The following is a 57,671-nucleotide window of genomic DNA, read 5'->3' on the forward strand; positions in this document are numbered from 1 at the left end:
ATAAAGATAGAGCTTGAGGAGGATTAATGATGGCAAAGAAATTCAGGGGCCTGGGTGGTAGAAACTACGGTGGTTCGAAAAAGGGTTCCAATATGGGTGAACTTCTGAAACAAGCCCAGAAGGCACAGGAAGAAATGGAGAATCTTGAAGATACTTTCAAGACAATTGAGGTTGCTGCTTCAGCCGGCGGCGGTGCAATAAATGTTGTTGCGACTTGCGATTATCGTATCAAATCGATCGAAGTCGAGCCGGAGATAAGGGAAGAGGATTTTGAGATTATTCAAGATTTGATAATCGCGGGAATAAATGAGGCATTGGCCGAGGTAACAAAGAGGAGAGACGAGGAAACAGCTCGAATCACAGGAGGACTCAATCTACCGGACAATATACTTTAGGAGGTGTAACAGATGCACAGATTAGCAATCAACGGTTTTGGGAGAATTGGCAGACTTGTTTTTAGAGAGATGGTGAAGCGCGGGGAATTTGAAATCGTTGCAATCAATGATCTGACAGATTCCGCAACTCTTGCTCATCTTCTCAAATATGATTCAGTTCACGGAAGGTTCAAAGGTTCAGTAGAGGCTAAAGAAGGAGCTATTATAGTAAATGGCAAAGAAGTCAAAGTCTTCTCCGAAAAGAATCCTGCGAATCTTCCCTGGAAAGATCTCGGTGTCGAACTGGTAATTGAGGCTACCGGAGTTTTCAGAAATAGAGAGAAAACCATGCCTCATATCGATGCGGGAGCGAAGAAGGTCTTGATCACTGCACCTGCAAAGGGTGAAGTGGATGCCACAATCGTTCTCGGAGTTAACGACGATGTACTTAAACCAGAAATGAAGATCGTATCTAATGCATCCTGTACGACCAACTCGATAGCTCCAATCATCAAGATTCTAAACGACAATTTCAAGATTCAGAAAGGTTACCTTACCACCGTTCACGCATATACAAACGACCAGAGAATTCTGGATCTTCCGCACAGCGATTTGAGGAGGGCCAGAGCTGCTGCCGCCAATACGATCCCCACCTCGACTGGAGCTGCAAAGGCTGTAGGCTTGGTTATCCCAGAGCTCAAGGGCAAGCTGGATGGAATTGCCATGAGAGTTCCTGTGACGGACGGTTCAATAACAGATCTTACGGTGGTCCTGGAGAAAGAAACCACTGCCCAGGAAGTCAATGCCCTTGTAAAGAATGCCGCAGAAACCGGACTCAAGGGAATTGTTGAATATACTGAAGAAGAACTGGTTTCTTCAGACATCGTGGGGACGACCGTTTCCTCGGTATTCGACAGTAATTTGACGGCAGCGATGGGCAACTTGCTGAAAGTCTGCGCCTGGTACGACAACGAATATGGCTATTCTTGCAGGGTAGTCGATCTGGCCAAGATAATGATGGAGATGTGATTCTGAGGATAATTCGACGGGGCCTTCAGGCCCCGTTTTACTGAGAAAAGGAGGATTAAGAATGTCTAAGACCCTAACTCTTAGAGACGTTGATTTGAGTGGAAAAAGGGTACTTGTCAGAGTGGATTTCAATGTGCCTCTGAATAAAGAAACTGGCGAAGTAAGTGACGATACTAGAATTAAGGCCGCTTTACCCACTATCGAATACATAGTAGAAAGAGGCGGGAAAGTAATTCTCGTTTCTCATTTGGGCAGACCCAAAGGAAAGAAAGATCCGAAGTACTCGTTGGAAAGAGTAGCTGAGAGGCTTAGATCACTAATTGGCAAACCAGTCCGATTCGTTCCCGATTGTGTCGGAGAAGCCGTGGAGAGAGCCGTTTCGGAGATGAACGATGGTGACATACTACTTCTGGAAAACGTTAGATTCTACCCCGAAGAAGAGAAGAACGACCCTGACTTCTCAAAAAAGCTCTCTTCGATCGCTGACATTCACGTAAACGACGCTTTTGGTACCGCACACAGGAGTCACGCATCAAACGTTGGCGTGGCACGAAACTTGATCAGCGTACCCGGATTTCTTATGCAGAAAGAAATCGAGATGCTTGGAATGGCAATCGAAAGCCCGGAGCACCCATATGTCGTAATTCTCGGAGGCGCAAAGGTATCCGACAAGATTGGAGTCATAAGCAATCTTCTCGAAAAGGCCGACAGGATTCTTATTGGCGGTGCGATGATGTTTACATTCCTAAAAGCTTTGGGAAAGAGAGTTGGCGACTCTCTAGTTGAAGAAGACAAGATAGATCTTGCTAAAGAGATTTTGAAAAAAGCCGAAAAGAAGAGTGTGGAGTTTGTTCTTCCAGTCGATACGATAATTTCCAGAGAAATTAAGGCCGGTAGTGAATCTAGGGTTGCCAGCCTGGAAGAAGGTGTGCCATCAGGTTGGAAAGGTCTTGATATTGGCCCATCAACAATCGAGCTTTTTGAAGGAAAGCTAAGCGATGCGAAGACCGTTGTTTGGAACGGACCCATGGGAGTCTTCGAAATTGACGATTTTGCGAAGGGTACGGAGTCAATTGCAAAGGCGCTGGCGTCTCTAAAGGACGCAGTCACCATAATTGGGGGAGGCGACAGTGCTGCTGCAATCAACAAGTTCGGACTTGCCGACAAGGTCTCCCATGTGTCTACTGGCGGAGGGGCGTCCCTTGAGATGCTGGAAGGAAAGGATATGCCAGGAATAAAGAGCCTCTCAACTGAGGGCCGTAAAAAAAAACGTAGAATAATGGTCGCGGGGAACTGGAAGATGAACAAATCCCCCGATGAGTCACGAATGTTTGCGGGGTTCCTTGCTTCCTCAATCGGAAATGAGAAAGCCGTAGATGTTGTTGTTTTTCCAGCTACTATATCGGTTCCGGGAGTGGCCGATATCCTGAAAGATACTACAATAAAGTTTGGAGTACAGAATATCTATCCGGCTGACAGCGGGGCCTTCACGGGAGAAATCTCAGTGCCGATGCTCGCGGATCTAGGAGTAGAGTACGTGCTTGTCGGACACTCCGAGCGCAGGCATATCTTCGGCGAAACCAGTGAGATGACCAACGAAAAGATCAAAGCGGTTCTTAAAGGCGGCCTCATCCCCGTCTTCTGTGTGGGAGAAACGCTGGAAGAGCGAGAATCGGGAAGAACAAACGAAGTTCTTGAGGAGCAGATCAGCAAGGGCTTTGCTGGGCTTGATAAGAAGGAAGCAGAAAGAGTAATTATTGCCTACGAACCGGTGTGGGCTATCGGGACTGGAGTTGTGGCCACACCTGAACAGGCCGAAGATACTATGAAATTTGTCAGGGATCTCGTCTCTTCTCTATACGATAATGACCTGTCAGAGAGAATTCGGATCCTGTATGGCGGAAGCATCAAACCCGATAACTTCGAGGCTCTGATTGCTATGGAGAACATTGACGGTGGGTTAGTTGGGGGAGCCAGTCTGCTGGAAAGCTTCGTACAGCTGGTTGCCATCGCCGAGTATCACGCTTGATTACACAGATTTGACGGCCGCCCGTCAGGCGGCTGTTTCGTTTTCTTTCTTAGCCGAGGTGTTATAATCTCAAAATAGGAGGTGTCGTTCTTGGATAGCTATCAGGAGCTTGAACTTGTCATAGACAAGATGGTGGAGGAATTCAACCGCCTTAGAAAAGAAAACGAACAGCTCTGGAAGCAGGTTGAAGCCGCACAGAGAAAGGTGGAAGAGTCTGAGCTCAGAATCCGGGAACTTGAACTCCGTCTCGAAAGTGAATCAAGGACAATCTCCTCACTTATAAAGAGAGTCAGAGGCAGCCTCGTTGAAGACAGCAAGAAAGCATAAGGAGTCGAGCCATGAAGCGATCAGTCTCACTTGAGCTTGGAGAAAAGAAGTATACTTTTATTACGAGTGATCCACAAGAGCTCGTGGATCAAGTCTTTTCTAAGATCACGGAAATGTACGATTCATTAAAAAAGAACGAAGAAGAGATTGGCTATGAAAAAGTGCTCGTGGGGATTTCGGTGAATCTTGCGCACGACCTTGTGAGAAGTCAGAATGAACTGCTAAGGCTTAAAGCAAAATACGAAGAGGTTCTTTCAGAATACTTCCAGGGACGTGACGAGGTTGAGAAATAGGTTAAGGATAGGGATCTTCGATTCGGGAATAGGTGGCCTTACGGTTTTGAAAAGGTTATTGGAGGCTTTCCCTGAAGGAGTGAGTTTTCACTATTTCGCTGATACAGCAAGGGTTCCGTATGGTTCAAAGCCAGTTGAAACACTTCAAAGATACTTAAGAGAGATCTTCAATTTCTTTTCGCAGCTGAATGTCGATGCAATCCTTACTGCTTGCAACACTTCCGATTCCATACTCTCTCAAAGAGAGAAATCAGAACTCAGTGTTCCTTACTTCAGTATAATTGATCCCACAGTGAGGATTCTTGGAGAATCAGCCCCGGGAGAATCGACTGTCGCAGTTATTGCAACCGAAAACACTGTGAAAAGATCGCTTTATTTGAGACGGCTCTTCCGCTATGAGAATCTTACCACTATTGTTCAGAGGGCATGTCCGCTTTTCGTCCCCTTAATAGAAGAGGGTATCTGGGAAGGCGAAATTGTCGATTCCATCGTAAAGTATTATTTGACTGATCTTGCAAGAACTGAACCAGACTTTCTGATACTTGGATGCACTCACTATCCGCTAATCAGAAAATCAATCGAAGCCTTTCTGCCTTCAAAAACTAGAATAGTTGATCCCGCGGAGTATATTGTTAGTGATTTCGCTGATTGGGCAGAAATCTCATCAACCGAACCATCTACGGTCGACTATTACGTAAGTGGAAATATTTGGTTTTTCCAGGAAATTCTGAAGAGGTATCTTCGAAAAGCGGAGAATGTGCGAAGCGTTGATCTAACCTTTACGGGGATAACTCTGAAGGAAAGTATTTAATATGAGCAGAACAGTTCTGATAGGAGGAGGCACAGGTCTCTCAACTTTCGCGAGAGTAATGAAGGATTTTGACTCTTCCCTCACCCTGGTTGTTGCAGTAACCGATGATGGAGGAAGTTCGGGGATTATTAGAGAAGCCATGTTAATGCCTCCGCCGGGAGATGTCAGGAATAACATAATTGCCCTGGCCGATGACGAAGAGCTTCTGACTAAGGTCTTTTCATACAGATTCAAGGCCCCTTCAATGGACGGTCATTCTATTGGAAACATAATAATCGCCGGCCTTACTGAGATGTATGAAAGTTTTCCAGAGGCCGTCGTGGCAGCGTCAAAGATGCTAAACATAAAAGGCAGGGTTTTGCCGGTCGCCGATGATCTCGTTCATCTCGTGGCGGTGCTCGACAACGGATCAATTATAAAAGGAGAGTCAAAGATTTCGTCAGTTGGAAAAAGAGTGAGAAGAATATTTCTTGACAAGCCTGCCAGGGCTCTTCCAGAAGTAATAGATGCAATAGTATCTGCCGAAACGATAATGGTTGGCCCCGGGAGCATTCTCACCAGTGTTGTTCCTAATTTTCTTGTTTCCGGTGTTCGAGAGGCATTCAGAAAATCAAGAGGAAGAAAGATATATATCTGCAATATAATGACTCAGCCCGGTGAGTCCGAAGGTTTCTCTCTAGGCGATCACGTAGAGGTTGTGGAAGATTATTGCGGGGAAGCCTTTGACATGATTTTTTGGACGGAAGTGAGAGGCGTCGAGACTTCGGTTCTAAACAGGTATAAGGAGAGAGGCTCCTCACCGGTCGAGAACGACATGCTTTTCGACAAACGAGTGAAGGTAATCGACGGAGTTACGACAGCGCTAATAGACGACGGAAGAACACGTCTCGTCGTGCGGCACTCCAGGAACAGCATCTTGTCTATTCTTGATGAATTGTGTTTATTGGGAGAGAGCAAGATTTGAGTTATGCCGATAAACTCAAAGAAGAGCTCTGCCATCTTCCCTTAGATGATCCGGCAGAATGTAGGTCTGAGTATCTCGGGTTTGTCAAGTCAAGAGGAACTCTGAGACTGAGAGATAGCACGGCTTTCCTTGTCATCCCTCTTACGTCGATTACAAGTCTGAAAAGGCTGTTTCAGATAGCAAAGAGAATTTCTATCCCGATTTTCGAGACTCAAGTAATCGAAGAAATGCGGCTGGGCCGGAAGAGGGGCGGAGAGCTTAGCTTTCGTTTTGAAGAAGTCGAGGAGTTCCTTCGCAGAAGTGGGATTTCTGTCAGAGACGATTCCATTCCAAAACCGGTAAGAGAAGATCCCGTTTATTTCGGTGCGTTTCTCAGAGGTTTGTATCTGGCTGGCGGGTCAGTCGTTGACCCCTCAAAAGAGTATCATTTAGAGATAACTCTGGATACGACAGAAGCATTCGTAAATTCACTGAGAATCTATATTGCTGAAAATTTCAACATAAAGGTCGGTGTTGTGAAGGTTAGGGAGAAATACAAGGCGTATGTGAAATCGTCACTTGACCTAATAGAGCTACTTTCCCTGATGGGTGGCAAGAGGACTGTAACGAGGCTTTCGAGCGCTGTAGAAGTTAGAAAGATCAGAAGTGATGTGAGCAGAACGCTGAATTTTCTTACGGCTAACGCAAACAAATCAGGGCAGGCTATGGCGAAACACGTGAAGGCAATAAGAATTATCGATAAGAAACTCGGAATTGACAGACTCGACGAGGATCTTCGACAGATCGCCATTCTCCGGATGGAGAACGAAGACCTCAATCTGAGAGAACTTGGCGAAATAATGAATCCGCCAATGAGTAAGTCAGCAGTATATAATAGGTTGAAAAAGCTTATGGCATTAGCCGAAGAGTTGGGAGATATTTAGATGAAATGTCCTTTTTGTGGTGGAGATTCTACAAGGGTTCTGGATTCTAGACCGACCGATGAATCCACTTCCATTCGAAGAAGAAGGGAGTGCGAGAAGTGTGGCGCAAGATTCACTACCTATGAGAGGTATGAGAGACTTCCCTTCTTAGTGGTAAAAAAAGACGGCAGGAGGGAGAAATTCAGCAGGGAGAAACTTCTGAATGGACTGCTCAAAGCCTGTGAGAAGAGGCCAATATCTGTTGATACGGTCAATGCTATCGTTGATTCTGTAGAAAACGGGATTGTGAAGGCGGGGAAGCACGAAGTAATCTCAAGTGAAATCGGCGAGATGATAATGACTGAACTCAAGTCTCTGGACAGAGTTGCGTACGTTAGATTTGCATCTGTTTACAAAGAATTCAGGGACATAGACCATTTCATGGATATAATTGAGGAACTCAGGAACGACAGAGATCGTTAGAATGGAGGGATCCAGGTCGTGAAGAAAAAAGTCATTTACCTTACACAAGAAGGCTTCGACCGAATGAAAGAGGAGCTCGAGAGTCTTAGAAAGAAACTCATGTACGAAATTGCTGAAAGGATCAAGGAAGCCAGAGAGCTTGGCGATCTAAGTGAAAATAGTGAATACGATGAAGCAAAGAATGAACAGGGCAGAATCGATAGCAGAATAAAGCAGCTGGAAGAGATACTCAACAACGCTGAAATAATTGAGGACGACGGTGATCTGAGCACGGTCAAATTGGGATATGTCGTTGAACTTCAGAACGTTGAGACAGGTGAGAAATCGCAGTTCAGAATCGTCAACGCTCAGGAAGCCAACATTTTTGAGGGAAAAATCAGTTCCGATTCTCCTATTGGACGGGGAATTCTGACGCGCAAAGTGGATGAATTGGTAAGGGTAAAAACCCCTGCGGGTTGGGCGAAGTACAAAATTCTTACCATCGGCAAGTGATGGGGGTATTTTATGAGTGAAGAAGCAAGAAAACAGAGAATTGAAGAGATAAATCAGATGCGCAGCGAGGGAATCGAGCCGTACCCGTACCGTTTTGAGAAAACTCACTGGGCCGGCCAGATTAAGGAGGATTTCTCCGGCTTAAAGGATTCCGAGACGAGAGAAGACGTAACTGTAAGAACTGCTGGAAGAGTGGTTGCGATGAGAAACCACGGAAAATCCACTTTCTTTGTTCTCAGGGACAATACCGACCGGATTCAGGCATATATTAGGCTTGATGGGGTAGGGGCGGAGAGCTTCGAGGTCTTCAAGAAATATGTAAACATAGGCGACTTCCTGGGGGTCACTGGATTCCCTTTCAAGACACACACCGGAGAGATATCGATCTTTGTAAAGCATTTCGAGATACTCTCGAAGGCAATAAGGATGATGCCCGAAAAGTGGCATGGAGTGAAGGATAAGGAGATAATCTACAGACAGAGATACGTAGAGATGCTTTCGAGTGACGAGGCCCTTGAGAGGTTTCGGATTCGCTCTGAGTTGTTTCGACTGGTCAGAGAGTTTCTTCAGTCCAGGGATTTTGTCGAAGTGGATACGCCTATGCTCCACTACTTGACTGGAGGGGCATCGGCAAAGCCTTTTAAGACTCACATAAACGTTTTTGAGTCTGACATGTATCTTAGAATTGCCGAAGAGCTGTTCCTCAAGAGGTATCTCGTTGGTGGATTTGAGAGGATATTTGAAATCGGAAAGAACTTCCGTAATGAAGGAGTCTCCTACAAACATCATCCTGAGTTCACTATGATGGAGCTATACTGGGCATACGCAGATTATAACGATATAATGGATATCACTGAAGAGATGATCAACTACGTGGTGCGCGGAATAGCAGGCTCCGAGATTATCACTTACCAGGGAAAAGAGATCGATTTTTCGAGGCCTTGGCGTAGAGTTAAGATGGCTAGCTTCATAGAAGAGAATCTTGGAGTCGACATCTTGGAAGACTCGAATGATGAACTGATTGGCGTTCTGAAGAAGCACAATGCTGAACCTGATATCAAGGAAAGAGGACACTTGATCGAGAAATTGTGGGATCTTGTGGAGCACAACCTTGTGAACCCCACTTTTGTTACCGAGCATCCAGTAATAATCTCTCCATTGTCGAAAATTCACCGAGAAGATCCGAGAGTTACAGAGAGGTTCGAGCTGATAATAAGCTCTATGGAGATGGCAAACGCTTTCAGTGAGTTGAACGATCCGATTGAACAGTATGATCGTTTCCTTCATCAAGCGGGTTTGAGGGACATCGGAGATGAAGAGGCTCAGATGATGGATCAGGATTTCATCAGGGCTCTTGAATATGGGATGCCCCCCACGGGTGGAATAGGAGTTGGTTGGGACAGAATAATCATGCTTGTGACAGATGCACCTTCTATAAGGGATATTATTCCCTTTCCGCTCGTAAGACCCATCTCTTTTGATGAAGAAGAGGCTTTGAGCAATAGCGAGGAATAGTAGAGGTGATTTGATGACGCTTTATGAGCAGATTCAACAGGAAATGAAGGAAGCGATGAAGTCCCGAGATTCTCTTAAAACGAATACTTTGAGGAGTGTAATCGCTTCCGTAAAAAACTACCTTGTATCTTCAGAAGAGGCCAGAGCTCGAGAGGTCAACGATGAGCTTTTGATTGATCTTATTGCAAAGGAAGCGAAGAAACGAGAAGAATCAATTGAAGCCTACAAGAAGGCGGGGAGAGACGATCTGGTTTCCAGTGAATCCAAGGAGCTTGAGATACTGAGTAGCTACCTTCCAGAAGAACTCTCGGCTGACGAAATAAGGACGATTGCCCTGCAGACGATTGACGATTTGAAGGCCAACAATCCTTCCGATCTTGGAAAAGTCATGAGAGAGTTGATGGTCAGAGTAAAGGGAAGAGCTGACGGAAAGCTCGTCAACAAAATTGTCAGGGAGCTTCTTGAGAGTAGATGAGGGTTGAGTTCCTGACTGCAGAAATCGGGAGCACCACTACGGTGCTCTCTGCTTTTTCTTGTGATGCATCGGGAACAATGAAGTTCATTGGGCAGGGTGAATCTTACACAACCATAGATGAGAATGATGTCACTGTCGGTATCGAGAAAGCCATGAAAGCATTGAAAAAAACCCTTGGAACAGAGGCGCTTGAATGGGATGTTTTGGTTGCGTCATCAAGCGCGGCCGGGGGACTGAGAATGACGGTTCACGGTCTCGTTTACGATATGACTGTGAGAGCCGCAAGGGAAGCGGCCCTTGGAGCGGGTGGCGTTATAAAGTTAGTGACGGCCGGCAAGTTAGCCCAAAGAGATTTGAAAAGAATCGAGGAAGCCACTCCAAAGTTGATACTTCTTGCAGGTGGAGTTGATTATGGTGAAAGGGAGACAGTCATTCATAACGCGGAGATCCTCAAGAATGTAGATCCCGACATTCCTATAGTCTACGCGGGAAATATTGAGGCAGCGGACGAAGTTTATGAAATGATCTCGGGGAACGGAAGAGATGTTCACGTAGTGAAAAATGTGTATCCAAGAATCGATGAGCTCAATGTCGAACCGACGAGGGAGATTATCAGAGAGGTCTTTTCAAAAAACATAGTGAAGGGTCCCGGAATGGAGAAGATTTACTCGGTAGCTGATAAGCCGGTTATCCCTACACCAGCCGCAGTTATGCTCGCAGCTGAACTCTTTTCCGAGGTTCAAGGTGATGTGCTCGCAGTTGATATCGGGGGCGCGACTACGGACGTCGATTCAGTTACGGATGGAGATCCCGAGATAGCGTCTATGCTGGTATCTCCGGAACCCAAATCAAAGAGGACCGTCGAAGGAGATCTCGGAATCTATGTTAATGCCCGTCACGTTATCGAGCATATTGGGAGATGCGAGCTGGAAAGAGAGTTTCCCAATCTGGAGAACATTGTTGAAAATCTGACGCCTTATCCAAAGGATTCATTCGACGAGGCCTTCTCTGTAAGACTTGCCAGATACTGTTTCGAGGCTTCCTTAAGAAGGCATGCTGGAAGCATCAAGCAGTTTTATGGGCCCACCGGGAGAATTGAAGTTGCATATGGAAAGGATCTCACGGCTGTCAGATCGGTAGTTGGTACTGGAGGAATTCTGAGCAGATCGAGATTCTCCTGGAAAATCATGGAAGGTATTAGAACTCTTTCCGAAAGACACGAAAAGGAATTGCTGCCGAAAGCCAGTGTAAAGCTTTACAGAGACAAGAACTACATTTTCGGTGCGATCGGCCTAATATCGACCGTTGATTTTTCTTCTGCAAAGGATCTTCTTAAGAGCTCTTTTGAAGAACTCGGAGATTCCTAAACCACACAAATCTGGTTTTTCGCGCAACGTAATGCATCATAATTAAATCTACTCAAGAGAGAGCGCAATTGACAAGCGTTTCCTTCGGGTGATAGAATCTCCATGAATGCGGGTGTAGCTCAGTTGGTAGAGCATCAGCTTCCCAAGCTGAGGGTCGCGGGTTCGAGTCCCGTCGCCCGCTCCATTCATATAACATCGTAGATCAGAAGACCCGCTTGGCCCAGTTCACGAAACTCCTTGAACTTCAGTTGCACTTCGCACTCCAGTTTTTCTCCCAGGCCCCTGATCCCCTTTCTGATAATGGGTTCGAAAGTTATATGGAGTTCATTTACCAAACCCTTATTGGCAAACTGGTCAAATGTGTCTGCTCCACCAATGAGGCAGACTTCTTCATAACCTCTGTTCTCAAGTTCTTCGAGGATTTCCTCCGGAGTCGATGACGTGAAAACCACGTTTTTGGAGCCTTCAAAATTGTCTGGAGTTCTGGTCAGCACGATGTTCAGTCTTCCGGGAAGCGCCTTTCCAATAGCATCATAAGTCTTTCTGCCCATAATAACTACCCCGATCTTTGAAGTCAGGTATTTGAAGTAACTCTTGTCTTCCTTTGATGTCCACTCAGTTCTGTCTTCTTTTGAGAGCGATATTTTGCCGTTGACCGTACTCGCAAATACAGCGATAACCTTCAGTTCTCGCACCTCCCCCTACATTGTCCTTAAACTTCTCACCAGTTGATTCTATCTTTTTTTGCCTTTCAGGGCAACATTTAAGAGTCAGTTTTGTCAGGATATGTTATTCTTCTTAAGATAGGAGTGTGAAGGACATCAAGAGGATTTTCGAAATCATTTTTGTTTCTCTTTTGTTCATTCTAGTAGCTGCCTGTAGTGACGGCGGGAATTACTCTGTTTCTATCAGACAGATAGACTGCAAAGGCACGATCTGCAACATAGATCTGAATATCTCGGCACCCGGCAGGGAGCTCCCCATGTTTCTTGTGACAATCAATCGGCCTCCGGTTGATGGCAATGACGGCTTGAAATTCAGAGGGACTGAAGCTTCGTTTGAATTGAAGGAGCAGGGTACTCATTCGATATATGTGACTTTGATTGAGGGTAAGAGATTCTTGACGACTCCGGTCTCGGTTAAGACAACGATTAATCTTGAACCTCCAGATAGGCCAGTGGTTCGATGGAGTCTTGCGCAAGGATTACTGACTCTCGATGTCAAGGCAAACGATTCCGAAAAAGTTACTGACTATCGAATCCTAGTTAATGGTGTTTCGTACAGATCCTCTAACGGCGTTTTTTCGGTCCCTGCAGAAAGAGATACAAAATATATCGTCCAGGCGTTCTCAATGTTTGATACGATAAGCTCTGAACCTGCAATTGTTGATCTTGAGCTTTCGGAAGACTTTGCTCCAGAAGTGAAGCTCTTCTTAACCCTTCCGTATAGAGGAGACGCGATACAAGCTGAGATTAGTGACGACTGGGACAGTCCTGAGGAGATTGAGATAGAAGCCTTCGCTCAAGAGAGAGGGATTTCTCTTCTCTTTGATGGAGCAAGGCTAATACCGGAGATACCTATTCCGGAGGGCAAGAATACTCTGGTTGTTAGAGTAAGAGATTCTTCTGGCAACACTACCGAAGTCAAGAAGCAGTTGTCGGTTGTCAAGAATACTTCTTCTGACCTCCCCGAACTCTATATTGAGGAAGGCACTATAAGAAACGCAAGGTGGACTACTTCAGAAGGTCTTGTTGAACTGCAGAGATATAGGGACGGTGAGTGGATTACTCTCTCCAGCCACGATTCTGAAGAGAAATCGTCGATAATTTCGAAGGACAGCATATCTGAGAACGGTGATCTTTACAGAATTGCCTTCACTTCCGAAAACGAGATCTACATGCCTTCCGTTCCGGTTTTCGCTAAAGAGAGTTTCTTCAGACGGTTCAGTACTGAGTACATTTCATCTTTCCTGGGAATGGATTCGCTGCTGGTAGCAGGAAACGATTACAGATTTTATGGGAACATAGTTGTGAGAGATAATTCGGTTATGAGAGTCGAGTCGGGTTCTTCTCTCACAATTCCAAAGGGAAACACTTTGCTCGTGAGTGGAGTCCTTGATCTAGAAGGTAGGAAGGACAGGATTGCAGTAAATCCGGGAGGTTCCTCTGGAACTATCGAAGTTACGAACAACGGCGTTTTGATTGCGAGAAGCGTGGATTTCAACAATTCGAGGATCCTTATTGAAGGAGCGGCAGTAGTAGTATTTGAAGATTGCACATTTTCCGGCGGTTTGAAGATCAGTGGTGCGAGAACCGTCCAGATATACAAAAGCCAGATCGATGGAGAAATAATCGTTGAAAACGTCAGAGAACTGCTCGTCCATCTCAGCGAGCTCTCCGGAACAAAGCTGACATACAGCAATCTGGGTTCAGCCTTGCTCTCAAGAAGTACATTTAGTTCGCAGTCAATGGAAGTCAAAGATTCACGCGTTGAAGTGGTGGGCTCGGTTTTCGAATCCGGGGATATTGAAATCAACAAGACGTCTCGTCTGTCACTGACGGGAGGTTCACTGACAGATACTAAAATCAAAATATCTGGAGCATCCTGGATGCACATTGAAGAATCGGAAATAGCGGGACAGGTTAGGATAGACCTTCAGAGGCTTTCAAGACTAAGTCTTCAAGAGGACACGAAAGGTATGACTGAGATCATCTCGGACGAAAAATCTGCCATTAAGGTGTACTGAGTATGGGTATGAACTTTCGCGATTTTGATCCCGGAATTCTTGGGTGTCTGGATCTTGACTTTTCCTCTCTTCATGCTCGAGTCAATCACGGAACTCTATTGCTATCGTGGTTCATTACTCCTCCGAAAGGCGCAAGAAAAGCGCTCGAATTGGGTTCGGGCAGCGGCGTGATTTCGATCTATCTGGCAAAGGTCTTTGGACTGTCAGTAACTGGTTTGGAGATTGATAGCGATCTTTACAACGTGTCCGTTAAGAACGCTCGCGCCAATAGCACCGAAAAACTTACAAGTTTCATAAACTGCGACATCAAGGCATATTGTAGCGAAAATAGAGGAGAGATCTTTGATCTAGTTGTAGCTAATCCACCCCACTATGTTCATTCCGGTCTCGAAAGTCCAGACGATAGAAGAAACATTGCAAGACGAATTGACCGGGATTCGGCAAGGGTATTTGCCTCTGCCGCGGGTGGGTTTCTTAAAAACAGAGGTGCTTTCTTCTTTTTACTGCATCCGAGGGACCTGACCAAATGGGTCCGCCTTTTAGAGGATGAAGGGTTGGGAATTCATAGATTGAGATTTGCGTATGGATCTTTCGAAAAACAGGCTCAGCTGGTACTCATAAGCGGGAGAAAGGGCTCCTCATCTGAAATCGTTGTGGAACCTCCCATAAGAATGAGGTGAAAACTATGTTTGTTAGTATAGAAGGAATTGACGGATGTGGAAAAACCACGCAGATCAAACTTTTGGCTGAGTATCTCAGTCAATTAGGTGTGGAGTTCACTATAGTCAGGGAACCCGGTGGGACCAGGGCAGGCGAAGAGATCCGGCAGATATTGCTTCACAAGGACTTTCAGTTGTGCGCGGAGTCGGAGCTACTTCTATTCATGGCGGCACGTGCACAGATAGTTAGGGAGGTTGTAAGACCTGCACTGGAGAGTGGTAGATTGGTGATCGCAGATCGATTCATGGATTCATCAGTTGCCTACCAGGGAGTTGGTAGGAATCTCGGACAGAAAGTCGTCCAGTTCATGAATTCATTTGTTGTAGGGAATACGGTCCCCGATATTACGTTATACATTGATGTGCCGGCAGATGTAGCAATGTCGCGGATGAGAAAAGAAAAGAAAAATGATAAAATAGAAGTGGAAAGTTTAGAGTTTTTCGAAAGAGTAAGGAAAGGATATGAGAGGTTGATGGTAGAAAATAGCAAGAGATTCGTTCTCATAGATGGAAGACAGGCTGAAGAGCAAGTGCATGAAGATATCAGGAAGTCTTTATCGGTTTTAATCGAAAAGCGAAAGCCAAATTGGAGGTGAGAAAAATGTATTTCGACAAGTTTTCTGAAGGCGCTGCCCAGGTCTTTGTGACAGCCCAGGACGAGGCTAGAAGTCTCGGCCACCCTTATGTTGGAACTGAACACCTCCTTCTAGCGATCATAAAAGTCGAAAATGAGCAAACAACTAGGATTCTGAGAAACTACTCGATCACATACGAGAGAATCTCCAGAGAAGTAACTTCGATGGTTGGGACTAACGTACATCAGTCTGTAGTCGGAGCCCCGCAGATGACACCCAGAGCAAGACGAGTTATCGAGCTGGCAAATGATGAATCGAAAATGCTTGGTCAAGACAAGATTGATGTGGAACACATAATGCTCGGGATCGTTCGCGAAGGAGAAGGTATCGCAGCCCACATATTGAAACAAATGGGAGTAAACCTATCGCAGCTGAGAAGAGAGATTATTGAAAACATAACGGGTGACTGGGAAGAGGGAGGCGAACAGCCCGAGAATGTCTTCGTACAGCAGAGCCAAACTATGAGCTCCGCAATCAAGCAACTGGAAGGTTTTGGCACAGACCTTACTGCAATGGCCAAGGCTGGGAAGCTTGATCCGATAGTCGGTAGAGAGATTGAAAGGCAGAGGTTAATGGAGGTTCTTTCCAGACGCAAGAAGAACAATCCTGTCTTGATTGGAGAACCTGGCGTTGGAAAGACGGCAATTGTTGAAGGACTTGCACAAATGATTGTTGATGAAGAGGTTCCCGAGACACTCAAGAACAAAGTCATTTTTGCACTGGATGTCGCTTCACTCATAGCCGGGACAAAGTACAGAGGAGAATTTGAGAAGAGGCTGAAGAAGCTCATCCATGTTGTGAAATCCAACGGAAACATCATTTTGTTCATAGATGAAGTCCATACGATAGTTGGTGCAGGTTCAGCTGAAGGTGCCGTTGATGCCGCCAATATTTTGAAGCCGGCTCTTGCAAGCGGAGAGATAAGATGCATAGGATCAACAACTCCTGATGAATACAGAAAGTACATAGAAAAAGATGCCGCTCTTGAAAGAAGATTCCAGAAGATCTACGTAACCGAGCCTACTCCGGAACAGTCGGTGGAGATTCTGAAAGGTATAAGACACAAGTATGAACTTCACCACAAGGTGCGCTACACAGAAAAAGGTCTGGAAGCTGCTGTCACATTGTCGCACAGATATGTTTCCGACAGATTCCTTCCGGACAAAGCGATAGATATTATTGATGAGGCGGGTTCAAGGGCAAGACTGCAGAAACTTACTATTCCCGACGAGTTGAAAAAGATGCAGGGTGATATTGAAGTCCTGAAGATAAAGAGAGAGACTGCTGCGGCCGATCAGGAGTATGAAGAAGCTGCCCAACTGAAGGAAAAAGAGCGTTTGATACAGCAGAAGTATAGAGATGGCTATAGCGAATGGAGAAACAGGGTTGATTCTGAGATAGTTACTCTCGATGACGATGAAGTCGCAGAAATCGTTTCAAACTGGACAGGAATACCCCTCAGAAAGCTTGAAGAGACGGACAGCGAAAAGCTTCTTACTCTGGAAACTGCTCTGCATGAGAGGATAGTCTCTCAAGAAGAAGCCATTTCGGCGGTCGCCAAATCGATAAGGCGCGCAAGAAGCGGATTGAAGGACCCCCACAGACCGATTGGAGCTTTCCTTTTCCTTGGCCCAACGGGTGTAGGGAAGACCGAGTTAGCAAAGGCTCTTGCCGAGTACCTTTTTGGCGAGGATAAGGCGCTTGTCAGATTTGATATGTCGGAGTACATGGAAAGATTTTCGGTCTCAAGATTGATTGGGGCGCCGCCAGGTTATGTCGGCTACGATGAAGGAGGTACCTTGACCGAGAGAATCAGGAAGAGGCCATTTTCTGTAATACTCTTCGACGAGATAGAGAAGGCCCATCCGGATACCTTCAACATCTTGCTCCAGATAATGGATGATGGCAGACTCACCGATTCGCAGGGAAGACAGGTAGATTTCAGGAACACAATAGTGATAATGACCAGCAATCTTGGCGGAGAATTCATAAACAAAACCAAGTCTTCTATAGGTTTCGTAGAATCGATTCATGAAGAGAAGGAATATGAGGCTATGAAAACTTCGGTGCTTGAGGAAGTCAAGCGGACTTTTAGGCCTGAGTTTCTCAACAGGCTCGACGAAGTAGTAGTCTTCCATCAGTTGACCAAGCCTCAAATCAAGTCGATAATCGATATACTTATGAACGACATGAGAAAGAGGCTGAAGGAGAAGCATTTGAAGTTGGTTCTATCTGAACCTGCTCAGGATTTCCTTGTAGATGAAGGGTTCAACCCCGTCTATGGTGCGCGCCCACTGAAAAGAGCCATTCAGAAGTATGTTGAGGACCCTCTCTCTGAAGAGCTTCTAAGAGGAAGGTTCCAGGAAGGAGATCTCATTACCGCAGAGGTCGACAACAAGATTCTGGTTTTCAAGAAGAAAAAAGATGAAAAAACAGAAGTTAAGGCCGTGACCTAAGAATCAGTTCCTAACGATATTGAAGGGGGGGCGGTTTCAAGCCCCCCTTTGTAAAATACTAAGTCTTATGCACAACATTCAGAGGAAGACGGTGGGGTTCGTTTGTGAAGAAGAAGAGAAGTTATGTTTGTGATGTTTGCGGCTATGAGTCGCCCGCTTGGTTTGGACGATGTCCTTCCTGCAACGAATGGAATACTGCAATCGCTTTTCTAACTGAAAGAGATCAGGAGGACAGCTCCTCCGCTGCTGGATTTGAGGCAAAGCCTCTTTCAGAAATAGACGGCGATGAATCTCCGCGAATGGATACTCGAATTGAAGAACTGAATAGATCCCTCGGTGGAGGAATTGTTCCAGGGAGTGCAATTCTAGTAAGTGGAGAGCCCGGAATAGGAAAATCAACTCTCATGCTCCAGCTCTCCGACCTAATCGCAGGAGAAAAGCCAGTCCTGTATATATCTGGAGAAGAATCTGTTCGTCAACTGAGATTGAGAGCTGAAAGACTTCGTCTCTCGAACAAGGAGCGAATAGAAGTTGTTTCGGCTAATGAGATAGACTCCTTGAAGGTTTCGGGAATTGACAAATACGGCATGGTCGTGGTCGATTCTTTGCAAACGATAAGAATGTCCAGCGTACCTTCCTTACCAGGCTCTGTCGTACAGGTGAGAGAATGTTCAAATATGCTCGTCTCTTTGGCTAAATCATCCGACATTCCGTTTCTAATGGTATCTCATATAACCAAGGGGGGGCAAATTGCAGGACCGAAGCTCGTTGAACATCTTGTCGATACAGTACTGTACTTTGAATCGAGTAAAACGGGATACAGGTTCTTGAGAACTGTGAAAAACCGATTTGGCCCCTCGGATGAGATTGCAGTCTTTGAAATGACCTCGGAAGGGTTGCGTGAGGTTTCCGACATTAGTAGTCTTTTTGTAGAAGACTATACAAGCGCGCCCGGTAATGTGGTCTCAGTAATCTATGAAGGTTCCAGGGCTTTTCTAATAGAAGTTCAGGCGTTGGTTTCTAAACCGGTTTATGGAACTCCCAGGCGACTTGCGTCTGGAGTGCCTCTTGAAAGACTTCTCCTCGTTACCGCGGTACTGACGAAGAGAGCAGGTATCCCTCTCGACAGTCTGGATCTTTATCTGAACGTTGCAGGAGGACTCCAAATAGAGGACACTGGCGTTGACCTGGCTATTGCCGCCGCTTTGGTGTCTTCTTATACGGACACTTCACTACCTGAAGGCGTAGCCTTTTTTGGTGAGATTGGACTGGATGGAACTGTGCGTTCCGTTTCTTCGACAGAGAAAAGAGTCGAAAGGGCAAAAAAATCCTCTTTCTCAAGAATAGCTGCGCCAGAGGGAAGAAATGGTATAAAAGATGTGAAACAACTACTGAAAATCATCGGAGGTATGAAGAGTGGAAAGGAGTGAACTCATAGAAAAGATCAAGAAGATTGCCCCGGGAACTCCGCTTCGCCACGCTCTCGATGATATACAGGATGCAAGCGTGGGAGGTTTAATCTTTTTTGTTGACGATTACAAGAAGTATGGGCAGCTGATGCAGATAGGATTCCTTCTAAATTGTCAGTTCAATCCCAACAAACTGTATGAGCTTGCCAAGATGGATGGTGCAATTGTTGTGGATGATGATCTTACGACGATAGTTGGAGCGAATGTTCAGTTGATTCCGGATCACACTATTCCTACTAATCAGACAGGTATGAGGCACCGAGCCGCTGAGAGAATGGCTAGAGAAACTGGTAGGATGCTGGTCGCTGTATCAAAGAGACGGAACACAATGACGATCTTCCTTGGAGATTACGTCTATACTTTGAACAGCGTAGAAACTCTTACATCCAAGATCACGCAAACTATCAGAACTGCGGAGAAGTACAAAGAAGCCTTTATTGAGGCCTTGCAGGGGATAGAATTCATGGAGCGTGCCGGTTCACTCACTCTCTTTGACGTTGTCAAGACTATCCAGAAGGGATTGATGGTTGTTCTGATATGTGAGGAGGCAGATTTCACGATTGCCGAACTGGGTAACCATGGCAGATTTCCCGCAATGCAACTTGCAGAGATTCTAGTGAATGTTAATGAAGAAATAGAGAATCTCATTCTGGATTTCAGTGAGGAGTTAGTTGATCAAGATAGTCTCGAAGGGGTCTTTGAAGAGATGAAGAGCCTCAGCGAGAAGGAAATAAGCAGCTTTGGAGTAATACTGAGACACATGGGATATGAGATAAATACTGCTTCTCAAGCAGTTGAGTACTTTATTCGATCTAGAGGAATTCGTTTTGCCAGGCACATCCCTAGAATCCCTCTACAGGTTGCCATAAACTTGGGGAAGGAGTTTGGCACCTTCTCGAATCTTCTTGAGAGTACTGAGGATGAGCTTAAGGACGTCGACGGAATCGGCGAAAAGCGGGCCTCGGCAATAAGACACGCAATCGATGTCTATAAGAAATCCGGTGAAATCACAATTCCAGGTTTCTAAGCTCCTTTATCAGATCCCTAAGTTCTTTCCTGGATATTCTCTGCGGGACTCCTTTATCCATGATCAATTCCCCCGAGTTCCAGACTTTCTCGAAATTCGTGTCAAACGAGGACTTGAGAATCAATTGAAGCGTTGTCGGCAGGCGAGTGTCAAATTTCTCGAGATCCAGGGACGACTTGGACAGAATGAGATCGGCCGAGCAACCTTCTTTTAGTACTCCGGTTCGCTTTCCGAATAGTCTTTGAAACAACTTGTAGTTGCTGTCAAAAAGCGTTTTCCTTATCTCATAGTCGATAACGGAATTCTCAAAGTTCCTGCCGTAACGTTCAGTGAGAAGAACTTCTTTAGCCTCGCCCAACATATCCGATCCTACAAATCCAGTTCCGATACAGACCTGCATCCCTCTTCCGAGGAGGTCTGCTATGTTTGGCTTGAAAGTTCCCGCGTACATTTCGGATCTTAAGGATTTCGTGACAAAGATTCTCCTTGAAGAGATTATGTCCATATCGGTTTCGCTCAGGTTCCCACCGTAAATGACTCCACATTCAGGGACGAGTATCCCGTTTTTCAGCAGTCTTTCGACAAGGCTTTCTCCCCATCTTAAAAGGCAAATCTCATTATCCTGCTTCATATCGAAAATGAAGAGGTTCAAGTTCATCCCTTTTTCATAGAGACTTCTGAGTTTGAAAAGAGCTTCTTCGTCGTAGGTGGCAAGTCCACTTACATAAACAATGGGACAGAAAGAAGAGTCACGAGAGACATTTTCCCAGCGTTCAGCTACTTCATCTATTGTCTCATCAGTCAAGACCGGCCCGACAGCGAGATAAACACCATACTTTTGTGAAAGCTGTCTATAGAACTCCGGGTCGATATCGGGGTGATCAATGACCGGACCACTGATTGCGACTGAACCACTTCTTATTGCCTTCAATATGGCTACCTCTGCAGAAAGTCTGACAAGAGAAGAATTAACCTCACTCGTGCCTGATTCAAGCAGACTGCTGAAAAAATTCCTTCCTGCTTGAGCATCTTTCAGAAGTCTTAAGGGGTAAGAAGAAATACTTGAATACACACTGTAATGAGCATTGAAAATTGAAGGCAGAAGGATGCCTTTTTCGCCGTCAATTATCTCTTCATCCTCTTGAATGCTGTACTCTCTCCTCGGTCCGACGAAAGTAATCTCCCCATTCTCAAATCTGACCAGTGCATCATCCACAAGAGGGTTCTTTAGATCATTTGTGAATGCCAAAACGTTGGTTACGATCATCTGGAACCACCTCTTCTTGATTTGAAATAAGATCCGACAACGTAAGTCTCGAAACTCACAAGCTTAGGGATAATTTTGAGACGCTTCTCAGGTTCTTGAACTATCCTGTATAACCATTCAAGCCCCGCCTTTTGCATCCATAAAGGGGCTCTCTTCAGATCGCCGGAGATAACATCAAAAGATCCCCCGACACCCATCAGAACACTCGCATGAAGTTTATCAATGTTTTCCGCAATCCAAATATCTTGTTTAGGAACGCCCATACCGACAAATACAATATCTGCAGATGAAGAATTTATTTCTGAGACGATTGTATCACTTTCCTCTCGCGTGAAAAAGCCGCTGTGATACCCCGCAATATCGATTAGTGGAAATCTTTGTTTCAGTTTTTCAACGGTCTTTGTTACGATGCCCTCTTTCGCGCCCAAGAAGAATACCTTTAAACCGGTTTCTGAAGACAGCTCACAGATTTTGAGCATCAGATCAATTCCGGGGACCCTTTCCACTCTCTTTTTCGAAATGAGTTTTATTGCTTTTAGGACACCGCTCCCATCTGGCACAACATAATTAACGGTTGCGAGGGCATTCTTGTATTCCAAATTGTGAATGTATTCATATGCAATCAAAGCATTCAGGGTGAGGACGTGTGATCTTAAGCCCGATTGTGTTCGCTGAATAAGCTCATTGGCTGCAGAAATTAGGTTTCCTTCCTGAAGATCAAAATCGAGAAATCTCAACCGAACACCCCCACACTTCATTAAAACACAACGAGTGTCGTTTTCAACGAAAAGAGGAAGGCTTAGCCTTCCTCTGGTGCCGAGGGCGGGAATCGAACCCGCACGGGGCTCTCAACCCCAGCGGATTTTGAGTCCGCCGCGTCTGCCAGTTCCACCACCTCGGCCAGCAATAAAACTTTACCATCAATGATTATTGGTGTCAACGAGTCATGCGAAGGGACACTTCCAAAAGACTCTTCGCCAAGAAACTAGGCCGTCTTCATTTCTGATTGAGCAGTTCTTTCAGAGGGAAGCAGAACTCCGGCATTCCCGAAGCCCAGGGACCGATGTCGTAGGGCTGAAAGCATATGCACAATCTTCCCGCCTTGAGGTAGAAGCACTGATCCGTTGTAACTCCGTCGAAGTAATCCAGCCAAAGGTCCTCTCGCTTGTCAATCTCCGATTTTATTAACTCATTTAATGCATCTTCAGCGGCCTTGTTGCCGAGAACATTGTGTAGAGCCACAAGACGTGACGTGGATAAATCAATATTGTAAGTTCTTCTCGAAGCATTGGGATGTGCTCCGCCCGTGTACTCGCTGAAGATCATATCAATGGTTAGGATTCCGTCGCTCACATACGCTGAATAGATCACATAAACATTGAAAGCCCTGAAGGGCCATTCAGATGTCTTCGATTCCTCAAAAGCCTTCCTAGCCATCTCTTCTATTTCACTTCTATACTGAGCGATTTCTGATTCCAGAGTTGTATTCAGATAGTCCTGAAATGGCATATCCTTCAATCCGTTGATAGAAGGCACCTGAATATTGACGGCGCAGATGCCAGAATCCTCAATTATCTGCTTTCCGAGAACGGAAATCAGGTCTCCTTGGGAAACAAAAACCTGCTCAGGAAGATCCTGTGTGAAAGAAAACGCAGTAACAAGAACCAGTAATAGATAGCTTGCAATCAACAATTTACGCATACAATCCCCTCCTCGTAATTGCCCATAACCAGAAAATCAGTTATTGTTCAGACGCCCTACAAATGGGGTCGCTCTTAACAAGATGATATCACCGATGTTTGACGTTTGGTTGCGAATAAAAGCAGTTTCATTCTTAGCATTTGGAAATTCCTTCGCCTCAGACTTTTCTGTTCAGTGAGATTCTGTTAAAGCTTTCATGCCCATCTTCCACTCACCTGATGAATAAGCTCTGTCGATTTCTAATCCTCGTACAGAACTATTTCTCAGCAAGATGTCTTCATAATACTTTGATGAAGAATATTGGTACTCGAAAGCTGTCGGCAAACAGATCTCCTGCTTTGATTCACAAATTAGTCGAAAGTCGGCGAAAAAACTGCATCTCAATGCTATGATTTAGCAGGGGGTGATTGTATTGATTCCGGAAATAACCCTTGATATGGTAAGGGTGACTGAAGCAGCAGCTTTGTTCTCAAGTGTCTATCTGGGGCGAGGTAATAAGGAAGCCGTAGATCAAAGAGCTGTCGACGCAATGAGGGGGATTCTCGATCTTCTTGAGATGAAAGGAACAATAGTTATTGGCGAAGGAGAAAAGGACCAGGCGCCAATGCTAGCGGCGGGAGAACATGTAGGCAAATGGAGTGACGACGATCCTGAAGTACTTATAGCAGTCGATCCCGTAGATGGTACGAGACTGGTAGCAAATGGAAGATCAAACGCATTAAGTGTCATTGCAGCGACTGAAGGAGGAAAAATCGCTCCTCTTCCTACTTATTATGTGGATAAGCTGGCCGTTGGAAAGGAACTTGCTGGCAACCTTGATATAGAAGCAACGCCACGAGAAAATCTTCGTATTGCGGCTGCGATTCTTGGCGTAAATGTATCGGAACTGACTGTCACTATGCTTGACAGAGAGAGAAATTACCCCTTGGTTGAGGCAGTCAGAACTGTTGGAGCCAGAATTAGGCTGATAAATGACGGAGATATTGCTGCCGCAATAGCGACTGCTCTGCCAGATGGAGGAACGGAGATATACATGGGAATAGGAGGATCGCCTGAGGCGGTTCTTGCAGCCTCGGCGCTTCAGTGCATGGGAGGCGAAATTCAGGTGAAATGCTGGCCGAGGGATGCCGGTGAGATTGAAAAGGTCAGTAATTCGTCTTTTGAACTCAATCGAGTCTACGAGACAAAGGATCTTATCGATGGTGAGGAAGTTGTCTTCAGCGCAACCGGGATCACTGATGGTTCTTTCTTGAGGGGCGTACGATTTACACATAATCAGGCGATAACCGATTCAATTGCAATGCGCTCTAGTACGAGAACGGTTAGAAGAATAAGGGCTTATCATGAGATCGCCTACAAAACAATCACAACTAAATCCGGAGGCGAGGTCTTCATATTCAACAGCTTGCTGGGAAAGAGGATGTAAAACAATCCTCTGATTCTGAGACATCAAGCAAGAAAGAGATCTTTTCCTGTTTATCTGTTCAGTCCAGTTCTTGAGGTTCACTTTTGGAAAACAGGTCGGGCTTCGCGTTGGATTTCGAGCTATCATGAAAGAGAATGGATTTTTGAAGTCAATCTAATGATGCAAGAGGCATTCTTCCATGAGGGTGAAGGACACCAAAAACACCACCTGTCTCGAGGAGGAGTTTTTCCGACGCTCGCCCAAAGAGACGGCGGCATTTCTTGCCCGTTGCTGTCCTATAGTAAGGGCAAATGATATTACGCTATTCTTTCTCGAAACACTTGTGGATTGAGAGATATTTCTCGCTTGAGAAAATGCCCGAGAAGTCAAGATGAGAGATGACGAGCCTCCGAAATAATCTCCTTTGCTTTCTTTTGACACTAAGTTCTCCAGTCGATCAGCCTCCAATTTGATGTATTTGTTCTAGCCTAGCTTTGACAGGAAGCGTTTGATCTAATCTAATAAACCTTGTAGCGTCCGACCTTACTTTTCGAGTAGTTTTATTTTGATGCAACGTTACCCTTTTCGAGTAGATTATTTGTTATGCATATCGCCGACGAGAATCTGCGGGTCTTGAAGTGCTATAATAACCGCAAATGGCGGAGGTAGGTCGTGTGATCTGCATTTTGGTTAACGACATTGATTTTGAGACAGCTTTATCTCCTGTTGAAAGAGCTTTGGAGATGCTAGATGTGAAGTTCAGAACCTGGAAAACCTTTCTGAAGGGATTTCCTGAAGATAAATTCCGTTGCGACGGGCTCATCCTAACGGGCGGTTTTTCGATGAGTGAGTATTTTGAAGGAGTTGCACCTTTGTGGGGAGCCGCTTATGTGAAGAGATTTCCTGGTCCCGTTCTAGGGATTTGTCTGGGAATGCAGATATTGGCCCGGCTTTCTGAGGAATCACTTGTACTATCCAGAGAGCTTGGAGTCTCAAAGATTCGGCTTGATAACTCATGCGAGCTCTTCTCTGGAATGAAATGCGAAGTGGAAGCATATCAACGACATAACTATGGTCTTCCCTATGTTCCTTACGAGTACGACCAGATTGCGTGGGGAGACGCAACTTTTATCCAGGGAATCGCCTCTCAGGACGGAACAAGATTTGGTGTTCAGTTTCACCCTGAAGAAACCGCACTTGGCTCAGAGGAGGAGTTGATAGGGATTTTTTCCAACTTTTCCAGAATTGTTTGTTCTTAATGAGGAATGAATGGGGAGGAGAAAATGAAAATAGGAATTATCGGAGTGGGAAACATAGGCAGTATTTTTGCAAGCAGACTCCTTGGAGAGCTACGAGATCTCGATAAACTCTACTTGTTAGATAGAAATCAAGAGCGTCTTTCAAACTATTCTTCAGAAGACGACAGAGTAGAGATTGCTTCGAGTCCGGATGAAGTTCTTTCAAACTGTACTCATGTGATCATTGCTGTTAAACCTCAGGATTGTCTGGAGCTCTTCTCGGAGATAATTAACGGCAAGAACGCTTGCCCGATTATCATAAGCACAATAACAGGGATAGAGATAAATCTGATTTCTGAAAAGACAGGGTTGAAAAGGATCGCCCGAATCATGCCGAATGTTCCAAGTGCTATTGGTCGTGGAGTTACGGGTTTTGTCTGCTCAAGTTCGCTAACTGGAAGGGATAAGAGAGATGTTGAAAGAATTCTTCTCACGATGGGCGAGATTGTCGAGGTCCGTGAAAATGATCTAGCCGCAGTAACTGCTTTGAGCGGCAGTGGACCGGCCTTTGTTTTTGTCATAGTCGAGTCTCTGATAGACGTAGGTTTGAAGATGGGTCTATCCTACGATGTTGCCAGAGAGCTGATTCTTGGCACTCTGGGAGGTTCTGTTGAGCTTCTGAAGGTGAAGGGGAATCACCCTGGCGAGTTCCGTCATCTTGTAACCTCTCCAGGAGGGACAACCATCGAGGGAATTTACTCACTGGAAAGAGAGGGGTTGAGGGGTACCATAATGAAGGCGTTGTTCGACACTTATCTGAGAGCGAAAGAGATAAACTCCGAGCTGGAGGTGACCAATGATAGAACTTCTAGATAAGGGGGAGAAAGTAAAAGCTGCCTCGAGAAAGCTGAGGTTGCTGAGTACAGATGAGAAGAACGAAGCGATCCTGTCTATCTCCCGAGAACTCGAAGCTCATAAAGAGGGGATCCTGCTGGCCAATTCCATTGATGTTGAGAATTCGAAAAAGAAGGGAATGAAGGAGTCTCTCGTCGATAGACTTGCCCTTTCAGAAGATAGAATAGCGGGAATGATCGAATCATGCAAAAATGTTGTCTCTCTGTCTGACCCGGTCGGCGAAATCGAGAATACATGGGTACAGAAGGATGGGCTGCAAATCTCTAGAGTAAGAGTGCCCATAGGTGCCATAGGTATGATTTATGAATCGAGGCCGAATGTGACGGTCGATGCGTCGATTCTTTCTCTAAAATCCGGCAATTCAGTCCTCCTAAAGGGGGGAAGTGATGCGATTAACTCAAACAAAGCGATTGTCTCGATAATAAAGAAAGCGCTGACTTCGGCAGGACTTCCCGAGGGTTCAGTTGAACTTGTCGAAGACACTTCTCATCAAGCAGTTGAAGAGATGTTGAAGATGAACCAGTACCTTTCTTTGATCATTCCAAGGGGAGGGGCCGGCTTGATTAAGTTCGTCGTCAATAACTCCAGAATACCGGTAATAGAGACTGGAACTGGCAACTGTCACATCTTCATTGATTATAATGCCGATGTCGACAAAGCGGTGATGATAGTTGAAAATGCCAAGACTCAAAGACCCGGAACCTGCAATGCAGTCGAAACACTTCTTGTTCACAGGGCGATTGCTGCTGAGTTCATCCCTCGTGCCGCACAGATCCTGACTGAAAAAGGAGTTGAGCTCAGAGGCTGTACTGAGTCGATAAGATACTGGAAGATGCTACCTGCAACTGAGGAAGACTATGCTACAGAGTTTCTCGATCTCGTTCTGGCGGTGAAGATAGTTGAAGACGTCGATGAGGCGATATCGCATATCGAGAAATACTCAACGGGTCACTCGGAGGCCATCTTAACAAATGATTACGCCAACTCGAGACGTTTTCTGAAAGCTGTGGATTCCGCCGCCGTCTACGTCAATGCATCAACTCGTTTCACAGATGGAGGAGAATTCGGCTTTGGCAGCGAGATTGGCATAAGTACTCAGAAGCTTCATGCTCGAGGCCCGTTTGGCCTGAAAGAGCTCACTAGCTATAAGTACACGATACTGGGTGATAACCAGGTGAGAAAGTAATGTCCAGGATTGTTCTTAAGGTTGGCTCAAATCTGCTGGTAAGAAAGAATGGAGAAATAGACAAGAAGTATATAGCTGAGCTTGCAAGGGAAATCTCTATGCTCAAGGCTAACGACAACCAGGTTGTTCTCGTATCTTCGGGAGCAAAGGCGGCCGGTTTTGGTTATCTTGAAGGAAGGAAACCAATCAGTGACCTCTACATGAAACAGGCTCTTTGTGCAGCGGGTCAGGTTCAGCTTATGAAGCTCTATGAAACAGTCTTTGGTCTTTTTGGTGAGAAGATAGCGCAGATTCTCGTAAACAGGGACGACTTCGGCGACAGAAAAAGGTTCCTTAACTTGAGAAACACTCTGATTGGACTCCTGGAGCTTGGACTGGTTCCTGTAGTCAATGAAAACGACACGACATCCACCGAGGAGATAATGTTTGGAGACAACGACATACTTGCATCTATGTTTGCAATTGGATGGCAGGCAGATTTGCTTGTTCTGATGTCTACCGTTAAAGGAGTGGTGGACGAGAATGGTGAAGTCATCTCAATATTTGATGCGTCCAGGAGACTGAAGAACATAGAAAGCTCGTCGTGGGGTACCGGAGGCATAGATACAAAGATAAGAGCCGCACGGGCCGCATCTGCGAGCGGAATCAGAAGTTGCATATGCAACGGTAGAGAACTAGGGCAGATTGAAGGCTTTGTTAAGGGGAGAGATATTGGAACGGTCTTCACTCCGATAGAGTCGCCCGGCGCTCGCAAGACATGGATTGGATTTCTATCAACTCCGAAGGGGGTAATCAAGATAAATCGAGGAGCCGAGGGCGCAATTAGAAGAGGGAAAAGCCTTCTTGCCGTAGGTGTGGAAGATGTTTCAGGAGACTTTTCTGAGGGAGAGGTAGTAAGCATATCTTCGCTGAAAGGTGAAGAGATTGCCAGAGGAATCTCAAACTTCAGTGCGCTTGAAGTCAAGAAAATCAGGGGAGTGAGGAGCGACAGAATATCCTCAGTACTGGGGCATGACTGCGCAAAAGTAGTAGTTCACATTGATAATTCTTATCGTGTTTAGCTGCGTTCTTCATGAGAACATTTTTTGCCATGCACTCTTCTAGATAATCGTCACGTGATGTTTGGAATGAAATAGTCGTGCTGATCAAAAGTGACAATCCGACTGAAAACAGATTCTTGAGTAAAGCGTACATGTCAATAGAGAGTTTAGATCTATACTGACTTCGGAGTGCTAGTTATGGCAATCTTTAAACCGAGGTTTGTCTATCCCGTTATATACTTTTATTGAAACGATTGCTGGAGGTGAAGTATGTATAGTTTTCCGGACAATCTTTACTCCGATGTGAGAGTTGAGGACGTTTCAAAGAGTGACATCATTGTTACTCTCGGGCGTACTGATAACATGAAAGCGCAGAAGTATGTCGCGGCTTTCATAAGGGTCTTTGATGGAGAAAGGTGGTACTATAGCTCGACTACGAATCTGGATTCCGTTCAAGAGGAATTGGATAGACTTGCCTGTCTTGCAAAAAGGAATCCCGCTATCGAAGAAAACAGAATCGTTCGCAAATTCGAAGTCAACAAGGGATCCTATTTGAGCTACGAAAAAGATGAAGATTTCTCTCTAGTCTCTCTCAGTGAAAAATACGATTTGCTCTCAAGTTATTTTCCTCTCATTGGAGAGAGCGAGCTTGTGAAATTCTTGAGAGGTCAATATATTGATCAGAGAGTTGTTAAGAGCTTCTTTTCAAGCAAAGGTGCAGATCTCACATTTGATTATCAACGGGTCGGCTTCAGACTGCTCTATCAGATGGTTTGTGGTGAGGATCAGTTCATGGAAAGATTTGATCTGGCGGGAAATACACTGGATGTGATTAAAGATCTCCACGAGGAAGTTGGGCAGACAGTTAAGACCTCTGAAGATTTCATAAGAAATGCCAAACCCGTCACCCCAGGAAAATATCCGGTTATTCTATCTCCTGAAGCTGCAGGGGTATTTGCCCATGAGAGTTTTGGACATAAGAGCGAAGCAGACTTCATGCTTGGAGACAAGACCATGATGGAAGAGTGGAAGATTGGACGAAAAGTCGGAAGTGAAGTACTCTCAATCATCGACGACGGAAACAAACCGGGAGTTGGGCATGTTGCATTCGATGACGAAGGAACGAAGGCGGTTGAAACTTACCTGATAAGAGACGGTTATCTGTCGGGAAGATTGCACAGCGCAGAGACCGCAGCTGCCCTGGAAGAGGAATTGACGGGAAACGCCAGAGCCGTCAACTTCGAGTATGAACCAGTAGTGAGGATGACAACAACTTTCATATCTCCTGGAGAATTGTCTTTTGAAGAACTTCTTTCCGGGATTAAAGATGGCGTCTATGTCGATTCCCTCAATCACGGGTCTGGAATGTCGACCTTTACGCTTGCACCAAACAGGGCTTATTTGATAAGAGAAGGGAAGATTACGGAGCCGGTCAAGATTTCCGTTGTAACTGGGAGCGTTTTCCAGACGTTGAACGAGATAGAAGGGCTTACTGAGGACTTCAAACTTCTCTCATTCTCTCTTGGAGGGTGTGGAAAGATGGAGCAGTTTCCTCTTCCAGTTGGATTTGGCGGACCTTTTGTTCGAGTCCGTTCGCTGAACGTTCATTAAGGAGGTGCTATCTATGACAGAAGAGAAGTTGGTAGTCCATTATATAGAGAATGCAGTGAAGATTGTTCAGACTCGTGTTAGCTCACTGAGAAAAAAGGATGTTCTGCGTACTTCTGTTCGGCTTTACGACGGTAAATCGATGGGAGTTGCAGGTTCGCTTGGCGAATGCGATGAAACAGAGCTCAACGCCAGAGCTAAACGGTCTCTGGAGCTGGGAATACCTTATCCCTCCGAGGCAACGAAAGATCTGGAACGAGAAGAATACGTCCAGTCCGATCTCCAAAACAGTGCGGAGCTGCTTGAAGCAACCGAAGAGATTCTTGAAAGGCTTAGGACCGACCAACCTGAGTTTAGCTTCAGTCACATCTTTAGGAGTAGCAAGACTGAATCTCAACTGAGAAACAATCTGGGCCTTAATCTAAAATCCTCAAGAGAATCGGTAAGTCTGTCACTCGTAATAAAAGACAAGAAATCATCGAATATTATCGATGCGATGACAGGTTACGAGGGCAGGAAGTTCCAGAAGAAGAGATTTATTGAACTTACTAACATGATTTGTGAAGCCTACAAGAATCAGCTCGATGGAATCGAAGAGGGAGAATATCCGGTGGTGTTCATGTCAGACGATATCACCTACTACAAGAAGCTATATGAGTCCCTTAACGGAATGCTGTTTGCAACAGGTGGATCACTGCTTTCCGGGAAGACTGATATGAAAGTCTTCTCTGAGAAGCTCAACCTTTTGCAGACCAGAAATGTCATGGACGGTTTCAATGAACCCTTCTTCGATTCGGAAGGGACGGTAAATGATGCCGATCGATTCGCTTTGATCGAAAACGGTGTAGTAAAATCCCCGTATACAGATAAGAAGACGTCGTCCACTTTTGGTTTGCCGCTCACTGGCTCTGCCGGTGGAGAATTCGATGGGCTACCTGAACTTGGCACGCCGATGCTCAAGTTCTCTGAATCGGAAGAGACCGTGAAGCAGCTTCTGCGAGGTCAGAAGGGCATCTTTGTTCTTATCGCCAGCGGCGGAGACTTCACTCAGGATGGTCATTTTGCGACTCCTGCCCAGCTAGCTTTCTTGTTTGATGGTGAAAGGTTTATTGGAAGACTACCAGAGATCAGCATTTCTTCACATCTGTATGAGATGTTTGGAAAAGACTTTCGTGGAGTTTCAATGGATGACTTTCTTGGGCTCGAAAACGCAAAACTGACCGTAATGAATATGAAAGTGGAGAAACTGTAGTGTTTCCGGCTGATAAATGAGGAGCCCCTCCAGCTATTCTGGGAGACAGTTTTTTGAACTGAATCAGGAGGTGTTCGATGCACTCGATAGCTATACTTGGAGCGGGGATGATGGGGAACGTCCACGCGAGAGCCTACAGGGACATGAACCAAACGAGTTCCATCTGGATAGTCGATCCAGTCGCAAGCAGGGCAAGAGTGCTCGCGGAGAGTTATGGAGCGGTTGTTGCCAGCTTTGAGGAAGTCCTTGAAAACGACGGTATAGATATAGTGGACATCTGCACGCCGACATTCACTCACAGGGATCTTGCCATCAGGGCGCTGGAGGTTGGGAAGCATGTCTTCTGTGAAAAGCCCGTTGCTCTGAAGCTGGGAGACGCCAGAGCAATGGACGAAGCGGCCGGAAAGAGCGGCATGAAGTTCATGGTAGGTCATGTCGTACGCTTCTTTCCGCAATATAGTGTGGTAAAGGAACTCTCTGTGGCAAGGGATATCGGTGAGATTGTGATGGCGCGGCTCTACAGAGGCGGCTCTTTCCCCTCTCATGGGATTGACAATTGGTTTGCAGATCCAGAAAAGAGCGGAGGCGTCTTTGTTGATCTATCCATACACGATTTCGATTTTCTCAGAAAACTACTCGGTCCAGTGACCACGGTTGAAGCCAGGTCCTCCATGCTGAGTTCCGATAAGAAAAAGAGCTCTTTCGATCATGGGATGGCAATTCTGAAGTTCAAGTCCGGCGCTCTGGCGCACGTTGAAGGTAGTTGGGCCGAACCGCCCGGGATGCCCGTCGGCTTTGGGACGTTCTACGAATTCATCGGGACCAGGGGAATGATCACCAACAGTTACGAGAGAGAAACGACACTTAAGCTGCAAACCTCGATCGACGGAAACCCAAAATACGCACAGGAAAATCCCGCTCATTTTGATCCTTACGCTGCTGAGCTGAAATCGTTCTTACTCTCGGTAGATGAAAATAAGGAAGTACCTGTGAACGGAAAAGAGGCCATCGAGTCGTTGAGAATCGCACTGGCGGCCAACCTGTCGGCAAAACTGCTCAGACCGGTCGAACTTTCGGAGGTGCACTGAGATGATGAAAATCGGGATTCTCGGTATTGCACATATGCACGGTTACAGTTATGCGAGAGCGTTGAATGGAATGAATGATGTCGAGATTACTGGGCTTTACGACGACGATGGATACAGAATGAACAAAGCATGCAGAGAACTTGGGATTAAGTCCTGCGAACATCCCGAAGAACTCGTTGCCGGAAGCGATGGAGTGATAGTAACTAGCGAGAACTCGACTCACAGGGAGTTCGTTGAGATCGCCGCTCGAAAGGGGAAACACGTTCTCTGCGAAAAGCCGATCGCAACAACCGTAGAAGACGCAAATGCAATGGTGGAGATCTGCAAGGAGAATAACGTTAAACTTCAAATGGCCTTTCCGGTTAGGTACAGCGCCTCTGTCAGAAAGGCCAAAGAGATTATAGGGGCCGGTTTTCTGGGCGATGTAATCAACTTGGTCGGGACTAACCATGGGAGAATGCCTGGCGGGTGGTTCACGGATCCCGAGCTGAGTGGTGGCGGAGCCGTGATGGATCATACCGTTCATGTGGTCGACATTGTGAGGTGGCTTCTTGACTGTGAATTCACAACGGTCTACGCCACTTTCGGTACCCTGATACACGATATATGGGTCGAGGATTGCGGACTGGAGATGTTCAAACTCTCGACAGGCCAGTACATGACATTGGACTGCAGCTGGTCGAGACCAAGGGCACACCCTTATTGGGGAGATGTTACGTTGCGCATTGTAGGAACAAAGGGAACACTCTTTCTGGACGTCTTCAACTCGAAAATCGAAGTCTACTCAAATGAAAGTGGTTCAAGCTGGGAGAATTACGGTGATAATCTAGATCAGCTATTGATTGAGGAGTTTGTAGAAGTGCTCAGGTCAGGTAGAAGCCCGTTTACGATAGGGGAAGATGGATTACAAGCCTTGAAGGTAGTTTGTTCTGCCTACAGGAGTCTTAAAGAGGGAACAGAGACGAAAATTGTCTAGCACCGTTCCAGTATTTTCTTCTCAGTTTTCAGCTCTGGGGTATAATCAAGAAGAGATGAACACAGTTATGAGGTGAGCTAATTGGAGCATCAGTACGATCGAAGAAAACTGGAGCAGGAGTTTGACAACCTTCCTGAGGCTTCCCCGATAGCAGACATCGACCCATTCAAGGGAGACATAATTGCTATGGTTGGGGCGCTTGCACTCGACTATCTTGAGCTAGGTTTGGAAGACACTTTGCTGGACATTGGAACGGGTCGGGGAAGATGGGCTGTGGCTGCGAGTCCTTACTGCAAGAAAGTAATTGGAATCGATATAAGCAGAAGGATGTTGGAGGATGCCAGAATAAATGTGGCCAGTTCTGGTGTCGAAAACGTTGAATTCTTCAGGGGCTCCTTTGAGGACCCTTGTGAAGAGACGGATGTTTTTCGGCAAAATGTGAATAAGGTCGTCGCAATCTATTCTCTTCACCATCTTACTGATCCGATGAAGAAGGAGGCCGTCTCTGGGTTGGCTGAAATGCTCGTGAGACCTGGGAGAATCGTTATAGGTGATATCATGTGGTTTGACGATCCGGGTAAGCACAAAGATGCGTGGGACAAAGTATATTTTGACGACAACGAAACAGATCACCCGGCGAGCATTTCATTTATGAGAGAAGTTTTCGAGGCCTCCGGCGCGAGTGAAATCGAGATTCTTCAGGTCCATCCGCTAGTGGGGTTGATAAGTGCAACCTTTCTCTAGAATGATTCATGGCAAGTATGAGATGATTAGCAACCTGTCTACTGGCGATAGTTCATAAAGAGACTGTTACTGTCTGAAGTGCTCCGCTCGATTTGCAGCTAAGCTTTCCTGACTTTTCGGCAATAAGAGTACTTCAGGACTCGAAGTCTTCGGCTTTCTTCTGCAGACTCCTATGCAAGCCCTTATTGAAGAGCAATGATGGTGATAAAAGGCTACTCTTTGGTAGTAACCTTCGTTCCGTACACCCCAGCTCCGGGATCAAATCCCCTCTTTCGGGCTATCTCTTCCACGGTCTTCTGAAGGACATTCATCATGGGAATCGACGCAAGCACCTCATCGAGGCCCTCGGAAACGTATACGGTCTCAACGCTCTCGTTGTTTGAGTTAGAAAGAGTTATCAAGTCACACTTGTCCGAAATGTCGCTGTGAAGTTCCTGCATTAAGTCGTGAGTGGCTCCGGTTGGATTCAAGGTAAGTACAACGGGTCTGTCTATCAAAAGCTCAACCGGGCCATGCCTGAAAGCAGCACCTGTGTAGAATATCAAGCTCATTTTCGCAACTTCAGCAAACATTAGTCTTGCCATCCTGCCTACCCCGATTCCAAATCCTCTGGCCACAAGTATCCTCTCCCTCTTTTCAGAGAGGAGAGTCGCGAGCCATGAAACATCAAGTGCAAGAGCTTCTTCCATCCTGGAAGGCAATTTAGAGAAGTCAATCTGCCTGGCCGTCTTAGAAGCTGCGATTATCAGCATCAAAACAATGCTATTCACAAAGGTCTTTGTGGCTCCCATAGATCTCTCATTACCCGCATTGAGAAGGAAAACTCTCTCATCAGGGAAATTTCTTGACGCACTACTCCGGCTGTTGTTTGTTATTATGGCCATCCTCCGTACAAGAGCCCTGTTGTCCTCGATGAACCTAATCAGTTCGGCGCTCTCTCCAGACTGGCTTATTAAGAAGATTGTCGTATACTTCTTGATTAGTTCTGTAAATGAATAAGCGATTATCTCAGACAACTCCGAGCTTACTGCGTCGATACCGGAGGACCTGAGAAAGGAAGCGGCCACTTCTGCAGCGTGGAAAGACGCCCCCATTCCGGTGAATAACACTTTGTCAAAGTCCAGTCCCTCTGCTCTTGCGGATAAAACGTCGGATGTTGAAATCAGCTTTCTGACTGCTTCGGGTTGTTCCAACATATCCATCATGAATTTCGACATTCAGACCATCCCTTCTTCAAATAATTCATTGATCCCGCCATCGTGTTTGGCTCTCCTTTATGAGTTTATCATCAAAGGGCAGGGTTTTGACTAACTGCCCTAATCGGTGCCATAATCATTACGGAGGTGAAGATATGTCACTATTCAAAACAACGGATGGCACACAGATCTATTTTGAAGAACATGGAAATGAGAAGAATTCACCTCTTCTCATACTAAACGGCATTATGATGTCAACGCCATCATGGGCGGGTTTCATCTCGGGTTTCACTAAGCATTTCAGGCTGATCTTGATGGATTTCAGAGATCAGGGCCGGTCAGAAAGAAAGGACCTGCAATACCACATCTCCGTTCACAAGAGTGATGTTGTTGATCTTCTAGATCACCTGAAAATTGCTCAAGCAAACATAGTTGGCCTTTCCTATGGCGGACAGGTCGCTGAAATGCTGGCTATTGCCAATCCTGACAGAGTCAAATCATTAGTGCTTGCAAACACTCCGGCTAGGATCTCACCTTATCTCGCAGAACTAGGTGAAGCATGGAAAGAAGCGGCCGAGCTTTTCGACGGCGAGCGATTTTTCAAACTGGCAATACCTTTCATCTACTCAGATTACTTCTACAATCGAAACCTTGCATGGCTGAAGGAGCGTCAGAAGATGTTCAAATCAACACTCAACAGAGAATGGTTTGAAGGATTCATAAGACTTATCTCTTCAAATCCTGATTTCAACGTTCTGGATGAACTAGATGAGATTCAGTGCCCGACGCTACTTCTTGGCGCCGATCGGGACATCATTACTCCGATAGAAGAGATGAAAATGATCCATGAAAGAGTCAGAAACTCAGAATTTCTTATTATAAAGGATGCCGGTCACGGAGCTTTCCTTGAAAAGTCGGAAGAGTTTATGACGGCAATTATCGGCTTCGTACTCAAAAATTGTTAGAAAAAGTGACGATTTGGGAGTTATTCATCTTCATTCACCGATAATCATCAATAAACGGCATTAGTCGAACTTAGCAACCGGATCAATTTAGTGTATTGTAAAAGTGAGAGATGATTCATCTTTCATATATGAGAGGTGAATCACGACACGCAAAGCATAAGGGGTGATCTTGTTGAGTTCAGTTCCGGTAATTGGTATAGCGGGGATCGGGACATACATACCTGAGACCTTCATGACTCCAGAGGAAATTGCCGAGGTAACAGGCATTCCGCAAGATGTAATTGAACTGAAATTTGGAGTGAAGAGAAGACTCGTTCCTGGTCCTGAAGAGACCACAAGCAATTTGGGAATCAAAGCGGCATTGAAAGCTCTTGAAAATGCCGGAACGGATCCCAAAGACCTTGATCTGATAATCTGGAACGGTGCACAGCATAAAGATTACCCATGCTGGCTGGCCGGGTTGAAGGTTGCTGACGAAATCGGTGCCAAAAACGCTTGGTCTTTTGATATGGAAGCGATGTGTGGATCTATGATGGCCGGCATTGACGTGGCGAAGAGTCTCATGATCGCTAGAGACGATGTTGATACTGTTCTGCTCGTGAGCGGCTACAGAAATGTGGACCTTATGAATCTTTCTGAGGCATCCACCTCATTCATGCTTGATGTAGGAGCGAGCGGAGCTGCTGTGGTTCTTAAGAAAAGCCATAATGAGAATGTCGTTCTATCTTCGGCGTTTAAGGGTGACGGATCATTCTCCGAGCTGTGTGTTGTTCCGGTAGGAGGAACTAAAAAGTGGCCTATGAGTCCCGAAGACACATTGAGTTATCATTTCTCCGTCCAAGGAGACACTGCAGAATTCAAGAAACGCCTTGGAGAGACTACAATGCCGAATTTCTACTGGGTAATTGGAGAGTCACTCAGAAAGAGCGGCTATTCTGAAAGTGATATCGATTATTTAGCAATTTTGCATTTCAAAAGATCGGCTCATTTTGCAGTTCTTGAAGAGCTCGGGCTAAAGGAAGATCAGAGTACTTACCTTGATTACTACGGCCATCTTGGACAAAATGATCAGATTCTCTCGATTGAATTAGGGTTGAAAGAAGGGAAGATCAAAGATGGCGATGTGATCGTTATGGTAGGTGCCGGATTAGGCTTCGTCTGGGCAGCGACGACAGTAAAATGGGGCAAGAATTAGGAGGCGAAAAGGTGAGAATGGAAGGTAAAGTCGTCATCATAACTGGTGGCGCGAGTGGACTGGGTAAAGCGGCAGTCGAAAAGTTTGCCCGTGAAGGCGCGATTGTCTACGCCTGCGATATGGACGTCGAAGGATTGGATAATCTGAAGAAGGAATTTTCCGAGCTTCCGGGCAAGGTAATTCCAAAAAAACTAAACGTGACAGATAGGCCTGCTATAGCTGAACTTATAGGTGAAATCAAAAGCGAATTTGGCCGCATCGATGGGCTTATTAATAATGCTGGAGTGACTAGAGACGCCCTGATCCAGAGAATGTCCGAAGAAGATTGGGACATGGTTATCAACGTCAATTTGAAAGGTGTTTTCAACATGACGCAGGCGGTTGCTCCGGTCATGATAGATCAGGGTTATGGTTCGATTGTCAACACTTCATCGATTGTCGGCGTGTACGGAAATATTGGTCAGTCTAACTACTCCGCTTCAAAGGGAGGAGTTATTGCAATGACTAAGACGTGGGCTAAAGAGTTGACAAGAAAGGGTGCGAAGATCAGGGTAAACGCCGTGGCACCGGGTTTCATAAAGACGCCTATGACTGAGAAAATACCGGAGAAGATACTGACGGCGCTCGAAGAGAAGATTCCTCTTAAGAGAATGGGACTCCCTGAAGAGATTGCGAATGTCTACTTCTTCTTGATTTCCGATGAGTCGAGTTATTTGACCGGTCAGGTAATTGGCGTCGACGGGGGCCTCGTAATTTGAAGGTCTCTCGAAGCGAGAGAACAAGACTACAGATTAAAGAGGCGGCTGAAGAGCTGTTCAGTCGCCTTGGTTTCGAAATGACCTCTGTCGCCAATATATGCAGAACCTGCGGACTGTCAAATGGAGCATTCTATAGACATTACACCGGTAAGGAACAGGTATTCAAAGAGATTGTCCAGGATATCAAGAGCAGATTCGAGTCCGCCTCTACTTCGGTCATGGGACACACTATAGAAGAGAAGCTGTATAACCTTTACAGAACGGTCTTTGATATTCTTTGGGAATCTCGAAGGAAGTTCATTGCCTTTCATGAGGCCGAGTACAGGTTTCCGGATGTGGAAAGCTCCGTTGACAAAACCTACAAAGAAGCCTTTCTCTCAACTGTCCTGGACGATAGATCTCCCCTTTCAATGCCTGAACTGTGGTTTCTTATTGGAAGCTCGCGGTTTGCCGCTATTTACTGGATCATTTATAACGATACAAGGGTGCCCGATTCGACAGTCCAATCTCTCGTCGACTTTACCCTCAATGGTTTTGTGAAGTCTGAAGAGTTGGATGGGAGGTCTCTGGATTTTACTCTAGATAGAGTTAGAGTAAACGGTGAAGGAAAGGCTAAAGAAGTTATCCTTTTGGCTGCAGAGAAACTAATGGGAGAGAAGGGATATTTCGGCACGTCAATATATGACATCACTAGCAAGGCGGGCTACGGTCAGGGAACGTTCTATCTTCATTTTGAAAGTAAGGGGAAGCTACTTCAAGAGCTTGTCTATCAGGCGAACAGGAGTCTAAGAAGAACGATGAGAGACGCGGTCTCCGGTGTTGAAGGCAGGTTAAACAAAGAGATTAGATCCTTTAAGGCGTTTTTGCTCTTCATGGATGTTCACAAGGAGCTCTATAACATAGTACGTGAATCTGAGTTTGTACAACCCGAGACTGGCCGTTTCTACTATGAAAGGCTTCTTACATCGTATATTAGCGCTCTTGAAGAAGCAAGGTTGAAGGATGAGATTAAACCGATAGACTCTCGAGATCTGGGAGTCTTCCTCATGGGAATAGGACACTTCATGGGGCTTGATCTTCTTTTCAAATTGAAGAAAGACTACGAAAAATGGAACGAGTATTTGTTAGAACTGGCTTCTCTTATGGTGAAAGGTTATGGAGGTGCTTTTAGTTGAACTGGAATGATGAATACAGAAAGAAGAAGATATCGATTGAGGAAGGTTTGAGGAACATTAAGTCTGGAACAAAGATTGTGACAAGCATGGCAGCAATGGAAGCTCAGGGTCTTCTGAAGAACCTCCACAGGGTTGAGAACGTAGAGAATGTAGCCGTTGCGACTTGTTTGAATATTGGAGAGTATCCGTTCTTCGTCAATAAAGAATATGAAGGCAGATTTCTGAACGAGTCCTGGTTCCATTCGGTGGGCGCTAGGAAGGCAGTCAGCAGCGATCTTAGGACAGTGACATACATCCCGAACAATCTTCATACTGCTGGCGTTGAGCGAATTATGGCAAACAAACCCGATATATTCTGGGGTGTTGCCTCACCAATGGACAGAAATGGATACATGACCGTTTCATTGTCGACAGTTTATGAAAGAGATATGGTAGAGAACGCGAAGATGGTAATTCTGGAAGTAAATGAGAAAGCGCCGAAGACTCATGGAGACACTCACGTTCACATAAGTGAGGTCGATTATGTGATAGAAAACACTTTTGACATTCCTGAACTGCCGGACACTGAACCATCGGAGATTGAAATGAACATCGCGGGACATATTTCTTCGCTTGTTGTAGATGGAGCAACTTTGCAGATTGGAATCGGAGGGATTCCGAACGCCGTTGCAAGACTTATGGAAGATAAGCACGATCTCGGAATTCACACCGAAATGTTTACTGAGTCGATGATTCACCTGTTCGAAAGGGGAGCAATAACAAATAAGAAGAAGAGTCTCTGGCCGGGAAAGTTCATAGCGACTTTTGCACTCGGGACAAAGGAAATGTATTCTTTCATTGAAGACAACCCTGGTGTGCTTCTGCTTAGAGGCAACTATGTCAACGATCCGTACGTTGTCGCGCAGAATGACAACATGGTCTCTATAAATACGGCCATCTCTGTCGATCTCACAGGGCAGGTATGTTCCGAAGCAATTGGAGCTCGGCACTATAGCGGTACCGGAGGACAACTAGACACTCATAGAGGTGCCTCCATGGCTAAGAATGGAAAGGGAATCATCGCACTTAGATCGACTGCAAAGAAAGGAACCGTCTCAACAATCGTTCCGCTTCTTCCGCTTGGCTCGCCGGTTACCGTTCCAAGACAGGATACTGATTATGTTGTAACCGAGTTTGGGATTGCCAGGCTTAAAGGTCTCAACGTATTCCAGAGAGTAGAAGCCTTGCTGAATGTTTCTCATCCGGACTTCAGATCAGAGCTAAGAAAACAAGCTTGCGACATTGGATTAATATAGGAGGTTTCTTGATGAAAAAGGTCTTCATAGTTGGCGCAAAAAGGACTGCAATCGGCACTTTTGGAGGAACTCTGAAGGATGTACCGGCAGTGGATCTTGGAGTGACTGCTTCAAAAGCCGCGATAGAGCAGTCGAAGGTCGATCCCAAGAACATTGAAGAGACAATAATGGGCTGCATTCTAACTGCAAACCAGGGTATGGGACCCGGAAGGCAGGTATCTATTGGGGCAGGTGTTCCTATTGAGAGCCCGGCATACCTTGTTAACATGCTATGCGGTTCCGGGATGAAGTCAACAATGATCGGCGCTCAGGACATTCTTTTCGGTGAAGCTGATCTTGTCTTAACCGGCGGCATGGAAAACATGTCTATAAGTCCTTACATGCTTGACAGAGCCAGGTTCGGCTATAGGATGGGCAATGGTACGATTGTCGATCATATGATACGGGATGGGCTTACGGATGTCTTCAATGACTACCACATGGGAGTAACTGCCGAAAATCTAGCCGAGAAATACGGTATTAGCAGGCTTGAGCAGGACGAATTTGCACTTGAAAGCCAGAACAGAGCCAAGGAAGCGATCGCGGCAGGAAGGTTCAAAGATGAAATCGCCCCTGTTGTGATCAAGGGAAGAAAGGGAGACGTCGTTTTCGATACCGATGAGCACCCAAGAGAAACGAGCATGGAGATTCTGGAAAAGCTAAGGCCCGCTTTCAAGAAGGATGGATCCGTTACGGCCGGGAATTCTTCGGGAATAAACGATGGGGCAAGCGCGACAGTCCTGGCGAGTGAAGAGGCAGTGGAAAAATTCGGGCTGAAGCCAATAGCAGAAATAGTTGCTTACGCGCAGGCCGGAGTAGACCCCGCATTTATGGGATACGGTCCAGTGCCCGCCGTTGAGAAGGCTCTGAAAAAAGCGTCCTTGGATATCAAAGCCATCGATCTTATCGAGCTAAATGAAGCCTTTGCTTCTCAATCGCTATCAGTCTTGAAGGGCCTTATGGAGATCTACGGAGTTTCAAAAGAATGGCTTCTTGAAAGGACAAATGTCAATGGAGGAGCGATTGCGCTTGGACACCCAATTGGTGCATCAGGAAACAGAATAATCGTTACTCTTCTCCACTTAATGGAAAAGAGAAATCTAGAATTTGGTCTTGCTTCTCTGTGCATTGGCGGCGGGATGGGAACCGCAGTAGTAGTAAAGAGAGTCTAATCTCTTGCAGATCTTGAATACTGCTTTTCTGTAATGAAGTCTAGATGTACTAGTGCACCAGAAATCATTATGAACAACCTACGTAGGAGGTGGGAAAGTGAAAAGAGCATTGTTAGTATTATTGGTGGTAGCTGTAACTACCTTTGTTGCATTTGCCGCCACTCCAATCAAGATTGGTGCCGTCGTCCCCTTAGGAGACATCACGGGTGATCAATCTGCAAAAGCAATGAGACTTGCTGTTGAAGAGATCAACGCTGCAGGGGGATTACTTGGTAGACCTCTGGAGCTAATTGTAGTGGATAGCGAGCTGAAGCCCGAAAAGGGAGCCGCAGCAATTGAGAAACTTGCTACAGTAGATAAGGTTGATTTCTTCGTTGGAGGCATGGCATCTTCAGTCCATCTTGCGCAGATCCCAGTAATGAAAAGATATCAGAAAATCACTATCTGGAGCGGCGCGGCTTCATACCTCTGCGAGAATGCAGTTGGACCGGATGCCGACTGGTATTTCCATCTTCATCCATGGGACTACCAGCAGGGTGCAAGCTACGGCCTGGGTTGGACAGAATTAGCTGAGGCTTATCCCGACATCGTAATTGAAAAGGTCTTCCTTGCCTATGAAGAAGGCGGTTTTGGTTCTGCCTCCCATGAATCCTATCTTGTGCTTCAATCTCAGGCCGATCAGGGAGAAGGAACGTGGGCAGCCGTCATGAGTGACTATATGGGAGTCTCCTTCAAGAGTGCGGCGCTTGGTGGAGGAGACTACAGAGCAATGCTTCAGCAGGCTAAGGCCTTTGACCCGGACCTCTTTGTCTGGGCAGGTTACGATGCCGATGCTCTTCCGATGCTTCAGCAGGCAAAAGAAGTTGGATTTGCACCGAAGTTCTTCGTCGGAGCACCTCCAGGCTGGCCGGCACACTTCGGAGATTCTCCTCTAGCAGAAGGTGTAACACTTTACGGAATGTGGGCACCAACAATCAACAAGGTAAGCCCGACTGCAGAGCATTTCTGGAATGCTTACATCGAGAAGTACAACGAGGAACCGGCAACTTACTTTGCACCGCTTGGCTACACGAATATCTACTTCCTTGCTGAAGGAATCAAAGCAGCTGGTACGCTTGAGAAAGCTGCGCTCATAAAGGCTCTAGAGGAAGTGGAATATGCTTCCCCGATAGGTGAAGTCTTGAAGATGGCTCCCAGCAATGTAATAAAGCATCAGGGATTCACTGCCCAGAAAATCCTTCAGTGGCAGGGTGGAGAGCAGCAGGTAATTTGGCCGCTAGATCTTAAGACGGCCGAACCATTGTACCCATTTCCTTCCTGGGAAGGAAGATAAGCGAATCTAGGTCGGGCATTCGTGCCCGACCTTATTATTAAAAAGCTGTAGCTTGGATGGTGACTGACTTGGAGAGTATCTCGTTCTTGAAGAAGCACAGGAATGTCTTTCTCCTGATTGCAGTAATTGTCGTGGTGGCTATCTGGAATCCTCACGCTGCTATTTATGGACTCCAGAGGGGAAGCCTATATTCATTGGTTGGATTGCCGCTTTCACTAACCCTCGGAGTGGTAGGTATTATGAATCTTGCACATGGAGATTTTCTTTCATTAGGTATTTATTTTGTCTATCTCTTTTCGACAAACCTAGGAATGGATCCTTTACTGTCCATAATTCCTGTTTTCGTTCTGCTGTTTTTGCTTGGAGTAGTGATCTACAAACTGACTGTTAAGAGAGTTCTAAAGGCGGGTCATTTAAACCAGCTGCTACTCACTTTCGGAATATCTATGATATTACTGGAAGCAATGAATCTCATATGGACATCAAGACCAAGAAGCGTGTATGTTGAGTACTCTTCTTCGTCAACAACTATAGCGGGCGTTCGATTTGGCACATATGAGCTTTTGTACGTTCTGTTCGCTGTTGCAGTACTGATCGCTCTTCAGCTTTTCTTGAAGAAAACCAGGTTAGGGCAGGCTACCTTTGCGGTTGGTCAAAACCCGCGTGGCGCGAAAATTGTCGGAATTAATACGGGTTTCGTCTATCTCTTTGTATTCGGAATCTCCGTTGCAATCCTCGGAATTGCAGCCGGTGTCATGGTCCCAAGATTCGCGATTTTCCCGTCAGTTGGAGCGGCATTCACTATGAAGTCTTTTTGTCTTGTGGCAATGGCGGGACTTGGAAATCTTACCGGTATTCTTGTCAGTGGAATTATGCTCGGAGTTGGAGAAGCCATTGTGCAGTCAATTCCTGGTTACGCCGGTTGGTCAGATATTGTTTTCTTTGGGGTGTTAATAACTGTCATAATGATCAGATCACTAAGGAGGCAATCACTATGAAGATAACCAAGTCGCTAATCATCTTGCTAGTGTTGATAGCAGCGGCGCTTCTCCCAGTTCTTACAGAGGCGTACTTCATTAGTGTTGCGATCACGATTCTGACATTCATGACGTTGGCAATCAGTTGGGATATGATGCTGAGAACTGGTCAGCTGTCTTTTGGAACAGCCGGATTCTTCGGACTTGGTGGCTACACAGGAATTATCGCTGTTGCCGATTTTGGTGTTGACCCAGTAATGGGCATTGTTCTAGGTGGTCTGCTGGCTGGTGGGGTGTCCTTGCTTCTTGGTATGGCTATTTTGCGCTTGAGAGGTCTGTACTTTGCCATTACGACAATGGCTCTTGCAAGCGTCTTCATGGTCATAATAAGAAACCTGCACAAACTTACGGGCGGTCCCGGTGGAAAGATAGTATACACAACCCTCTTCAACTACGATTCAACAAAAGTGTACTGGTTAATGCTCGGCATAGCGGTAGGTACAATTGTAGTCTCTGAACTGTTTCAGAGATCAAGAATCCATTTTGCTATCGATGCTATACGAGCCGATGAAACGGTTGCAAAATCCCATGGAGTCAATATCTACAAGTACCTGATCTTTGTGTTTGTTGTGACTTCGATTATTCAGGGTGTAATAGGATCAACATACGCACTTCAGTATGGATTTGTGTATCCAGAAAGCAGCTTTTCAGCTCACTATCTTCTTCTTCCGATAGCAATGGCACTAGTAGGAGGAATCTATACGACGCTAGGTCCAGTACTTGGCGCAATTATTCTTGGTCTTTCCTCAGAGTATCTGAAGCTAATAATGCCCTACGGTCATTTAATAATTTATGGCGTGATAATTGTTGTTGTTGTACTTTTCATGCCTAACGGTGTGTATGGTGCTTTAAAAGATCTCTTTGGAATAAGAAAACGCCGTCTGGAGGAACGATAAGATGAGTATACTCAAAGTTGAAGGAGTAACAAAACGCTTCGGCGGACTTGTCGCAGTTAACAACGTCACGATGGAGATCCAGAAAGGCGAAATACTTGGTCTGATAGGACCCAACGGTGCAGGAAAGACAACTCTAACAAACCTGATATCTGGTGTTCACACCGTGAGCGAGGGTAGAATTGTGTTTGATGGAACTGATATTACACTTCTTCCAGCACACAAAAGATGCAATCTTGGCATTGCAAGAACCTTTCAGATCGCAAGACCACTGAAGAACCTCAGCGTAGTTGAAAATGTCATGATAGGTGGTCTCTTTGGAAAGGGAGAAAAGCTAAGAGAGAGTCGAAAGAGCGCGTTGAAACTTTGCGAAACAATCGGGTTGTCTAAGCCTGATGAAACCCTTGACAAAGTAACTGTGCTTGAAATAAAGAAAATTGAATTTGCAAGGGCCATGGCCACGAACCCGAAGATTCTGTTCCTTGATGAAGTGATGTCTGGATTGAACATGGATGAGACTAGAGAGATGATAGAGACAGTTAGGAAGATTAGGAATACTGGTGTGACAATCTGCATTATTGAGCACGTGATGAGCGTAATAAGGGAGATCACAGAGCGAGTTGTTGTCCTGGATAGAGGAGAAATCCTTGCAGAAGGTCCATACAGTGAAGTTTCGCAGCAACACAATGTTATCACAGCTTATCTGGGGGAGGATGCCTGATGCTTGAAGTCAAAAACCTATACGTTTCATACGGAAGAATTCAAGTTATTTCGGACTTTTCCTTCTCAGTCGGAAAGGAGGCAGTTGGCCTTTTTGGTCCCAACGGAGCGGGAAAGACAACTTTGATAAACTCCATAATCGGTCTTGTGAAACCGAAAGAAGGAGAAATCCTCTTTGAAGGCGAATCCCTTCTTCCCTATGAGACTCACACGATTGTGAGGAAGGGGATCTCGGTCGTTCCGCAAGACGGTGAGTTATTCCCAATCATGACGGTTCTTGAAAACCTGAAAATTGGAGCTGCCTATATCAAGGAGGCAAGAGACAGAGTCGACGAGAGGTTGGAGTTTGTCTTCAAAATATTCCCGATGCTCAAAGAACATGCTTATCAGTTGGCTGGAACGATGAGCGGAGGACAACAAAGAATGCTGGCTGTCGGCCGATCGCTAATGGCACTTCCAAGGCTGCTGATTCTTGACGAACCATCAGTGGGACTTCAGCCTTCTTTAGTTTCCGAGCTCTTCGAGAAGCTGTCCGTAATAAAGTCTGAAGGAGTATCTATGATCCTTTCGGAACAGAATGTTCGACAGGGTTTAAAGGTTATAGATAGGGGTTACGTTATTGAGAACGGCACCCTTGCAATTGAAAGCAACGCCGAAGACCTGATGCACAACGAACATGTCAAGCGCTCTTATCTCGGCTTGTGATACAAGGCGAGAAGTCCAGGAAAGAGTAGAGATGCAAGAAAAGCGGTTTGTGGTAATCATTATAGTTCTCTCGTTTTCGATTGGTGTTTTTCTGGCAGAACATGTTTTTGCAGACGGCGTTGAAGATAATGCTTCTTTCGTCATCATCGATGTTAATATCAAGGATGACGAAAGAGAAATTTCAATGCTAGATAGGAGGGAGTTAGAAATGAAGAGGACGGTTTCCGAGAATTATGCGAGGATATTGGACAAGAAGATCTTCTATCTAAAGACTGTAGGTTCTGAAGGAATTCCTGTTGTCTTTGTTCACGGGAATTTTGCTTCAAGTACTTGGTTCGAGCCCTCTCTAGAAATTCTACCTCAGAGATTCAAGGGCTATGCAATTGATCTACCTAGTTTCGGCAGATCCGACAGACTCGAAGAGATTAGCATTGATAACTATGCGAACTATGTGATTGATTTCATACTTGAAATGGAAGCAGATGGAGTTGTTCTCGTTGGACACTCTTTGGGAGGTGCAGTTGCTCAAAGCGTTGTCACAAAGAGACCCGATCTGATTGATAGGGTAGTCTTAGTAGACCCGGCCCCGCCAGACGGATTAATCACTCCGAAAGAAGTTTATCCTTACCTGGAGATGTACAAAGGAAACAGAGAGCTTCTCAAGAAGGCGCTCATGGGTGTGATGCCTACTCGTAAGGAAGATGATTTTCTTGAACGCCTTGTTGACGACGCTCTTCTGATGGACGAAAAATGTTTTGTAGAAAATGCCAGGGCGCTAGAAGAATATGATTTCAGTGACGAGCTGAAAAAGACAGAAGTGCCTCACTTGGTGATAGTTGGAAAGCTAGACCAGCTAATTTCTGAGGAGATGGCAAGGAGATTCGAAAAGCTCATCAAGAACATCGAAGTGAAGGTACTTCAGGAATATGGTCACAGCGTAATAGTAGAGAATACAGAGCTTTTCATGGAGATATTCAGTGATTTCATCGACTGATTACATCTAGAATCTGCGGGGCCATTGGGCCCCGTTTGTTTTACCGAAAAAGATCCCTTCTTCTATCCCTGTCTAGCTTTCTTCCTCCAGTAATTTGTCGAGTGATTCATTAACCAATCTTCTTATCTTTTCTGACTTGACTGTACACTTAACATTTTAACCATCGTAAACACTCTCCAGCAATCTTCCCTTCTTCAGCTTTTCCAAATGATTGCTAAGGTCCCCTGCAGAAATTTTCAGCTTCTCAGCAAGAGAAACCGGGCTGTTGGGTTCCCTGCTAAGTTCTTTAAGGATCGCAAGCCTTTCTCTATCTGCCAGACATCAAAAACATCGATGCACTCCAGTCGCTCATCCTTCTCTCTGAATGGAACTTCCATCCTGTCGTAACCAAGAATGAAGAGATACCTGTCCTTATTGATCATTAGGCTTGCCTGGTCGAGACGAAGAAAAGGAGAGACACTCAGTTCTAAAGTAGTGACCGTTTCGAGAACATCAAAAAGACTGACAAGATTGAGTCTCTCAAGATATGATGTCCCATCCTCTTGAACATGTCTCTCGAGCAATCTTAGATATTTCTGGTTAGATTTCCTCACATCATTCCTGATCTTACTGAAAACATTTTCCAGAAACCATTCAAACGGATATAAGAGATCCTCTTTTGTCTGAGATGGGTTTTCAAGCAGTTCAAGGAATGCTCGCCTTCTGAATAGATGAGAAGATAGTGCTCTCAGTTATGAAAAGGAGTATATCTCGTCCAGGGTGAGTTTCTCTATTAGCTCTTCAAACTGAGAATTCTCTCTTTCTTTTATGTCCGACCCAAATCCGGTTCTGAGAAAACGTCCGAGTATGCTCTTCTCGGAAGTTTGCTTTAGAGCTTCAATGAAGTCTTCCGGGCTTTGAAGATTACGTTCTTGGACCAGAGCAAAGGTGCCTACACCGAAATACGTTTCACAATCAAAAAAACGTTCAAAAAGTTCTTCAATGTCCGAGGGAAGTGATCTCTTTGTCTCCTTTACCCAATCAATAATCTCTGCATCGGGTTTGAATTGCTCTATGAAATCCTGGTCTTTGTACGCGCCCACTATCATTTCGTTGCAGTTGACCCTCATAATACTCAATAGAAAATCGTAGGACGGCCAAACTATGTACTTTATCTTCTCTAGCATGAATAAGACCTCCTCTATCGTTCTCACTCTACATTATAGTAAAGAAGTCACCACATAGTATTTGACTGAAGAGATAGTTTGTTTCATGTCATAGCGTTCACGGATCCCTCTCTGGTAGTCTGACACCCTTTAGCTGATCTTCCTGAGGAATGATTGTTGAGGTAGGAAGTGACCCAGGAATACGCACAGAAATGGAGGCATCCTCTATCACCTGGTTGGCGGCCATTTGGCAGGAGTCATACATAGCCGTTTTGTGTCTTCTTCCTTTTCCTCTGTTAGAATTGTCATACAAGAACGTTGAATTGTTCTCAGGCGGTCAAAAAAGAATTATCAGTGGATACCGACAGTGAAAACTCTTTCATTTTTTTGCAGCAATAAATAAATTAGGAAGAGACAAGTTAAGAGTGATATTCCTTAACAACCGCCTCTAAATGCTTCTGTAGAGATTTATTCTAATCTGGAATTGGTAGTAAGCTATATAAGAAAGGGGGATTTCGCTTGGTCGGCAAGAAGCTGGATTCAGAAAACATTGGAAGATCCAATAGAAAGCTGATTCTTCAGTTATTGAGGAAGAGCCCCGTGACGACTAGAAGAGATCTTGCCATCGCATCTGGTCTAAATCCCAGTACTGTGACAAAGATAATCAAAGACTTTCTTTCTATGGGCCTTTGCGAGGAGATCAAGGCCGAAGATACTGGCCGTATAGGGAGGAAAGCGATTGTTCTTCGACTAAACAGGAAGGCTTTCATGTCAGTGGTAATAGATATTGGAGTTGAAGAAACAATCGTCGGCAAAGGCTTCTTTGATGGTTCAGTATCTGTTGTCAACAAATTCAGTACCCCTCATGACTTCGATGAATTCATGAAAGTGCTTTCTGCAGAGACGCAGATGATTTCGAGAAATATCCCGAAGTACAGGTTTCTCGGCTATTCGGTTTCGGTTCCTGGAATTGTTGACGTTGAGAATTCAAGGATAGTTTACGTGCCACATCTCGGCTGGAAGGATCTTGTTCTAAGAGAAAGGCTTTCCAGACGGTATCCCGTCTTTCTTGACAATGAAGCGAACCTTTCACTGATTGCGGAGAAATGGAACAACCCTTCTCTGGTTTCTGCAGTGGATGTTGTGTTCGTGTATGTATCTGAGGGAATTGGCTGCGGAATAATGTTCGACGGACAGATATACAGAGGACGTGATTACTCCGCCGGTGAATTGGGACACATGACTGTGCAAATCGATGGAAAGAAATGTTATTGTGGGAATTTCGGTTGCTGGGAAACAGTAGCCTCCACTGAAGCGATCGTAGCCAGGGCAAATGAAATGGGATTTGCGCTTGGGGGGGATAGCAACAACGAGAAGTACTTGAGCATCCTGAGTTCATCTGAAACTATTCTTGAGCCTCTTTTGAGCCAGATTGAGAAGAGTCTCGCTGTTGGTATAATCAACATCGTGAATTCGCTTGATCCTGAGGTTGTTATTCTGGGCGGAGTCGCTTCGATGATTCCTGAAAGCTCGTTGCACAACCTGATTGATCTGGTGAATTCGAGGGTTCTCTATGCTACCGGTCAGAAAATCAGGATAATCAGAAGCGTCCTCCATGAAAAGGGAATGGCTAGTTCGAAAATGATAGGAGCCGCTCTGCACATAGTTGATAAGAAAACAGTTGATTTTGTCTAGAGGGAGTAATGTTATGACTACAGTGTTTGGAATAGACGTCGGAACGAATTCTGTAAAGGGAATCGCAGTTGACGAAAACGGAAATGTTATTGATTCTTCCATTTATCAAATTTCAATGGAGACCCCTAGACCTGGGTGGGCTCAACAGAATCCCGAGTTATGGTGGAATGCAGTTTCGGTTGTTTTGAAAGCTCTCGCCAGTAGGAATGGAGCCTATCCCTCTGCAATATCTGTTAGTGGACAGATGCATTCTCTCGTTGCGCTCGATGAAAAAGGTGATGTCGTTTATCCCGCGATCCTGTGGTGTGATCAGAGGACGGAGCGTCAGTGTTTGAGGATAACCGAGCGGTTTGGTGGAGAGAAGAAAGTCATCGAGAAGTTTGGGAACCCTGTACTGACTGGATTCACACTTCCAAAAATACTGTGGCTTGCCGATAACGAACCTTCGAGCTTCAGAAGAATTCGAACCTGGATGCTGCCGAAGGATTACATAGTTATGAGGCTGACGGGCGTGGTTGCGACTGATTTTTCGGATGCTTCGGGAACCTCTATGCTGGATCTCAACGGCTCATTTGACAGGCGAATTGAGGAGATCGCAGGTATCAGCTTCTCTGCGAATCCTGCTTTGATTGCATCAGGTGAGATCGCTGGAACTGTTACTCATTCTTCACTTCCTGAGTTGAGAGATGTACCGGTCGTAATTGGCGGGGCGGACAATGCTGCGTCGGCTTATGGTTGCGGGGTTGAACAACCGGGAGATGCAGTGGTAAGTGTAGGAACTTCGGGAACGGTTGTTGCTTTGACCAAACAACGGGTTCCAGATGCAGGAGGCGGAGTGCATCTTTTCAGACATGTAACAGGGAATGACTTCTATCATATGGCAGTGATTCTATCAGCCACAAATTCACTTAATTGGTTCAAAGAGAGATTTGGAGAAAGCCTCTCCTTTGAAGCTCTGGAAAACTTGGTCGCAAGAACGCCGGTAGGTTCCAGTGGAGTAATCTTCTTGCCATACCTTAACGGCGAAAGAACGCCGCACCGCGATCCGAACGCAAGAGGGACCCTCTTTGGTTTTTCCACTTTTCACAGCGTTGGAGACATCTTTAGGAGCATTTACGAAGGTGTGGGCTTTGCTCTTAGAGAGGGAGCAGAACTGATTGAGAGTCTTGGGTCGGATCTTAGCAACGTGAGGATTGTCGGCGGAGGTTCAAGGAGCGATACGTGGTGTCAGATCATCGCAGACAATCTTGGCAAGTCGATCTGGTTACCTGAAGTTGACGAGGGTCCGGCATATGGATCCGCACGACTAGCCGCAGGAGCTGTAGGGATCGATTCTTCATCATGGATCAGGATGAAAAAAGAGTACAGGCCTGACGAGAGTGCTAAGAGAATCTATGACAGTGTTTTCAGCATATACAAAAATCTATATGGAAGCATAAAAGACAACTATAGAGAGATAAGCGAGCTGCAGGAAAGAATAGTAGATTGAAAGGAGGAAATGAATGGGCATTTTCGACAAGATAGAGAAGATTCAGTACAAAGGGCCTGACAATCGCGACCCTATGGCTTTCAGCTTTTATAACCCCGACGAAGTCATTATGGGGAAGACAATGAGGGAGTATTTGAGGTTTGCTATTGCCTTCTGGCATACATTTCAGGGAGACGGACTGGATATGTTTGGCAAGCCTACTATGAAAAGAAGCTGGGATTCGGTACTGGATCCGATGACTCTCGCAAAGCTGAAGATCGATGCGGTATTTGAATTCTGTGAGAAGTTGAGTGTTGACTACTTCTGTTTTCACGACCGTGACATAGCACCTGAAGGAGAAACGCTGAGAGAAACCAACAGTAAGCTCGATCAGGTTGTTAGTCACATAGCCGATCACCTAAAGACAAGTGACGTCGGCATACTGTGGGGAACTGCGAACCTCTTCGCCAATCCGAGATTCATGCACGGGGCAGCTACTTCCTGCGATGCAGATGTCTACGCCTATGCTGCGGCCCAGGTGAAAAAGGCAATTGAAGTTACCAAGGAGTTGGGCGGAAAGAACTACGTATTCTGGGGTGGAAGGGAAGGCTACGAAACCTTACTGAATACGGATATGGGCTTCGAAATGAACAATTTAGCGAGGTTTTTCCATATGGCTGTGGACCACGCCAGGGAGATCGGTTTTACGGGTCAGTTTCTCATTGAACCCAAGCCCATGGAACCTATGAAGCATCAGTACGATTTTGATGTTGCAAATGCGTTGTCTTTCTTAAGAAAATACGGTCTCGAAGGGTATTTCAAGTTCAATGTCGAGGCTAATCATGCAACTCTTGCAGGGCATACGTTTCAGCATGAGCTGAGATTTGCCCGGATCAATGGGTTGCTTGGAAGTGTGGATGCCAATCAGGGAGATCTGCTGTTGGGATGGGATACGGATCAATTCCCAACCGATGTTTACTCAACAACTCTTGGAATGTACGAGATAATCAAAAATGGAGGGCTAAATCCCGGTGGCCTGAACTTCGATGCCAAGGTGAGAAGGGGTTCCTACAGGGAGCGAGACCTTTTTGTGGCTCACATTGCCGGTATGGATACATTTGCCCTGGGGCTGAAAGCTGCTGCCAGACTAATAGATGAAGGGACTCTGGAAAGGCTTCTCAAGGAAAGGTACGGAAGCTTTGAGTCTGGAATTGGGAAGGACATCTTAGAAGGTAGAGCGAGTTTTCGATCGCTTGAAGAGTACATTATCGACAAGAAAAACCCTCTTCTAGAACCATCAAATCAGGAATACCTCGAGAGGCTTTTGAACTGGGCAATAATAGCTGCAGGTAAATAAGAGGCCCGGGCTTCATATGACTTAGAACGAGCAGCCAAACCGGCTGCTCTCTTTTCATGAGAGAGACAATGCGGGTAAAAAATGAAAGACTTCTCATTGGTCCAAAATAGCGGTGATGTGAAGTTTTTTGCAGGGACGAGAGCGATAGAGTCTCCAGATGCAAATTGGGAGGTGTTCTGCTCAACACATAGTTGTTCACTGTACTTGAGAAGTTGTGTGCAGAATAGGAAATCTAGACGATCTATGCAGGAAACTCAACATTTATCTTGGCTTCTACAATAACCTGAGACCTCATGGATCTCTGAATTACAGTTCACCGACAGATTTTTCCCAAATCCAGAGCAATTACGAGGAACTGTTAGTTAAACTCTCTAGTGTCCATATATTATTCTCCAATAACCAAGGGTCAGACCGGACACAAGAAAGAACGCCTTTCATAGAAGATACTCTCCACCGTTCAAGTGGAGATCAAAGTGTCTCCCTTTGTTGACTGTCTGGCAACATGTACCCGTTCATCGAAAGAGCAGTTGCAAGCTCTAGAGCAAAAAGACTAAGATTCCGTTATGCTGAACATGAGGTCCGTTCTTGACGTGCACACACCCCGTCGATGATGGAACCGTCGATACCCCTCTCGAGAGGGGATTTAGGAGCTCTTTAAGACCTTTGAAGATCCGAGATCCTTACTTGTCCTCTTTGCTTTCCCCTTCTCTCTACTCTCTGAACAAATGGTCTGACCAAGAACGAAGAAAAGATCTTCGCTCTGGAAAGAATAACGGGTTCTCCTCGGCGAACGGAGAACCAATTTCTGTTGTTCTTCCGACCTCCGACCCCGTACCCCCAACCCCGGTTCTTGTTCTTCCCTCTTACAACTCACAACTTGTAACTTGCAACTGATCTTTTGCTCTTTCCTACCCCCTACCGCATCTGCAACCACCTTTCAAATAACCCAGATCCTGAGTCAAGCGCAGGATGACCCTGAACAAGAGCCCCAAACAGAAGCACAAAACATAAGCCCCAAACGTAAGCATTTTGGGTCAGGCTCCACGGAATAACTGCAGAGTAAATCGTTTTTTCACCACACCCGAGACCCTACACTCGATACTCTGCTCTCTCCGTCTGAACTCTATTCGACATCCCGTTCCTTCCTCTTAGGTGCCTCACGTTCCGGTCCTTGCCCTTATCGGTGAAAGGAAAACCATAAACGGTCAATCGGTTTTCCTATTATCTTTCCTAGTCGTAACCCCTATCGGCTTCCACCAAGACGTTTGTCACCTTCTTCCACTTTATCGGGGTTATTGTGCAGAGAATTTACATTCGATGAATTGAATTGTCTTTTGAGAAGTGAGAAGATCTAGCCAGTGTGGTTGAGGGAGGTAATGCTTTTGATTAGCGGTTTACCGTTCGGCGATCTCTACAATAAAGCCAACGAAATTCAAGAAATTCTGGATTCAGTTGAGAAGATACTTAGAAATGTCCAGCTTGAGACAGGCCTTAGATGCCCGCCTTCTTGCAGGGAGTGTTGCAAGACTTCGGGCGATGCGATTCAGGTGACTGTTACCGAATTTCTTCCTCTTTCTTTGAGACTCTGGAATGAAGGAAAGGCCGCTCAGCTACTTGAGCGACTTGATTCAGTCTATGACAATGATCAGTGTATTCTCTTCGAAAGTTCCTCAGCTGTGAGTGAAGAGGGAGGATGCACAGAATACGCCAGCAGGCCACTCCTCTGCAGGCTATTTGGTTTTTCAGGAATTATCAATAGATCGGGACAGGTAATCCCCGTTGTATGCAGGTACATGAAAATTCACTGTCCGTTATCAGTAGAGAATTTACTTGGGAAGCTTTCGAACGGTTTGAAAATTCCGGTTTTCGCCGACTATTCGAGCCAGATTAGAGGAGTTGATCCATATATGGGAGCAAACACATTCCCGGTCAATTTGGCGCTGAGAAGAGCACTTGAGTATGTGGGGCTGAGGTTTGACTATACCGGAAGAGGTTACGACAGAACTGCCTGAGTTTTCAGTTAGTCACTCGACAGAAGTATCAATAATGAAATTCTGGTGGTAGAATTCTCTTAAAGAAGTCTCGAGATCTGAGACCGTGATAACTTGGAGGTGTAGATATGAAAAGATTACTTCTTATGCTACTAGTAGTTCTTTGTGCTGCGAGCCTTATGGCGCAGCTTGGACTCAGGACCCTCACTCCAGAACCTACTGAAACAGCAGATGCCACCGAAGCCGAAGTTGATGCTCCTGATTCAGAAGGATTGGCTACTCTAACTCTACGAACAGTTGATTCTCTCCTAGTAAGTTTCAGAGAGGGTTGGAAAGCTCCCGATGACAGCACCTGGAAGATCGAAGTGATAGGTTCTTCAGAGATAATGATACCTGAGGATTTCTCGATCTTTCAAGAGAAAACCGGTTTGAACTACGACGTTCAGATCTTTGACAAAGACGGAGTGCTGTTTGGTAGACTTTTCTTTTACGAGCTTGAATCTTACGCGCGCGATGAGCTACTTCAGGCAGTGGTGACTTCCTTGTACGGTGAAAACGCTTCTACCGAAAAGAGATACGAGGAGATTGCAGAGCTTGACAACGGGCTAGTAGTGTATCTAGCATCTCTCAAGGTGAATCCGGTAGTAGATTACCCATTTGTTATTGTGTATTATCCGGACGAAGAGGTTGATATTACTGAGGCGGGTCCTGTCGCAATGTTCGTTTTCGAACCTACAAGTTATTCAGACGGCGAACTTGAAAGAGCCAAGGAGATCATTGCTGGAATTGTGGGAAGCCATATTTCAATTGAAGAGGAGCCAGAAGAAGATGAGGTCGTTGATTTCCTTACTCCTGAAGAAGGTCAGCATACCGACCCATTTATCGTGATGGTCGATTCTCTTCTCAGTGAGGAGGAAGTGGAGATCTTCGTCGACGACTGGATAGAAGTTGAAGGTGATTACTTTGGGTTCATGATGCCACCAGAATTCTCTGTGCAGTTCTACCTTTCCGACTACTTCGAGGTGGCTGATCTTGGTCTGGAAGGGACGATCGTAGGAAAGCTGTTTGTGGGTGAGGCGACTGATATACTGAGCACTGACGATGTACTTGACGGATATGTTTACCAATATCTGGGTGGTTTTGGCGATTATGAGATAATCGACAGTTATTCGGGTTACGTTGATAGGGAATCTACCATAAGTATCTTTGCTCTAGACTTTTCAGGGCAGCTTTGCTGGCTTGCTCTCTTCTCTGAATCCACTGATGCCGAGGTATTTGGTCCCGGAGAATACTTTGCACTCGTAGCTCTGGCCGATTCAGAGGACGCCTTTACCTGGGCAGAGTGGTACACGGGAATCCTTGCAACTCTCGACTTCTAGTTTTCGAATATTCTAGGATAGATGTTTCTCGGGGAGACGCTAACGCAAAAGAAGCGTCTCCTTGCTTCTGAAAGGAAATTTCGCTTCATTTACCTGAATGGTCCTTGGTTACCCCTTCTTCTGTATCAAATAGCCACCGAAGAAACTGAACAAGACCACTTCCCGCTGACTTAACTGCAGTCTTCAGTGCGTCAGCGGCTGTTTTGACATCTTCTTTGTACACATCAATAGCTGAAGAGTTCTCTGTATTGCTTTCGAAGGACTCCAGTCTTTCCTTGAGTTCCGCGACCGTCGCTTTTTCCTCGCCAAGCTCTCTTTCTAGCCTCTGGTTCTCTTCTTGAAGGCTGGCTATCTTGTCTCGAAGTTCAGTAAGTTCTTCAGTAACGGAAGTATGCGTATCCTTGAGGACAACTGCTCTATGGGCAGCCTCAACAACTGTGAAGCCTTTGGAAGTATAGTCCGGCATTTTCTTCACAATCTGGATTACATCTTCGTTGACCTCATCGATAAGCCCTTCTTCAATCAAGACTTTCACATAATTTCTTACTGTTTCATACTTGATTCCACTTGCCTCAGAGAGTTCTTTGAAATTCATTGCAATCCCTCCAGCAAAAGCTTTTTCATTA

The 57,671-nt window shown here is 45.6% G+C and carries 56 protein-coding genes and 2 tRNA genes; 48 read left to right on the forward strand and 10 right to left on the reverse strand.

The annotated features are described in order from the left end of the window. The first annotated feature begins 29 nt into the window (after positions 1-29). The 14 genes from B3K42_RS02470 (at position 30) to B3K42_RS02535 (ending at position 11,245) form a co-directional block, all read left to right on the forward strand. The gene (locus B3K42_RS02470) at positions 30-395 is read left to right on the forward strand and encodes a YbaB/EbfC family nucleoid-associated protein (RefSeq protein WP_292596606.1); all 366 of its coding nucleotides are present in this window, start codon (positions 30-32) and stop codon (positions 393-395) included. Between the two features lie 12 nt (positions 396-407). Next, positions 408-1,403: a type I glyceraldehyde-3-phosphate dehydrogenase gene (gene gap, locus B3K42_RS02475; protein WP_292596607.1), complete on the forward strand. Its 996-nt coding sequence runs from the start codon at positions 408-410 to the stop codon at positions 1,401-1,403. A gap of 61 nt (positions 1,404-1,464) precedes the next feature. Next, the gene (gene tpiA, locus B3K42_RS02480; RefSeq protein ID WP_292596609.1) at positions 1,465-3,432 is read left to right on the forward strand and encodes a triose-phosphate isomerase; all 1,968 of its coding nucleotides are present in this window, start codon (positions 1,465-1,467) and stop codon (positions 3,430-3,432) included. A 90-nt stretch (positions 3,433-3,522) separates the two neighbouring features. Then, on the forward strand, positions 3,523-3,759 hold the full coding sequence (locus B3K42_RS02485; RefSeq protein WP_292596610.1) for a hypothetical protein: 237 nt from the start codon (positions 3,523-3,525) through the stop codon (positions 3,757-3,759). Between the two features lie 11 nt (positions 3,760-3,770). After that, positions 3,771-4,052 carry a cell division protein ZapA gene (locus B3K42_RS02490; protein ID WP_292596611.1) on the forward strand — a complete coding sequence of 94 codons (282 nt, stop codon included), beginning with the start codon at positions 3,771-3,773 and terminating at the stop codon, positions 4,050-4,052. After that, positions 4,042-4,863, forward strand: a complete 822-nt coding sequence (gene murI, locus B3K42_RS02495) for a glutamate racemase (protein ID WP_414674492.1) — start codon at positions 4,042-4,044, stop codon at positions 4,861-4,863. Before B3K42_RS02490 ends, murI begins: the two co-directional genes overlap by 11 nt. Position 4,864: 1 nt before the next feature. Then, positions 4,865-5,827, forward strand: a complete 963-nt coding sequence (locus tag B3K42_RS02500; protein ID WP_292596614.1) for a gluconeogenesis factor YvcK family protein — start codon at positions 4,865-4,867, stop codon at positions 5,825-5,827. After that, positions 5,824-6,750, forward strand: coding sequence for a DNA-binding protein WhiA (gene whiA / locus B3K42_RS02505; protein ID WP_292596616.1), 927 nt, complete (start codon positions 5,824-5,826; stop codon positions 6,748-6,750). The genes B3K42_RS02500 and whiA overlap by 4 nt, the downstream gene beginning before the upstream one ends. Next, positions 6,751-7,212 (forward strand): transcriptional regulator NrdR, encoded by a 462-nt coding sequence (nrdR, locus tag B3K42_RS02510; protein ID WP_292596618.1) that lies wholly within the window; start codon positions 6,751-6,753, stop codon positions 7,210-7,212. 18 nt (positions 7,213-7,230) lie between these two features. After that, positions 7,231-7,704, forward strand: coding sequence for a transcription elongation factor GreA (gene greA, locus B3K42_RS02515; RefSeq protein ID WP_292596620.1), 474 nt, complete (start codon positions 7,231-7,233; stop codon positions 7,702-7,704). A gap of 12 nt (positions 7,705-7,716) precedes the next feature. Then, a complete protein-coding gene (gene lysS, locus B3K42_RS02520; protein WP_292596621.1) occupies positions 7,717-9,219 on the forward strand; it encodes a lysine--tRNA ligase in 1,503 nt (500 codons plus the stop codon). 13 nt (positions 9,220-9,232) lie between these two features. Next, positions 9,233-9,694, forward strand: coding sequence for a GatB/YqeY domain-containing protein (locus tag B3K42_RS02525; protein WP_292596623.1), 462 nt, complete (start codon positions 9,233-9,235; stop codon positions 9,692-9,694). Next, positions 9,691-11,061 (forward strand): GlmL-related ornithine degradation protein, encoded by a 1,371-nt coding sequence (locus B3K42_RS02530; RefSeq protein ID WP_292596625.1) that lies wholly within the window; start codon positions 9,691-9,693, stop codon positions 11,059-11,061. Before B3K42_RS02525 ends, B3K42_RS02530 begins: the two co-directional genes overlap by 4 nt. Before the next feature lie 108 nt (positions 11,062-11,169). Beyond that, positions 11,170-11,245, forward strand: a tRNA-Gly gene (locus B3K42_RS02535). 1 nt (position 11,246) lies between these two features. Here the strand turns inward: B3K42_RS02535 and B3K42_RS02540 are convergent. Beyond that, positions 11,247-11,756, reverse strand: a complete 510-nt coding sequence (locus B3K42_RS02540; RefSeq protein ID WP_292596627.1) for a dihydrofolate reductase family protein — start codon at positions 11,754-11,756, stop codon at positions 11,247-11,249. A 116-nt stretch (positions 11,757-11,872) separates the two neighbouring features. On the opposite strand from B3K42_RS02540, the gene B3K42_RS02545 reads away from it, so the two are divergent. The 6 genes from B3K42_RS02545 to disA all read left to right on the forward strand — a co-directional run bounded on the left by B3K42_RS02545 (position 11,873) and on the right by disA (position 20,113). After that, positions 11,873-13,807 (forward strand): hypothetical protein, encoded by a 1,935-nt coding sequence (locus B3K42_RS02545; RefSeq protein WP_292596629.1) that lies wholly within the window; start codon positions 11,873-11,875, stop codon positions 13,805-13,807. Between the two features lie 2 nt (positions 13,808-13,809). Next, positions 13,810-14,487 (forward strand): tRNA1(Val) (adenine(37)-N6)-methyltransferase, encoded by a 678-nt coding sequence (locus B3K42_RS02550; protein WP_292596631.1) that lies wholly within the window; start codon positions 13,810-13,812, stop codon positions 14,485-14,487. 5 nt (positions 14,488-14,492) lie between these two features. After that, positions 14,493-15,122, forward strand: a complete 630-nt coding sequence (gene tmk / locus B3K42_RS02555; RefSeq protein WP_292596632.1) for a dTMP kinase — start codon at positions 14,493-14,495, stop codon at positions 15,120-15,122. 5 nt (positions 15,123-15,127) lie between these two features. Next, positions 15,128-17,617, forward strand: coding sequence for an ATP-dependent Clp protease ATP-binding subunit (locus B3K42_RS02560; protein ID WP_292596634.1), 2,490 nt, complete (start codon positions 15,128-15,130; stop codon positions 17,615-17,617). Between the two features lie 104 nt (positions 17,618-17,721). Beyond that, positions 17,722-19,047 carry a DNA repair protein RadA gene (gene radA, locus B3K42_RS02565; protein WP_292596636.1) on the forward strand — a complete coding sequence of 442 codons (1,326 nt, stop codon included), beginning with the start codon at positions 17,722-17,724 and terminating at the stop codon, positions 19,045-19,047. Further along, positions 19,034-20,113, forward strand: coding sequence for a DNA integrity scanning diadenylate cyclase DisA (gene disA / locus B3K42_RS02570; RefSeq protein ID WP_292596638.1), 1,080 nt, complete (start codon positions 19,034-19,036; stop codon positions 20,111-20,113). The genes radA and disA overlap by 14 nt, the downstream gene beginning before the upstream one ends. Here the strand turns inward: disA and B3K42_RS02575 are convergent. The 4 genes from B3K42_RS02575 to B3K42_RS02590 form a co-directional block, all read right to left on the reverse strand. Further along, the gene (locus tag B3K42_RS02575; protein ID WP_292596640.1) at positions 20,094-21,380 is read right to left on the reverse strand and encodes an amidohydrolase; all 1,287 of its coding nucleotides are present in this window, start codon (positions 21,378-21,380) and stop codon (positions 20,094-20,096) included. The genes disA and B3K42_RS02575 overlap by 20 nt on opposite strands. Then, a complete protein-coding gene (locus tag B3K42_RS02580) occupies positions 21,377-22,117 on the reverse strand; it encodes a WecB/TagA/CpsF family glycosyltransferase (RefSeq protein WP_292596642.1) in 741 nt (246 codons plus the stop codon). Before B3K42_RS02580 ends, B3K42_RS02575 begins: the two co-directional genes overlap by 4 nt. Before the next feature lie 74 nt (positions 22,118-22,191). Then, positions 22,192-22,281 (reverse strand) — tRNA-Leu (locus tag B3K42_RS02585). Between the two features lie 95 nt (positions 22,282-22,376). Continuing rightward, positions 22,377-23,081: a DUF3298 and DUF4163 domain-containing protein gene (locus B3K42_RS02590; RefSeq protein ID WP_110990570.1), complete on the reverse strand. Its 705-nt coding sequence runs from the start codon at positions 23,079-23,081 to the stop codon at positions 22,377-22,379. A gap of 412 nt (positions 23,082-23,493) precedes the next feature. Between B3K42_RS02590 and glpX the strand changes: the two genes are divergently transcribed. The 11 genes from glpX (at position 23,494) to B3K42_RS02645 (ending at position 34,533) form a co-directional block, all read left to right on the forward strand. Beyond that, the gene (gene glpX, locus B3K42_RS02595; protein ID WP_110990569.1) at positions 23,494-24,507 is read left to right on the forward strand and encodes a class II fructose-bisphosphatase; all 1,014 of its coding nucleotides are present in this window, start codon (positions 23,494-23,496) and stop codon (positions 24,505-24,507) included. A gap of 178 nt (positions 24,508-24,685) precedes the next feature. After that, positions 24,686-24,838 carry a hypothetical protein gene (locus tag B3K42_RS02600; RefSeq protein ID WP_181419080.1) on the forward strand — a complete coding sequence of 51 codons (153 nt, stop codon included), beginning with the start codon at positions 24,686-24,688 and terminating at the stop codon, positions 24,836-24,838. 322 nt (positions 24,839-25,160) lie between these two features. Further along, the gene (locus B3K42_RS02605) at positions 25,161-25,745 is read left to right on the forward strand and encodes a glutamine amidotransferase-related protein (RefSeq protein WP_110990568.1); all 585 of its coding nucleotides are present in this window, start codon (positions 25,161-25,163) and stop codon (positions 25,743-25,745) included. 24 nt (positions 25,746-25,769) lie between these two features. Continuing rightward, positions 25,770-26,600 carry a pyrroline-5-carboxylate reductase gene (gene proC, locus B3K42_RS02610; RefSeq protein ID WP_110990567.1) on the forward strand — a complete coding sequence of 277 codons (831 nt, stop codon included), beginning with the start codon at positions 25,770-25,772 and terminating at the stop codon, positions 26,598-26,600. Continuing rightward, positions 26,581-27,825 carry a glutamate-5-semialdehyde dehydrogenase gene (locus B3K42_RS02615; RefSeq protein ID WP_181419079.1) on the forward strand — a complete coding sequence of 415 codons (1,245 nt, stop codon included), beginning with the start codon at positions 26,581-26,583 and terminating at the stop codon, positions 27,823-27,825. The genes proC and B3K42_RS02615 overlap by 20 nt, the downstream gene beginning before the upstream one ends. Continuing rightward, the gene (gene proB / locus B3K42_RS02620; RefSeq protein ID WP_110990566.1) at positions 27,825-28,886 is read left to right on the forward strand and encodes a glutamate 5-kinase; all 1,062 of its coding nucleotides are present in this window, start codon (positions 27,825-27,827) and stop codon (positions 28,884-28,886) included. The genes B3K42_RS02615 and proB overlap by 1 nt, the downstream gene beginning before the upstream one ends. 249 nt (positions 28,887-29,135) lie before the next feature. Next, positions 29,136-30,476 carry a TldD/PmbA family protein gene (locus tag B3K42_RS02625; protein ID WP_110990565.1) on the forward strand — a complete coding sequence of 447 codons (1,341 nt, stop codon included), beginning with the start codon at positions 29,136-29,138 and terminating at the stop codon, positions 30,474-30,476. Positions 30,477-30,489: 13 nt separating this feature from the next. Further along, entirely contained in the window at positions 30,490-31,725 is a 1,236-nt protein-coding gene (locus tag B3K42_RS02630) for a metallopeptidase TldD-related protein (RefSeq protein ID WP_110990564.1), read from the forward strand. Between the two features lie 77 nt (positions 31,726-31,802). Beyond that, a complete protein-coding gene (locus B3K42_RS02635; RefSeq protein WP_110990563.1) occupies positions 31,803-32,813 on the forward strand; it encodes a Gfo/Idh/MocA family protein in 1,011 nt (336 codons plus the stop codon). A gap of 1 nt (position 32,814) precedes the next feature. After that, positions 32,815-33,789: a Gfo/Idh/MocA family protein gene (locus B3K42_RS02640; protein ID WP_110990562.1), complete on the forward strand. Its 975-nt coding sequence runs from the start codon at positions 32,815-32,817 to the stop codon at positions 33,787-33,789. An 81-nt stretch (positions 33,790-33,870) separates the two neighbouring features. Next, positions 33,871-34,533 (forward strand): class I SAM-dependent methyltransferase, encoded by a 663-nt coding sequence (locus B3K42_RS02645; RefSeq protein ID WP_110990561.1) that lies wholly within the window; start codon positions 33,871-33,873, stop codon positions 34,531-34,533. A gap of 212 nt (positions 34,534-34,745) precedes the next feature. On the opposite strand, the gene B3K42_RS02650 is transcribed toward B3K42_RS02645, so the two are convergent. After that, on the reverse strand, positions 34,746-35,750 hold the full coding sequence (locus B3K42_RS02650; RefSeq protein ID WP_110990560.1) for an SIS domain-containing protein: 1,005 nt from the start codon (positions 35,748-35,750) through the stop codon (positions 34,746-34,748). Between the two features lie 134 nt (positions 35,751-35,884). Between B3K42_RS02650 and B3K42_RS02655 the strand changes: the two genes are divergently transcribed. The 12 genes from B3K42_RS02655 (at position 35,885) to B3K42_RS02710 (ending at position 48,010) form a co-directional block, all read left to right on the forward strand. Next, positions 35,885-36,694, forward strand: coding sequence for an alpha/beta fold hydrolase (locus B3K42_RS02655; protein ID WP_110990559.1), 810 nt, complete (start codon positions 35,885-35,887; stop codon positions 36,692-36,694). 172 nt (positions 36,695-36,866) lie between these two features. Continuing rightward, complete coding sequence (locus tag B3K42_RS02660) at positions 36,867-37,889, forward strand: 3-oxoacyl-ACP synthase (protein WP_110990558.1); 1,023 nt, start codon at positions 36,867-36,869, stop codon at positions 37,887-37,889. Positions 37,890-37,900: 11 nt separating this feature from the next. After that, a complete protein-coding gene (fabG, locus tag B3K42_RS02665; RefSeq protein ID WP_110990557.1) occupies positions 37,901-38,647 on the forward strand; it encodes a 3-oxoacyl-[acyl-carrier-protein] reductase in 747 nt (248 codons plus the stop codon). Further along, positions 38,644-39,822 carry a TetR/AcrR family transcriptional regulator gene (locus B3K42_RS02670; RefSeq protein ID WP_110990556.1) on the forward strand — a complete coding sequence of 393 codons (1,179 nt, stop codon included), beginning with the start codon at positions 38,644-38,646 and terminating at the stop codon, positions 39,820-39,822. Before fabG ends, B3K42_RS02670 begins: the two co-directional genes overlap by 4 nt. Then, a complete protein-coding gene (locus tag B3K42_RS02675; RefSeq protein ID WP_110990555.1) occupies positions 39,819-41,117 on the forward strand; it encodes an acetyl-CoA hydrolase/transferase family protein in 1,299 nt (432 codons plus the stop codon). The genes B3K42_RS02670 and B3K42_RS02675 overlap by 4 nt, the downstream gene beginning before the upstream one ends. A gap of 11 nt (positions 41,118-41,128) precedes the next feature. Then, positions 41,129-42,328, forward strand: coding sequence for an acetyl-CoA C-acetyltransferase (locus B3K42_RS02680; protein ID WP_110990554.1), 1,200 nt, complete (start codon positions 41,129-41,131; stop codon positions 42,326-42,328). A 97-nt stretch (positions 42,329-42,425) separates the two neighbouring features. After that, positions 42,426-43,661, forward strand: coding sequence for an ABC transporter substrate-binding protein (locus B3K42_RS02685; RefSeq protein WP_110990553.1), 1,236 nt, complete (start codon positions 42,426-42,428; stop codon positions 43,659-43,661). An 86-nt stretch (positions 43,662-43,747) separates the two neighbouring features. Continuing rightward, positions 43,748-44,659, forward strand: coding sequence for a branched-chain amino acid ABC transporter permease (locus B3K42_RS02690; RefSeq protein WP_258367276.1), 912 nt, complete (start codon positions 43,748-43,750; stop codon positions 44,657-44,659). Next, positions 44,656-45,594, forward strand: coding sequence for a branched-chain amino acid ABC transporter permease (locus B3K42_RS02695; RefSeq protein WP_110990551.1), 939 nt, complete (start codon positions 44,656-44,658; stop codon positions 45,592-45,594). The genes B3K42_RS02690 and B3K42_RS02695 overlap by 4 nt, the downstream gene beginning before the upstream one ends. A gap of 1 nt (position 45,595) precedes the next feature. Beyond that, positions 45,596-46,312 carry an ABC transporter ATP-binding protein gene (locus B3K42_RS02700; RefSeq protein WP_110990550.1) on the forward strand — a complete coding sequence of 239 codons (717 nt, stop codon included), beginning with the start codon at positions 45,596-45,598 and terminating at the stop codon, positions 46,310-46,312. Continuing rightward, positions 46,312-47,016 (forward strand): ABC transporter ATP-binding protein, encoded by a 705-nt coding sequence (locus tag B3K42_RS02705; protein ID WP_110990549.1) that lies wholly within the window; start codon positions 46,312-46,314, stop codon positions 47,014-47,016. The genes B3K42_RS02700 and B3K42_RS02705 overlap by 1 nt, the downstream gene beginning before the upstream one ends. A 31-nt stretch (positions 47,017-47,047) precedes the next feature. After that, positions 47,048-48,010 (forward strand): alpha/beta fold hydrolase, encoded by a 963-nt coding sequence (locus tag B3K42_RS02710; protein WP_258367275.1) that lies wholly within the window; start codon positions 47,048-47,050, stop codon positions 48,008-48,010. A 156-nt stretch (positions 48,011-48,166) separates the two neighbouring features. Here B3K42_RS02710 and B3K42_RS02715 read toward each other — a convergent pair whose 3' ends face one another. From B3K42_RS02715 to B3K42_RS02725, 3 genes are all read right to left on the reverse strand, one after another. Beyond that, positions 48,167-48,304 carry a helix-turn-helix domain-containing protein gene (locus B3K42_RS02715; protein ID WP_258367283.1) on the reverse strand — a complete coding sequence of 46 codons (138 nt, stop codon included), beginning with the start codon at positions 48,302-48,304 and terminating at the stop codon, positions 48,167-48,169. Continuing rightward, on the reverse strand, positions 48,247-48,603 hold the full coding sequence (locus B3K42_RS02720) for a hypothetical protein (RefSeq protein WP_258367274.1): 357 nt from the start codon (positions 48,601-48,603) through the stop codon (positions 48,247-48,249). The genes B3K42_RS02715 and B3K42_RS02720 overlap by 58 nt, the downstream gene beginning before the upstream one ends. A 138-nt stretch (positions 48,604-48,741) precedes the next feature. After that, positions 48,742-49,176: a hypothetical protein gene (locus B3K42_RS02725; RefSeq protein ID WP_258367273.1), complete on the reverse strand. Its 435-nt coding sequence runs from the start codon at positions 49,174-49,176 to the stop codon at positions 48,742-48,744. 498 nt (positions 49,177-49,674) lie between these two features. Here B3K42_RS02725 and B3K42_RS02730 point away from each other — a divergent pair, with 498 nt between their 5' ends. From B3K42_RS02730 to B3K42_RS02750, 5 genes are all read left to right on the forward strand, one after another. Continuing rightward, the gene (locus B3K42_RS02730; RefSeq protein WP_110990548.1) at positions 49,675-50,850 is read left to right on the forward strand and encodes an ROK family transcriptional regulator; all 1,176 of its coding nucleotides are present in this window, start codon (positions 49,675-49,677) and stop codon (positions 50,848-50,850) included. Positions 50,851-50,863: 13 nt separating this feature from the next. Next, complete coding sequence (gene xylB, locus B3K42_RS02735) at positions 50,864-52,339, forward strand: xylulokinase (protein WP_110990547.1); 1,476 nt, start codon at positions 50,864-50,866, stop codon at positions 52,337-52,339. 13 nt (positions 52,340-52,352) lie between these two features. Continuing rightward, on the forward strand, positions 52,353-53,675 hold the full coding sequence (xylA, locus tag B3K42_RS02740; protein WP_110990546.1) for a xylose isomerase: 1,323 nt from the start codon (positions 52,353-52,355) through the stop codon (positions 53,673-53,675). A gap of 1,376 nt (positions 53,676-55,051) precedes the next feature. Then, positions 55,052-55,687, forward strand: a complete 636-nt coding sequence (locus tag B3K42_RS02745; RefSeq protein ID WP_258367272.1) for a YkgJ family cysteine cluster protein — start codon at positions 55,052-55,054, stop codon at positions 55,685-55,687. Between the two features lie 107 nt (positions 55,688-55,794). Then, positions 55,795-57,045, forward strand: a complete 1,251-nt coding sequence (locus B3K42_RS02750) for a hypothetical protein (RefSeq protein ID WP_110990544.1) — start codon at positions 55,795-55,797, stop codon at positions 57,043-57,045. 85 nt (positions 57,046-57,130) lie between these two features. On the opposite strand, the gene B3K42_RS02755 is transcribed toward B3K42_RS02750, so the two are convergent. Beyond that, the gene (locus tag B3K42_RS02755) at positions 57,131-57,640 is read right to left on the reverse strand and encodes a winged helix-turn-helix domain-containing protein (RefSeq protein ID WP_110990543.1); all 510 of its coding nucleotides are present in this window, start codon (positions 57,638-57,640) and stop codon (positions 57,131-57,133) included. Between the last annotated feature and the right edge of the window lie 31 nt (positions 57,641-57,671).

Source organism: Mesotoga sp. UBA6090 (assembly GCF_002435945.1).
GTDB lineage: Bacteria > Thermotogota > Thermotogae > Petrotogales > Kosmotogaceae > Mesotoga.

Bases quoted from the DNA above. Each gene is read 5' to 3' on its own strand.
- B3K42_RS02550 (WP_292596631.1), top strand. From the start codon at position 13,810: ATGGGTATGAACTTTCGCGATTTTGATCCCGGAATTCTTGGGTGTCTG.
- B3K42_RS02635 (WP_110990563.1), top strand. From the start codon at position 31,803: ATGCACTCGATAGCTATACTTGGAGCGGGGATGATGGGGAACGTCCAC.
- gap (WP_292596607.1), top strand. From the start codon at position 408: ATGCACAGATTAGCAATCAACGGTTTTGGGAGAATTGGCAGACTTGTT.
- proB (WP_110990566.1), top strand. From the start codon at position 27,825: ATGTCCAGGATTGTTCTTAAGGTTGGCTCAAATCTGCTGGTAAGAAAG.
- xylB (WP_110990547.1), top strand. From the start codon at position 50,864: ATGACTACAGTGTTTGGAATAGACGTCGGAACGAATTCTGTAAAGGGA.
- B3K42_RS02700 (WP_110990550.1), top strand. From the start codon at position 45,596: ATGAGTATACTCAAAGTTGAAGGAGTAACAAAACGCTTCGGCGGACTT.
- B3K42_RS02530 (WP_292596625.1), top strand. From the start codon at position 9,691: ATGAGGGTTGAGTTCCTGACTGCAGAAATCGGGAGCACCACTACGGTG.
- B3K42_RS02575 (WP_292596640.1), bottom strand. From the start codon at position 21,380: ATGATCGTAACCAACGTTTTGGCATTCACAAATGATCTAAAGAACCCT.
- B3K42_RS02725 (WP_258367273.1), bottom strand. From the start codon at position 49,176: ATGCTAGAGAAGATAAAGTACATAGTTTGGCCGTCCTACGATTTTCTA.
- B3K42_RS02655 (WP_110990559.1), top strand. From the start codon at position 35,885: ATGTCACTATTCAAAACAACGGATGGCACACAGATCTATTTTGAAGAA.
- B3K42_RS02525 (WP_292596623.1), top strand. From the start codon at position 9,233: ATGACGCTTTATGAGCAGATTCAACAGGAAATGAAGGAAGCGATGAAG.
- B3K42_RS02710 (WP_258367275.1), top strand. From the start codon at position 47,048: ATGCAAGAAAAGCGGTTTGTGGTAATCATTATAGTTCTCTCGTTTTCG.
- B3K42_RS02615 (WP_181419079.1), top strand. From the start codon at position 26,581: ATGATAGAACTTCTAGATAAGGGGGAGAAAGTAAAAGCTGCCTCGAGA.
- tpiA (WP_292596609.1), top strand. From the start codon at position 1,465: ATGTCTAAGACCCTAACTCTTAGAGACGTTGATTTGAGTGGAAAAAGG.
- B3K42_RS02705 (WP_110990549.1), top strand. From the start codon at position 46,312: ATGCTTGAAGTCAAAAACCTATACGTTTCATACGGAAGAATTCAAGTT.
- B3K42_RS02680 (WP_110990554.1), top strand. From the start codon at position 41,129: ATGAAAAAGGTCTTCATAGTTGGCGCAAAAAGGACTGCAATCGGCACT.
- B3K42_RS02500 (WP_292596614.1), top strand. From the start codon at position 4,865: ATGAGCAGAACAGTTCTGATAGGAGGAGGCACAGGTCTCTCAACTTTC.
- B3K42_RS02590 (WP_110990570.1), bottom strand. From the start codon at position 23,081: ATGCGTAAATTGTTGATTGCAAGCTATCTATTACTGGTTCTTGTTACT.
- B3K42_RS02745 (WP_258367272.1), top strand. From the start codon at position 55,052: ATGCTTTTGATTAGCGGTTTACCGTTCGGCGATCTCTACAATAAAGCC.
- B3K42_RS02640 (WP_110990562.1), top strand. From the start codon at position 32,815: ATGATGAAAATCGGGATTCTCGGTATTGCACATATGCACGGTTACAGT.
- B3K42_RS02630 (WP_110990564.1), top strand. From the start codon at position 30,490: ATGACAGAAGAGAAGTTGGTAGTCCATTATATAGAGAATGCAGTGAAG.
- nrdR (WP_292596618.1), top strand. From the start codon at position 6,751: ATGAAATGTCCTTTTTGTGGTGGAGATTCTACAAGGGTTCTGGATTCT.
- tmk (WP_292596632.1), top strand. From the start codon at position 14,493: ATGTTTGTTAGTATAGAAGGAATTGACGGATGTGGAAAAACCACGCAG.
- B3K42_RS02490 (WP_292596611.1), top strand. From the start codon at position 3,771: ATGAAGCGATCAGTCTCACTTGAGCTTGGAGAAAAGAAGTATACTTTT.
- B3K42_RS02755 (WP_110990543.1), bottom strand. From the start codon at position 57,640: ATGAATTTCAAAGAACTCTCTGAGGCAAGTGGAATCAAGTATGAAACA.
- lysS (WP_292596621.1), top strand. From the start codon at position 7,717: ATGAGTGAAGAAGCAAGAAAACAGAGAATTGAAGAGATAAATCAGATG.
- B3K42_RS02695 (WP_110990551.1), top strand. From the start codon at position 44,656: ATGAAGATAACCAAGTCGCTAATCATCTTGCTAGTGTTGATAGCAGCG.
- B3K42_RS02750 (WP_110990544.1), top strand. From the start codon at position 55,795: ATGAAAAGATTACTTCTTATGCTACTAGTAGTTCTTTGTGCTGCGAGC.
- B3K42_RS02625 (WP_110990565.1), top strand. From the start codon at position 29,136: ATGTATAGTTTTCCGGACAATCTTTACTCCGATGTGAGAGTTGAGGAC.
- B3K42_RS02560 (WP_292596634.1), top strand. From the start codon at position 15,128: ATGTATTTCGACAAGTTTTCTGAAGGCGCTGCCCAGGTCTTTGTGACA.
- proC (WP_110990567.1), top strand. From the start codon at position 25,770: ATGAAAATAGGAATTATCGGAGTGGGAAACATAGGCAGTATTTTTGCA.
- xylA (WP_110990546.1), top strand. From the start codon at position 52,353: ATGGGCATTTTCGACAAGATAGAGAAGATTCAGTACAAAGGGCCTGAC.
- B3K42_RS02470 (WP_292596606.1), top strand. From the start codon at position 30: ATGGCAAAGAAATTCAGGGGCCTGGGTGGTAGAAACTACGGTGGTTCG.
- B3K42_RS02650 (WP_110990560.1), bottom strand. From the start codon at position 35,750: ATGTCGAAATTCATGATGGATATGTTGGAACAACCCGAAGCAGTCAGA.
- B3K42_RS02600 (WP_181419080.1), top strand. From the start codon at position 24,686: ATGAGGGTGAAGGACACCAAAAACACCACCTGTCTCGAGGAGGAGTTT.